The following is a 55116-nucleotide window of genomic DNA, read 5'->3' on the forward strand; positions in this document are numbered from 1 at the left end:
GTACGAAAGTAGGTCTTAGTGATCCGGTGGTTCTGTATGGAAGGGCCATCGCTCAACGGATAAAAGGTACTCCGGGGATAACAGGCTGATACCGCCCAAGAGTTCATATCGACGGCGGTGTTTGGCACCTCGATGTCGGCTCATCACATCCTGGGGCTGAAGCCGGTCCCAAGGGTATGGCTGTTCGCCATTTAAAGTGGTACGCGAGCTGGGTTTAGAACGTCGTGAGACAGTTCGGTCCCTATCTGCCGTGGACGTTTGAGATTTGAGAGGGGCTGCTCCTAGTACGAGAGGACCGGAGTGGACGAACCTCTGGTGTTCCGGTTGTCACGCCAGTGGCATTGCCGGGTAGCTATGTTCGGAAGAGATAACCGCTGAAAGCATCTAAGCGGGAAACTTGCCTCAAGATGAGATCTCACTGGGATCTTGAATCCCCTGAAGGGCCGTCGAAGACTACGACGTTGATAGGTGGGGTGTGTAAGCGCTGTGAGGCGTTGAGCTAACCCATACTAATTGCCCGTGAGGCTTGACCATATAACACCCAAACAATCTGCGGATTGTGGGTGCGGATGGTGAAGTCGACAGACCGAAAATTGGCCTGAACTTGCAAACCAGACTGTCACATACCTGATTCGGGGTCGCGCCAGCGGCGAGACCCCAACCGAATTGCTTGACGATCATAGAGCGTTGGAACCACCTGATCCCATCCCGAACTCAGTAGTGAAACGACGCATCGCCGATGGTAGTGTGGAGCTTCTCCATGTGAGAGTAGGTCATCGTCAAGCTCCTATCCCAAACCCCCGATACGCCCAGGCGTGTCGGGGGTTTGTCTTTGGGCGCGGGAAAAACCGTTCGGGTTGAATCATCCAATCAAGATGTGCGGTTGCTGATTGCGCAGCGCGATTCAGTGTCCACTTTCTATGCAATTGTGATGTGCATCGATATGATGCCTGCCTTATTCTGAGCTGGATCCCGCAAATGCTGACTCTTTTAAAGCTACTGCAGGATGGCCGCTTCCACTCCGGGCAGTCTCTAGGGGCTGCGTTAGGGGTCAGCAGAAGTGCTGTCTGGAAGCAGTTGCAGCAACTTGAGGCAGAGTTAAACCTGCCAATCTACAAGGTTCGTGGCCGTGGCTATCGGCTGAAGCGCCCGCTGAGCTTGTTGGACCAGGAATCGCTTAACAGGGGTGACTGCACTTGGCCTTCTGTGGTCCTTGATTCAATTGACTCCACCAATGCGGAGGTTATGCGGCGAATCAGTGCAGGGTGTATACCTCCTTTTGCTGTCGCCGCTGAGCGCCAGACTGCTGGGCGGGGTCGTCGGGGTAGGCATTGGGTAAGCCCGTATGCTGAGAATCTGTATTACAGTCTCGCCTTGCGCATAGATGGGGGAGCTCGCCAGTTGGAGGGCTTGAGCCTCGTCATTGGCCTCGCGGTGCTAGCCACCTTGCGCTCTTTCGGCGTCACAGGGGTTGGACTGAAGTGGCCAAATGATCTGCTGGTAAAAAATCGAAAGATCGCGGGCATACTGCTGGAGCTAGTTGGGGACCCGGCCGATATCTGCAATGTAATAGTTGGCATTGGCATCAACGTGAACATGCTCGTTGCTAACGAAGACATCGGCCAGCCCTGGACTTCCATGGCCGCGGAGGTGCCCGGTCTGGTAGATAGGACGGCTCTTGCTGTACGCCTCGGTCAGTATCTGGGTGACTACTTGGTTCGTCATAAGAAGGAAGGTTTCCCTGCGCTTCGTGCGGAGTGGGAGGCCGGCCACCTTTGGCAGGGGGCTAGGGTCAACCTGATCGCCGGTGCGCAAACAATAACGGGCATTGTGTTGGGCATCGATTCAACCGGTGCTTTGCGACTCAGTGTCTGCGGCGAAGAGCGAGCCTACAGTGGTGGAGAGCTCTCCTTGAGGTTGAGTGATGATTCTTGAGCTTGACTGCGGAAACAGTTTTATCAAGTGGCGCGTCATTGATGGGGCTCAGGCTGTCACGGTCATCGGGGGAGTGGTCGGCTCTGATTCAGAGCTGGTTTCAGCACTTCTGGCAATACCAGCGTCTTCGCTCACGCATTGCCGGCTGGTAAGCGTGCGTAGTGATGACGAGACCCTTGCTCTGACCAGGCGTCTGGATGAACTGTTTGGAATTGAATCTGTCTGTGCCAGGCCTGCCTTGGAGATGGCTGGGGTTCGGAATGGTTATGTTGAGTACCAACGGCTTGGCCTCGACCGTTGGCTGGCTGTTCTCGGTGCATTTCATTTAGCGAATAAACCTTGCCTGGTCCTTGACCTTGGGACGGCGGTGACCTCGGATCTTGTTACCGCTGATGGCGAGCACTTGGGTGGATTCATCTGCCCAGGCATGCCGCTGATGCGTAATCAGTTGCGTACGCATACTCGTCGTATTCGCTATGACGACGAGGCGGCGAGTCGGGCGCTTGATGAAATGGCGCCCGGTCGCACCACTGTAGAGGCAGTGGAGCGAGGTTGCTTGTTGATGCTTCGGGGATTCGTGCTCGCACAGATGGAGTTAGCCAAAGAGTATTTGGGTGATGATTTCGAGGTGTTTCTCACTGGGGGGGATGCGCTCCTGGTCCGTGATGTGCTGCCAGGGGCCAGGGTATTGCCTGATCTGGTGTTCGTTGGGCTTGCAATAGCCTGTCCATTGGCCTGAGGTCGGTTATGCGTTGGCTGTTCTTGTTGTTTCTTGTGCTCAATCTCTTCTATTACGTTTGGCACCAGCAGCAGGCGCCCCTGCGACCCAAGGAGGTTGAGTCGCTGGCGCTGTACAAGGGGGGGCAGCGGGATATTCGCTTACTGAGCGAGTCGGGTGCTGCTCAGCCAAGAAGGAATCGGTCTGCGGCAGAGGCGGAAATCCCTACTTGCCTATTCCTGGGTGGTTTTGAGCGCCCAGAGCAAGCGCGCGAACTTGAGCAGCGGATAGTCAGTCTGGATGTCAGGGCGAGTGTGCAGCCTGTGGACGCTACGGCGGGGACTGATTACTGGGTGTATTTAACTCCGCTGGCTTCGCGTGAGGCATCCCTTCGTCAGCTGAAGGAGCTTCAGGCGCGGAAGATCGACAGTTACATCATCACCCAGGGCGATTTGGTGAATGGGATATCGCTAGGGATATTTCCACGAACCGATTCCGCGGAGAGTGTAATGCAGAGGATGAGGGATGCTGGCTATGAGCCTTTCATGCGCGAGTTGTCTCGTGCGCACCGGGATTATTGGGTGCGAATAGCCCCTGAAAGCCGCCGCTTGGTCGATGACATGCTGCTTGAGCGGCTGGCGGCGGATTTTTCTGGTTTAAAACATCAACTTATGTCGTGCGAAGGTGTTGCATCTCCTCGTTAGCTTGAATAGAATGGCGCCCGCTTCACAAGGAGGTCTAAGTGACTGAATTGCGAAGTTGCTGTTCAACGAAGCTAACCTCAAGATTTTAATGAGAAAAAGCTTGACAGCAGGGTGGCATGAGATGAGAATGCCGCCTCCCGTTGGAGGGGTTCCCGAGCGGCCAAAGGGATCAGACTGTAAATCTGACGTCATAGACTTCGAAGGTTCGAATCCTTCCCCCTCCACCAGATTTAGCGTGAGCTGCAGGCTCCGCGGGTATAGTTCAGTGGTAGAACCTCAGCCTTCCAAGCTGATGATGCGGGTTCGATTCCCGCTACCCGCTCCAAGTTTGTTGTTCGTGCGATGTGTTTTGCTCATGTAGCTCAGCTGGTAGAGCACACCCTTGGTAAGGGTGAGGTCAGCGGTTCAAATCCGCTCATGAGCTCCATCTAAACAAAGGCAGATATGAAAATATCTGCCTTTGTTTTAATGGCGGCGTGACTCGCTCAATTCTTTGATGGGAGACGTTCTCGATGGCTAAAGAAAAGTTCGAACGTAACAAACCGCACGTCAACGTTGGCACCATTGGTCACGTTGACCATGGCAAGACCACTCTGACTGCTGCTCTGACCAAGGTCTGCTCCGAAACTTGGGGTGGTTCCGCTCGTGCGTTCGACCAGATCGACAACGCGCCGGAAGAGAAAGCTCGCGGTATCACCATCAACACCTCCCACGTTGAGTACGATTCCGCTGTTCGCCACTACGCTCACGTTGACTGCCCTGGTCACGCTGACTATGTGAAGAATATGATTACCGGTGCTGCCCAGATGGACGGCGCGATCCTGGTTTGCTCCGCTGCTGACGGCCCCATGCCGCAGACTCGCGAGCACATCCTGTTGTCCCGTCAGGTAGGTGTTCCTTACATTGTCGTGTTCCTGAACAAGGCCGACATGGTTGACGATGCCGAGCTCCTGGAGCTGGTCGAAATGGAAGTTCGCGATCTGCTGAACACCTACGACTTCCCGGGCGACGACACTCCGATCATCGTGGGTTCCGCGCTGATGGCGCTGGAAGGCAAGGATGACAACGAAATCGGCGTTAGCGCTGTTCGTAAGCTGGTAGAGACTCTGGACGCCTACATCCCTGAGCCGGTCCGTGCTATCGACCAGCCGTTCCTGATGCCGATCGAAGACGTGTTCTCCATCTCCGGCCGCGGTACCGTGGTGACCGGTCGTGTTGAGCGCGGCATCGTCAAGGTGGGCGAGGAAATCGAAATCGTCGGTATCCGTCCGACCACCAAGACCACCTGCACCGGTGTTGAAATGTTCCGTAAGCTGCTCGACGAAGGTCGTGCTGGCGAGAACATCGGCGCCCTGCTGCGCGGCACCAAGCGTGACGACGTAGAGCGTGGTCAAGTTCTGGCCAAGCCGGGCACCATCAAGCCGCACACCAAGTTCGAGTGCGAAGTGTACGTGCTGTCCAAGGAAGAAGGCGGTCGCCACACTCCGTTCTTCAAGGGCTACCGTCCGCAGTTCTACTTCCGTACCACTGACGTGACCGGTAACTGCGAACTGCCGGAAGGCGTAGAGATGGTAATGCCGGGCGACAACATCAAAATGGTTGTCACCCTGATCGCCCCGATCGCCATGGAAGATGGTCTGCGCTTCGCGATCCGCGAAGGCGGTCGTACCGTTGGTGCTGGCGTTGTCGCTAAGATCTTCGAATAATAGTTGATCTTAGTCTGTTGGGCCGGCATAATGGTCGGCCTGACTTTGTTACAGGCCAGTAGCTCAATTGGCAGAGCGGCGGTCTCCAAAACCGCAGGTTGGGGGTTCGATTCCCTCCTGGCCTGCCAGATTCCAAATCGAGAATCTGGCACTTCTCTCACAGGATCCTAGCTGATGAATGCCAAGGCTGAAGCCAAAGAAGCACGCTTCGACGTTCTGAAGTGGGTCGTTGTAGTGGCACTTGTCGCTGTCGGTGTGGTTGGCAATCAGTACTTCTCTGCTGAGCCGATCCTGTACCGAGTTCTTGCTTTGCTTGCTCTTGCCGGTGCGGCTGCTTTTGTTGCGCTGCAGACCGTGAAGGGGCAGGCTTTCTTCGTTCTCGCGAAGGAAGCTCGTGCGGAGATTCGCAAGGTTGTATGGCCGACCCGTCAGGAAACCACTCAGACCACTCTTATCGTTGTGGCTGTGGTGCTGGTAATGGCGCTGCTGTTGTGGGGGCTTGATTCCCTGCTCGGCTGGCTTGTTTCGTTGATTGTTGGTTAATAGGTGCGCCGTGGCTAAGCGTTGGTATGTTGTGCATGCTTACTCGGGCTATGAGAAGCATGTCATGCGCTCGCTGATCGAGCGCGTCAAGCTGGCTGGCATGGAAGACGAGTTTGGCGAGATTCTGGTTCCCACCGAAGAAGTGGTGGAGATGCGGAACGGTCAGAAGCGCAAAAGTGAGCGCAAGTTCTTCCCCGGTTACGTGTTGGTTCAGATGGAGATGAACGAGGCGACTTGGCACTTGATCAAGGACACACCTCGCGTCATGGGTTTCATTGGCGGTACTGCCGACAAGCCTGCGCCCATTACTGAGAAGGAGGCCGAGGCCATTCTTCGTCGCGTTGCGGATAGCGGTGATAAGCCGAAGCCCAAGACGCTGTTTGAGCCAGGTGAAACCGTTCGCGTCATTGATGGGCCGTTTGCTGATTTCAATGGCGTTGTCGAAGAAGTTAACTACGAAAAGAGTCGCATCCAAGTTGCTGTGCTCATTTTCGGTCGCTCCACTCCTGTGGAGCTGGAGTTCAGTCAGGTCGAGAAGGCTTAACTGAAAAGGCATCCCAACCCCGCAGCCATAGGTTGCGGGGTTTTGTCGTCACTGGGATAAACGCGAAAGCAATCGGGGAGCCTTCGGGCGCTAGAACCCGTAACTGGAGTAGCAAATGGCTAAGAAGATTCAAGCTTATATCAAGCTGCAAGTTAAGGCCGGTCAGGCCAACCCGTCGCCGCCCGTCGGTCCTGCGCTGGGTCAGCATGGCGTAAACATCATGGAATTCTGCAAGGCGTTCAACGCCAGGACTCAAGGCCTTGAGCTGGGTCTGCCGACTCCTGTGATCATCACTGTTTACAGCGACCGCAGCTTCACTTTCGAGACCAAGAGCACGCCGGCTTCCGTGCTGCTGAAAAAAGCGGCCGGTATCGCCAGTGGCTCCCCCCGTCCGAACACCCAGAAGGTAGGCACTGTTACTCGTGCTCAGCTGGAAGAGATCGCCAAAGCCAAGAAGGCTGATCTGACTGCGGCTGACCTGGATGCGGCTGTGCGTAGCATTGCTGGGTCCGCTCGTAGCATGGGCCTGAACGTGGAGGGTGTGTAATGGCTAAGTTGACCAAGCGCCAAAAGGCAATCGCTGAGAAAGTCGAAGCTGGCAAGCAGTACGATTTCGAAGATGCCGCCAAACTGCTGGCTGAACTGGCTACCTCCAAGTTCAAAGAGTCTGTTGATGTATCCATCAACCTGGGCGTTGATCCGCGTAAGTCCGACCAGGTCGTGCGTGGCGCCACCGTTCTGCCGAACGGCACTGGCAAGAGCGTTCGTGTTGCTGTCTTCACCCAGGGTCCTGCTGCTGAAGCTGCGCTGGCTGCGGGCGCTGAGAAGGTCGGTATGGATGAACTGGCTGCTGAGATGAAGGCGGGAGACCTGAACTATGACGTAGTTATCGCTTCTCCGGATGCGATGCGCGTAGTCGGTCAGCTGGGTCAGATTCTGGGTCCGCGTGGTCTGATGCCGAACCCGAAAGTCGGTACCGTGACTCCGGACGTCGCTACTGCCGTGAAGAATGCCAAGGCTGGTCAGGTGCGTTTCCGTACTGACAAGAATGGCATCATTCACGCCTCGGTCGGTAAGGTCGACTTCGAGCCTGTCAAGCTGAAGCAGAACGTAGAAGCTCTGCTCGCTGACCTGAAGCGCCTGAAGCCGTCCACTTCCAAGGGCGTCTACCTGAAGCGTGTGACCCTGAGCACCACTATGGGGCCGGGTCTGCAGATCGATCAGGCTTCCCTGGAAGGCTAAGGAATAAAGGCGCGGCGGTTCGCTCGTCGCGCCAGGTATTGGGGTCCCTGCCTGGCGGGGGCTATCCAAGACCGTAGGCGGCGCAAGCCTTAAACCTGGGAGACGCGTCTCTCAGCCTACGCAGATGGTGCTCCCGATTCGTTTGCCGAATCAGACACCAAAACGCCGTCCGGCTTCGGCTGGGCGAAACGGTAAAAACCAGGAGTAAACCCGTGGCAATTAAACTCGAAGACAAGAAGGCCATCGTCGCTGAAGTCAACGAGGCTGCCAAAGCTGGCCTGTCCGCTGTCGTGGCTGATGCCCGTGGTGTGACCGTAGCCGCTATGACCGGACTCCGTAAAGAGGCCCGCGAAGCAGGTGTGTACGTGAAAGTCGTGCGTAACACCCTGGCTCGCCGCGCCGTTGCAGGCACTCAGTTCGAAGTGCTCAACGACGTGTTCAAAGGCCCGACCCTGATTGCGTTCTCCAACGAGCATCCGGGCGCTGCTGCCCGTATCTTCAAGGAATTCGCCAAGGGTCAGGATAAGTTCGAGATCAAGGCCGCTGCATTCGAGGGCCAGTTCCTCGCAGCCAATCAGATCGACGTACTGGCGACCCTGCCGACCTACAACGAAGCCGTTGCACAGCTGATGAGCGTTATTCAAGGCGCTACCAGCAAGCTGGCTCGTACTCTGGCGGCTATTCGCGACCAGAAAGAAGGCGCCGCAGCCTGATTCAGGCCGCATAGTCCCTTTCAAGCTCATTTGTTTAATTTGACGGCCGCGAAGGCTGTCCCCCAATACAGGAATTAGAGTCATGGCTCTGACCAACGAAGACATCATCAACGCCGTTTCCGAAATGTCCGTCATGCAGATCGTTGAACTGATCAAGGCGATGGAAGAGAAGTTCGGTGTTACTGCCGCTGCTGCCGTTGCCGCTGGCCCGGCTGCTGCCGCTGCTGTTGTTGAAGAACAAACAGAGTTCAACATCATCCTGACCGAAGCCGGTGAGAAGAAAGTGAACGTGATCAAGGTCGTTCGCGAGCTGACCGGTCTGGGTCTGAAAGAAGCCAAGGCAGTTGTTGACGGCGCCCCGGGCGTGGTCAAGGAAGGCGCTTCGAAAGAAGAAGCCGAAGCTGCCAAGAAGGCTCTGGAAGAAGCTGGCGCCAAAGTCGAGCTCAAGTAAGCGACGACTTTGCGTCTACAGCCTCGGCGCTCTGCGCAAGGCTGACGGCTGGTGGCTTATGCCACCGGCCTTTTTCCGTTCCAGGTGGTTGCCTGTAGGCCCCACCTCGAGCGTGACCCGACCTCCACTGGGAGGCGGAGCAAACCAAGGGGTTTGCAAGATTTTCTGGCTACTCCCGTCGGAGGGGCCAAACAAGCAGGTGACCAAGCTGGGGAACGCTGATGGCTTACTCATACACTGAGAAAAAACGTATCCGCAAAGACTTTAGCAAGTTGCCGGACGTCATGGATGTACCCTACCTCCTGGCCATCCAGCTGGATTCGTATCGCGAATTCCTGCAGGCGGGAGTCAGCAAAGAGCAGTTCCGTGACATCGGCCTGCACGCGGCCTTCAAGTCTGTTTTCCCGATTATCAGCTATTCCGGTAACGCCGCTCTGGAATACGTCGGTTATCGCCTGGGCGAGCCAGCATTTGATGTCAAGGAATGCGTGCTGCGCGGTGTGACCTTTGCAGTCCCGCTGCGCGTAAAAGTCCGTCTGATCATTTTCGACAAAGAGTCGTCGAACAAAGCGATCAAGGACATCAAGGAGCAGGAAGTCTATATGGGGGAAATCCCCCTGATGACGGAGAACGGTACCTTCATCATCAACGGTACCGAGCGCGTCATCGTGTCCCAGCTGCACCGTTCGCCAGGTGTGTTCTTCGACCACGACCGTGGCAAGACCCACAGCTCGGGCAAGCTGCTGTACTCCGCTCGTATCATTCCTTACCGCGGCTCTTGGCTGGACTTCGAGTTCGATCCGAAGGACTGCGTGTTCGTGCGTATCGACCGTCGCCGCAAGCTGCCGGCCACCGTCCTGCTGCGCGCCCTGAACTACACCACCGAGGAAGTGCTGAACGCCTTCTACGCCACCAACGTGTTCCACGTGAAGGGCGAAGGTCTGCACCTCGAGCTGGTTCCGCAGCGTCTGCGCGGTGAAATCGCCGTATTCGACATCAAGGATCCGAGCGGCAAGGTGATCGTCGAGCAGGGCCGTCGTATTACCGCGCGCCACATCAACCAGCTCGAGAAAGCCGGCATCAAGGAACTGGAAGTTCCGATGGATTACGTGCTTGGCCGTACCTCTGCCAAGGCTATCGTGCATCCGGCCACCGGCGAGATCATCGTTGAGTGCAACACCGAGCTGACCACCGACCTGTTGGTGAAGATCGCCAAGGCGCAGGTCGTCCGCATTGAGACGCTTTACACCAACGACATCGACTGCGGTCCTTTCATCTCCGACACCCTGAAGATCGACTCCACTGGCAACCAGCTGGAAGCCCTGGTCGAAATCTACCGCATGATGCGCCCGGGTGAGCCGCCGACCAAGGAGGCTGCCGAAACCCTGTTCAACAACCTGTTCTTCAGCGCCGAGCGGTACGACCTGTCCGCCGTTGGCCGCATGAAGTTCAATCGTCGTATCGGTCGCACCGAGATCGAAGGTTCGGGTGTGCTGAGCAAGGAAGACATCGTCGATGTGCTCAGAACGTTGGTCGACATCCGTAACGGCAAGGGTATTGTCGACGACATCGATCATCTGGGTAACCGTCGCGTCCGTTGCGTCGGCGAAATGGCAGAGAACCAGTTCCGCGTTGGCCTGGTGCGCGTCGAGCGTGCGGTCAAAGAGCGCCTGTCTATGGCCGAAAGCGAAGGGCTGATGCCTCAGGACCTGATCAATGCCAAGCCGGTGGCCGCCGCGATCAAGGAATTCTTCGGCTCCAGCCAGCTGTCCCAGTTCATGGACCAGAACAACCCGCTCTCCGAGATCACCCACAAGCGCCGCGTTTCCGCACTCGGCCCAGGTGGTTTGACTCGTGAGCGTGCAGGCTTCGAGGTTCGTGACGTACACCCGACCCATTACGGTCGCGTGTGCCCGATCGAGACGCCGGAAGGCCCGAACATCGGTCTGATCAACTCCCTGGCGACTTACGCCCGCACCAACCAGTACGGCTTCCTCGAGAGCCCGTACCGCGTAGTCAAGGAAGGCCAGGTTACCGACGAGATCGTGTTCCTTTCCGCTATCGAAGAGGCTGACCACGTCATCGCTCAGGCCTCCGCTACCCTCAACGAGCAGGGTCAGCTGGTGGACGAACTGGTGGCTGTGCGTCACCTGAACGAATTCACTGTCAAGGCGCCGGAAGACGTGACCCTGATGGACGTTTCGCCGAAGCAGGTCGTTTCCGTCGCTGCCTCGCTGATCCCGTTCCTCGAGCACGACGACGCCAACCGCGCACTCATGGGTTCGAACATGCAGCGTCAGGCCGTGCCGACCCTGCGTGCCGATAAGCCCCTGGTCGGTACCGGTATGGAGCGCAACGTAGCACGTGACTCCGGCGTCTGTGTCGTGGCTCGTCGCGGTGGTGTAATCGACTCGGTCGATGCCAGTCGTATTGTGGTTCGCGTCAATGACGACGAAGTCGAGACTGGCGAAGCCGGTGTCGACATCTACAACCTGACTAAATACACCCGTTCCAACCAGAATACCTGCATCAATCAGCGCCCGCTGGTACGCAAAGGTGACGTGGTTGCTCGTGCCGACATCCTGGCCGATGGTCCGTCCACTGACATGGGCGAGCTGGCTCTGGGTCAGAACATGCGCGTCGCGTTCATGCCCTGGAACGGATTCAACTTCGAAGACTCCATCTGCCTCTCCGAGCGTGTGGTCCAGGAAGACCGCTTCACCACGATCCACATCCAGGAATTGACCTGTGTGGCTCGTGATACCAAGCTTGGCCCAGAAGAAATCACCGCGGACATCCCGAACGTTGGTGAAGCCGCGCTGAACAAACTGGACGAAGCGGGTATCGTCTATGTGGGTGCTGAAGTTCAGGCGGGCGACATCCTGGTCGGTAAAGTCACTCCGAAAGGCGAGACCCAGCTGACTCCGGAAGAGAAACTGCTGCGTGCGATCTTCGGTGAGAAGGCGTCCGACGTTAAGGACACCTCCCTGCGCGTACCGACCGGCACCAAGGGTACCGTTATCGACGTGCAGGTCTTCACCCGTGACGGCGTCGAGCGCGACTCCCGTGCACTGGCTATCGAGAAGATGCAGCTCGACGAGATCCGCAAGGATCTGAACGAAGAGTTCCGCATCGTCGAAGGCGCCACCTTCGAGCGTCTGCGTTCTGCCCTGGTCGGCCAGGTAGCAGAGGGTGGTGCTGGCGTGAAGAAAGGTACCGAGATCACCGACGAGTACCTCGACGGTCTCGAGCGCGGCCAGTGGTTCAAGCTGCGTATGGCTGAAGACGCTCTGAACGAGCAGCTGGAGAAGGCACAGGCTTACCTGTCTGACCGTCGCCAGATGCTTGACGACAAGTTCGAAGACAAGAAGCGCAAGCTGCAGCAGGGTGATGACCTGGCTCCGGGCGTGCTGAAGATCGTCAAGGTCTACCTGGCCATCAAGCGCCGCATCCAACCAGGCGACAAGATGGCGGGCCGTCACGGTAACAAGGGTGTGGTCTCTGTGATCATGCCGGTCGAAGACATGCCCCACGATGCCAATGGCACCCCGGTCGACATCGTCCTCAACCCGCTGGGCGTACCGTCGCGTATGAACGTCGGTCAGATCCTGGAAACCCACCTGGGCCTTGCGGCCAAGGGACTGGGTGAAAAGATCAACCGCATGCTCGAAGAGCAGCGCAAGATCGCCGAACTGCGTGAGTTCCTGCATGAGATCTACAACGAGATCGGTGGTCGTCAGGAGAGCCTGAACGAACTGAGCGATCAGGAGATCCTTGACCTGGCAGCGAACCTGCGCGGCGGCGTTCCGATGGCGACACCGGTGTTCGACGGTGCCAAGGAAAGCGAGATCAAGGCCATGCTGAAGCTCGCCGACCTGCCAGAAAGCGGTCAGATGCGTTTGACTGACGGCCGTACCGGTAACCAGTTCGAGCGTCCGACCACTGTCGGCTACATGTACATGCTCAAGCTGAACCACCTGGTCGACGACAAGATGCACGCTCGTTCTACCGGCTCCTACAGCCTGGTTACCCAGCAGCCGCTGGGTGGTAAGGCGCAGTTCGGTGGCCAGCGTTTCGGGGAGATGGAGGTCTGGGCGCTGGAAGCTTACGGCGCCGCCTACACCCTGCAGGAAATGCTGACCGTGAAGTCGGACGACGTGAACGGCCGGACCAAGATGTACAAGAACATCGTGGACGGCGATCACCGTATGGAGGCCGGCATGCCCGAATCCTTCAACGTGTTGATCAAAGAGATCCGCTCGCTCGGCATCGACATCGAACTGGAAACCGAATAACACGCGACGCCCAAAACGCTACGGCTGGTCAAGGCCGGTCGTAGCGGGTCCGTGAGGAGGAAAGGCCTTGAAAGACTTGCTGAATCTGTTGAAAAACCAGGGTCAAATCGAAGAGTTCGATGCCATCCGTATTGGTCTGGCCTCGCCCGAGATGATCCGTTCCTGGTCCTTCGGTGAAGTGAAGAAGCCGGAGACCATCAACTACCGTACCTTCAAGCCGGAGCGCGATGGCCTGTTCTGCGCCAAGATCTTCGGCCCGGTGAAGGATTATGAGTGCCTGTGCGGTAAGTACAAGCGCCTCAAGCACCGCGGCGTAATCTGTGAGAAGTGCGGCGTGGAAGTCGCTCTTGCCAAGGTGCGCCGCGAGCGTATGGGCCATATCGAGCTGGCTTCGCCAGTCGCCCACATCTGGTTCCTGAAGTCCCTGCCGTCCCGTATCGGCCTGCTGCTCGACATGACCCTGCGTGACATCGAGCGCGTGCTCTATTTCGAGAGCTACGTGGTGATCGATCCGGGCATGACCACCTTGGAAAAAGGTCAGTTGCTGAACGATGAGCAGTACTTCGAAGCTCTCGAAGAGTTCGGTGATGACTTCGACGCGCGCATGGGCGCCGAAGCTGTTCGCGAGCTGCTCAACGCTATTGATCTGGAGCACGAGATCGGTCGTCTGCGTGAAGAGATTCCGCAGACCAACTCGGAAACCAAGATCAAGAAGCTGTCCAAGCGCTTGAAGCTGATGGAAGCTTTCAAGGACTCCGGCAACCATCCCGAGTGGATGGTGCTGACTGTCCTGCCGGTGCTGCCGCCGGACCTGCGTCCGCTGGTTCCGCTGGATGGTGGCCGCTTCGCGACCTCCGATTTGAACGATCTGTACCGTCGCGTGATCAACCGTAACAACCGTCTGAAGCGCCTGCTTGATCTGGCCGCTCCGGACATCATCGTGCGCAACGAAAAGCGCATGCTGCAGGAAGCGGTCGACGCACTGCTGGACAACGGCCGTCGTGGTCGCGCCATCACCGGCTCGAACAAGCGCCCGCTGAAGTCCCTGGCAGACATGATCAAGGGTAAGCAAGGTCGCTTCCGTCAGAACCTGCTCGGTAAGCGTGTGGACTACTCCGGTCGTTCGGTAATTACCGTGGGCCCGACCCTGCGTCTGCACCAGTGCGGTTTGCCGAAGAAAATGGCCCTCGAGCTGTTCAAGCCGTTCATTTTCGGCAAGCTCGAAGCGCGTGGCATGGCCACCACCATCAAGGCTGCCAAGAAGATGGTCGAGCGCGAACTGCCCGAGGTCTGGGACGTTCTCGCCGAAGTCATCCGTGAACATCCGGTCCTGCTGAACCGTGCACCGACCCTGCACCGCCTGGGTATCCAGGCGTTCGAGCCCGTGCTGATCGAAGGCAAGGCGATCCAGCTGCACCCGCTGGTTTGTGCGGCGTACAACGCCGACTTCGACGGTGACCAGATGGCAGTCCACGTCCCGCTGACCCTCGAGGCCCAGCTGGAAGCGCGCGCGCTGATGATGTCCACCAACAACATCCTGTCCCCCGCCAACGGCGAACCGATCATCGTGCCGTCGCAGGACGTGGTACTGGGTCTGTACTACATGACGCGTGAGGCGATCAATGCCAAGGGCGAAGGTCGCGTATTCGCCGACCTGCAGGAAGTTGACCGCGTATTCCGCGCTGGTGAAGCCTCTCTGCACGCTCGCGTCAAAGTGCGTATCAAGGAAACCGTCAACGAAAAGGACGGCAGCGTCACCAAGAACACCCGCATCGTCGACACCACTGTCGGTCGTGCGCTGCTGTTCCAGGTAGTCCCGGCCGGCCTGTCGTTCGACGTGGTCAACCAGCCGATGAAGAAAAAGGCGATCTCCAGGCTGATCAACCAGTGCTACCGCGTGGTTGGCTTGAAAGACACCGTCATCTTCGCTGACCAGCTGATGTACACCGGTTTCGCCTATTCCACCATCTCCGGCGTCTCGATCGGCGTTAACGACTTCGTCATCCCGGATGAGAAGGCGCGCATCATTGACGCGGCGACTGAGGAAGTGAAGGAAATCGAGACCCAGTACGCCTCCGGCCTGGTAACCCAGGGCGAGAAGTACAACAAGGTGATCGACCTCTGGTCCAAGGCTAACGACGAAGTGTCCAAGGCGATGATGTCCAATCTCTCCAAAGAGAAGGTCATCGACCGCGAAGGCAAGGAGGTCGACCAGGAGTCATTCAACTCCATGTACATGATGGCTGACTCTGGTGCGCGGGGTTCCGCGGCCCAGATCCGTCAGCTCGCCGGTATGCGTGGCCTGATGGCCAAGCCGGACGGCTCCATCATCGAAACCCCCATCACCGCGAACTTCCGTGAAGGCCTGAACGTACTCCAGTACTTCATCTCCACTCACGGTGCTCGTAAAGGTTTGGCGGACACCGCACTGAAGACCGCGAACTCCGGTTACCTGACCCGCCGTCTCGTCGACGTCGCGCAGGACCTGGTAGTGACTGAGATCGACTGCGGCACCGAGCATGGCCTGCTGATGACTCCGCACATCGAAGGCGGCGACGTAGTCGAACCGCTGGGCGAGCGGGTACTGGGTCGTGTGATTGCCAAGGATGTGTTCAAACCAGGTAGCGACGATGGCGAAGTCATCGTTCCGGCTGGCACCCTGGTTGACGAGCAGTGGGTTGAATTCATCGAGCGCATGAGCGTCGACGAAGTGGTGGTGCGTTCTCCGATCACCTGCGAGACCCGCTACGGTATCTGCGCCAAGTGCTACGGCCGCGATCTGGCTCGTGGTCACCGGGTGAACATCGGTGAAGCGGTCGGCGTTATCGCTGCCCAGTCCATTGGTGAGCCGGGTACCCAGCTGACCATGCGTACGTTCCACATCGGCGGTGCGGCGAGCCGGACCTCTGCGGCTGATAATGTCCAGGTCAAGAACGGCGGGACAATCCGCCTGCACAACCTGAAGCACGTCGAGCGTGCCGACGGTGCCCTGGTGGCCGTATCCCGTTCCGGCGAGCTTGCAGTTGCAGATGACTTCGGTCGCGAGCGCGAGCGTTACAAGCTGCCGTACGGTGCCGTGATTTCCGTCAAGGAAGGTGACAAGGTCGACCCGGGTGCCATCGTCGCCAAGTGGGACCCGCACACCCACCCGATCGTGACCGAGATGAAGGGTACCGTTACCTTCGTCGGCATGGAGGAGGGCATCACCATCAAGCGCCAGACCGACGAACTCACCGGTCTGACCAACATCGAGGTTCTGGATCCGAAGGATCGTCCGGCAGCAGGCAAGGACATTCGTCCGGCTGTGAAGCTGGTCGACACCAACGGCAAGGAGCTGCTCCTGCCGGGGACCGACGTTCCCGCCCAGTACTTCCTGCCCGCAAACGCCCTTGTTGGTGTGGCCGACGGTGCCCAGGTGGGCGTGGGTGACGTAATCGCCCGTATCCCGCAGGAAACCTCGAAGACCCGCGACATTACCGGTGGTCTGCCGCGCGTTGCGGACCTGTTCGAAGCGCGTCGTCCGAAAGAGCCGTCGATCCTGGCGGAAATCAGCGGCACGATCTCCTTCGGCAAGGAAACCAAGGGCAAGCGTCGTCTGGTCATCACCCCGACCGACGGCAGCGATCCGTACGAAGAGCTGATTCCGAAGTGGCGCCACCTGAACGTCTTCGAAGGCGAGCAGGTAAACCGCGGCGAAGTTATCTCCGATGGCCCGAGCAACCCGCACGACATCCTGCGTTTGCTGGGCGTCAGCGCGCTGGCCAAGTACATCGTCAACGAGATCCAGGACGTGTACCGCCTGCAAGGCGTGAAGATCAACGACAAGCACATCGAGACCATCCTGCGTCAGATGCTGCGCAAGGTCGAGATCGCCGAGTCCGGCGACTCCAGCTTCATCAAGGGCGACCAGATGGAGCTGACCCAGGTGCTGGAAGAGAACGAGCGCCTGTCGGCCGACGATCGCTTCATCGCCAAGTACGAGCGTGTTCTGCTGGGTATCACCAAGGCCTCGCTGTCGACTGAGTCGTTCATCTCCGCGGCCTCCTTCCAGGAAACCACGCGCGTCCTCACCGAGGCAGCGGTTACCGGCAAGCGCGATTATCTGCGCGGCCTGAAGGAGAACGTTGTTGTGGGTCGCCTGATTCCGGCCGGTACCGGTCTGGCTTACCACAGTGAGCGCAAGCGTCAGCGCGAAGCTGGAAAGCCGGTTCGCGTAAGCGCTAGTGAAGTGGAAGCAGCGCTGACCGAAGCGCTGAACTCCAGCGGCAACTAAGTGTGAAACCCCCGGCGGCCTCGGCTGTCGGGGGCTTTGCCTTGACTGGGGACTTGAGTCTCTTTAGACTCATGCACCCCTAAATTTGGCAGGGCATATTGCCCTGTCATTTTGCTTTCTTTGTAAGGCAATAGCGTCGAAAGACAACAGTGGAGCTTATAGATGGCAACTATCAACCAGCTGGTGCGTAAGCCGCGCAAGCGTATCGTCGACAAGTCCGACGTACCTGCGCTGCAAAACTGCCCGCAGCGTCGCGGCGTTTGCACCCGCGTTTACACCACCACGCCGAAGAAGCCGAACTCTGCACTCCGTAAGGTTTGCCGTGTTCGCCTGACCAACGGCTACGAAGTTACTTCGTACATCGGTGGTGAAGGTCACAACCTGCAAGAGCACAGCGTAGTGCTGATCCGTGGCGGTCGTGTAAAGGACCTTCCGGGTGTGCGTTATCACACCGTGCGCGGTTCGCTGGATACCACCGGCGTTAAAGATCGTAAGCAGGGTCGTTCCAAGTACGGTACCAAGCGTCCGAAGTAATTCGTGCGTAAACAGATTTTCTATTCATTGAGTCGATAAGAGTAAGGTCGGGCGCAACCTGCGGGTTTGGTCCCGGGCTAACCTGAAGACCGTTTGAGGGCTTATCAATGCCAAGACGTCGTGTAGCAGCCAAGCGTGAAATCCTGGACGATCCGAAATACGGAAGCCTGATTCTCGCCAAATTCATGAACCACGTGATGGAAAGCGGCAAGAAGGCCGTAGCCGAGCGCATCGTTTATGGTGCTCTGGATACTGTCAAAGCACGCAAGAACAGCGATCCCCTGGAAATCTTCGAGAAAGCTCTCGACGCCATCGCTCCGCTGGTCGAAGTCAAGTCCCGCCGTGTAGGCGGTGCCACTTACCAGGTTCCGGTCGAAGTTCGTCCGTCCCGTCGTAATGCTCTGGCCATGCGTTGGCTGGTTGAGTCCGCGCGCAAGCGTGGTGAGAAATCCATGGCCCTGCGTCTCGCAGGCGAGCTGCTGGATGCCTTCGATGGCAAAGGCGCTGCTGTCAAGAAGCGTGAAGACGTGCACCGCATGGCAGAGGCCAACAAGGCCTTCTCGCATTATCGCTTCTAATCTAGCGAGGATTTTTTCGTGGCTCGTACAACCCCTATCAACCGCTACCGTAACATCGGTATCTGCGCACACGTAGATGCCGGTAAGACCACCACGACGGAGCGGATCCTGTTCTACACAGGTCTCAGCCACAAAATGGGTGAGGTGCACGACGGCGCCGCCACTACCGACTGGATGGTTCAGGAGCAGGAGCGTGGTATTACCATCACCTCCGCTGCTGTTACCACCTTCTGGAAGGGTTCCCGTGGCCAGTTCGACAACTACCGCGTCAACGTGATCGATACCCCCGGTCACGTAGACTTCACCATTGAAGTAGAGCGCTCGCTGCGCGTTCTCGATGGTGCGGTCGTAGTGTTCTGCGGCACTTCCGGCGTTGAGCCGCAGTCCGAGACTGTGTGGCGTCAAGCCAACAAGTACGGCGTGCCGCGTATCGTCTACGTCAACAAGATGGACCGTGCCGGTGCCAACTTCCTGCGCGTAGTTGGTCAGATCAAGAACCGTTTGGGTCACACTCCGGTTCCGGTTCAGTTGGCTATCGGTGCTGAAGACGACTTCCAGGGCCAGATCGACCTGATCAAGATGAAGGCGATCTACTGGAACGAAGACGACAAGGGTACTTCCTACCGTGAGGAAGAAATCCCTGCCGAGCTTCAGGGCCTGGCCGAAGAGTGGCGCTCCAACATGGTTGAGGCTGCTGCCGAAGCCAACGAAGAGCTGATGAACAAGTACCTGGAAGAGGGTGAGCTGACTGCCGAGGAAATCAAGGCGGGTCTGCGTGCTCGTACCCTGGCCAGTGAAATCGTTCCGGCCGTTTGCGGTTCTTCCTTCAAGAATAAGGGCGTGCCCCTGGTTCTCGACGCCGTGATCGACTTCCTGCCGGCTCCGACCGAGATCCCGCCGATCCAGGGTACCAACCCGGACAACGAGGAAATCGTCGACGAGCGTCGTGCGGACGACAGCGAGCCGTTCTCGGCTTTGGCGTTCAAGATCGCCACCGACCCCTTCGTCGGCACTCTGACCTTCGCTCGTGTTTACTCCGGCGTCCTGGCTTCCGGTGACTCCGTGCTGAACTCGGTCAAAGGCAAGAAAGAGCGCGTAGGCCGGATGGTGCAGATGCACGCCAACCAGCGCGAAGAGATCAAGGAATGCCGCGCTGGTGACATCGCTGCCCTGATCGGCATGAAGGACGTCACCACTGGTGACACCCTGTGCGATCTCGACAAGCCGATCATCCTCGAGCGTATGGACTTCCCGGAGCCGGTAATTTCGGTGGCTGTCGAGCCGAAGACCAAGGCTGACCAGGAGAAGATGGGTATCGCCCTCGGCAAGCTGGCTCAGGAAGACCCGTCGTTCCGCGTCAAGACCGACGAAGAGTCCGGTCAGACCATTATCTCCGGCATGGGTGAGCTGCACCTGGACATCATCGTCGACCGCATGAAGCGTGAATTCGGCGTTGAGGCCAACATCGGCAAGCCTCAGGTGGCCTACCGCGAAACCATCTCCAAGGACAATGTCGAGATCGAAGGTAAATTCGTTCGTCAGTCCGGTGGTCGTGGTCAGTTCGGTCACTGCTGGATCCGCTTCTCGGCTGCTGACGTGGATGAGAAGGGCAACATCACCGAAGGTCTGGTGTTCACCAACGAAGTCGTGGGTGGTGTGATTCCGAAGGAATACATCCCGGCGATCCAGAAGGGCATCGAAGAGCAGATGAAGAACGGTGTTGTTGCCGGCTATCCGCTGCTCGGCCTGAAGGCCTCCGTCTTCGACGGTTCGTACCATGACGTTGACTCCAACGAAATGGCGTTCAAGATCGCTGCCTCCATGGCGACCAAGCAGCTGGCTCAGAAGGGCGGCGGTAAGGTGCTTGAGCCGATCATGAAGGTAGAGGTGGTGACTCCTGAAGACTACATGGGTGACGTGATGGGTGACCTGAACCGTCGTCGTGGTCTGATTCAGGGGATGGAGGACAGCGTTTCCGGTAAGGTTATTCGTGCCGAGGTTCCGCTGGGCGAGATGTTCGGTTATGCGACCGACGTACGTTCCATGTCCCAGGGGCGCGCGAGCTACTCCATGGAATTCTCCAAATACGCCGAAGCTCCGTCGAATGTCGTCGAAGCGCTGGTTAAAAAACAAGGTTGATTCAGCCCTTTAAGTAAGAGGTTTACTGTCGTGGCTAAAGAAAAATTTGAACGTAACAAACCGCACGTCAACGTCGGCACCATTGGTCACGTTGACCATGGTAAGACCACTCTGACTGCTGCTCTGACCAAGGTCTGCTCCGAAACTTGGGGTGGTTCCGCTCGTGCGTTCGACCAGATCGACAACGCGCCGGAAGAGAAAGCTCGCGGTATCACCATCAACACCTCCCACGTTGAGTACGATTCCGCTGTTCGCCACTACGCTCACGTTGACTGCCCTGGTCACGCTGACTATGTGAAGAACATGATTACCGGTGCTGCCCAGATGGACGGCGCGATCCTGGTTTGCTCCGCTGCTGACGGCCCCATGCCGCAGACTCGCGAGCACATCCTGCTGTCCCGTCAGGTAGGTGTTCCTTACATTGTCGTGTTCCTGAACAAGGCCGACATGGTTGACGATGCCGAGCTCCTGGAGCTGGTCGAAATGGAAGTTCGCGATCTGCTGAACACCTACGACTTCCCGGGCGACGACACTCCGATCATCGTGGGTTCCGCGCTGATGGCGCTGGAAGGCAAGGATGACAACGAAATCGGCGTTAGCGCTGTTCGTAAGCTGGTAGAGACTCTGGACGCCTACATCCCTGAGCCGGTCCGTGCTATCGACCAGCCGTTCCTGATGCCGATCGAAGACGTGTTCTCCATCTCCGGCCGCGGTACCGTGGTGACCGGTCGTGTTGAGCGCGGCATCGTCAAAGTGGGCGAGGAAATCGAAATCGTCGGTATCCGTCCGACCACCAAGACCACCTGCACCGGTGTTGAAATGTTCCGTAAGCTGCTCGACGAAGGTCGTGCTGGCGAGAACATCGGCGCCCTGCTGCGCGGCACCAAGCGTGACGACGTAGAGCGTGGTCAAGTTCTGGCCAAGCCGGGCACCATCAAGCCGCACACCAAGTTCGAGTGCGAAGTGTACGTGCTGTCCAAGGAAGAAGGCGGTCGCCACACTCCGTTCTTCAAGGGCTACCGTCCGCAGTTCTACTTCCGTACCACTGACGTGACCGGTAACTGCGAACTGCCGGAAGGCGTAGAGATGGTAATGCCGGGCGACAACATCAAAATGGTTGTCACCCTGATCGCCCCGATCGCCATGGAAGATGGTCTGCGCTTCGCGATCCGCGAAGGCGGTCGTACCGTTGGTGCTGGCGTTGTCGCCAAGATCTTCGAGTAATCGATGGTCGAAAAAGAAAGGACCCTTCGGGGTCCTTTTTTTTTGATTGGTCAAAAGTTGACACCTTTCGGGTGCCTCCGTACAATTGCGCCTCCTTTTAACGGGCGTAGTCCGTCCGTTGGGGATAGCAGAGATAGAGTCTGAGGTCAAAATGCAAAACCAACAAATCCGTATTCGGTTGAAGGCTTTTGACCATCGCCTGATCGATCAATCCACCCAGGAAATCGTGGAAACCGCGAAACGTACTGGTGCTCAGGTGCGTGGTCCTATTCCTCTGCCTACTCGCAAAGAGCGGTACACCGTTCTGGTCTCTCCGCACGTCAACAAGGACGCGCGCGATCAGTACGAAATTCGTACCCACAAGCGTGTGCTGGATATCGTCCAGCCGACGGATAAAACCGTCGACGCGCTGATGAAGCTCGACCTTGCGGCAGGCGTGGAAGTGCAGATCAGCCTCGGCTAATACCCGCTGGGGTTTAGTCGTGTAACGCTCTGAAATGGGCGGCCATAGCGGGTGAAAGCCCCGTACACTCATGAGGTTTACAACATGACTATTGGTGTAGTCGGTCGTAAGTGCGGCATGACCCGCATTTTCACCGAAGAAGGTGTCTCCATTCCGGTATCGGTCATTGAGATCGAGCCGAATCGTGTGACCCAATTCAAGAATGAAGAGAGCGATGGCTATCGCGCCGTGCAGGTAACTGTCGGTGAGCGTCGCGCTTCCCGTGTGACCAAGGCGCAAGCCGGTCACTTCGCCAAGGCGAGCGTTGCTGCGGGTCGCAGTGTCTGGGAATTCCGTCTCGAGGACGGTGAGTTCCAGGCTGGAGATCAGCTGACCGTCGAGCTGTTTCAGGCGGGCCAGCTGGTAGATGTTACCGGTCAGTCCAAGGGTAAAGGCTATGCCGGTACCATCAAGCGCTGGAACTTCCGTGGTCAAGACAATACTCACGGTAACTCCGTTTCCCACCGCGCCCCGGGCTCGATTGGCCAGTGCCAGACTCCTGGTCGTGTCTTCAAGGGCAAGAAAATGTCCGGTCACCTCGGTGCTGAGCGTGTAACCGTGCAGTCCCTGGAAGTTGTGCGTGTCGATGCAGAACGCAATCTGCTGCTGGTCAAAGGTGCCATCCCTGGCGCTACCGGTGGTGATGTCGTTGTGCGTCCGGCAGCCAAGGCTCGCGGTTAAGAGGGGAAGCTGAGATGCAGTTGAATGTAAATGGCGCTCAGGCTATCGAAGTCAGTGAGCGTACTTTTGGCGGTGAGTTCAACGAGACCCTGGTTCACCAGGCCGTAGTTGCTTACATGGCTGGTGGCCGTCAGGGCACTCGCGCGCAGAAGACCCGTTCCGAAGTTTCCGGTGGCGGTAAGAAGCCTTGGCGTCAGAAGGGCACTGGTCGTGCTCGTGCTGGCACCATTCGTAGCCCCATCTGGCGCTCCGGTGGCACCACTTTCGCAGCTAAGCCCCAGGATCACTCCCAGAAGCTCAACAAGAAGATGTATCGCGCTGCCATGCGCTCCATCCTCGCTGAGCTGGTTCGTCAAGAGCGTCTGGTCGTGGTTGATGACTTTGCTGTTGATGCACCCAAAACCAAGACTCTGCTGGGCAAGCTGAACGGCCTGGGTCTGACCGATGTGCTGATCGTTTCCGATGCCGTCGACCAGAACCTGTACCTGGCTGCTCGCAACCTGCCGCATGTTGATGTTCGTGATGTGCAGGGTTCCGACCCGGTCAGCCTGATCGCCTACGACAAGGTGCTCATCACCGTGTCCGCCGTGAAGAAATTCGAGGAGCTGCTGGGATGAACCAGGAACGCGTATTCAAGGTGCTGGTTGGTCCGCATATCTCCGAGAAAGCCACGATGCTGGCGGATAGCAGGGGCCAATTCGTTTTCAAGGTTGCCACCGATGCAACCAAGCTGGAAATCAAGAAGGCCGTCGAAAGCCTGTTCAGCGTGAAAGTCGCTCGTGTCACCACCCTTAACGTCAAGGGCAAGACCAAGCGTACCGTTCGTGGTCTGGGCAAGCGTAACGACTGGAAGAAGGCGTACATCGCTCTTCAGCCGGGCCAAGATCTCGATTTCGCCAGCAGCGCTGAGTAAAGGGGTGCATCATGGCAATCGTTAAATGCAAGCCGACCTCCGCTGGCCGCCGTTTCGTGGTCAAGGTGGTCAATCAGGAGCTGCACAAAGGCGCTCCTTACGCACCGCTGGTCGAGAAGAAGTCGAAAAGCGGTGGTCGTAACAACAACGGCCGTATCACCACTCGCCACATCGGTGGTGGTCACAAGCAGCACTATCGTCTGGTCGACTTCCGTCGCAACAAGGATGGCATTCCTGCCACCGTTGAGCGTATCGAATACGACCCGAACCGTACTGCTCACATCGCGCTGCTGAAGTACGCCGATGGCGAGCGTCGCTACATCATCGCGCCGAAAGGCGTGAGTGCTGGCGACCAGCTGATCTCCGGCGTCAATGCTCCGATCAGGGCCGGCAACAGCCTGCCGCTGCGCAACATTCCGGTTGGTAGCACCGTTCACGGTATCGAACTCAAGCCTGGCAAGGGTGCGCAAATCGCCCGTTCCGCTGGCGCTTCCGTTCAGCTGGTAGCCCGCGAAGGTGCCTACGTGACCCTGCGTCTGCGCTCCGGCGAGATGCGCAAAGTCCTGGCTGAGTGCCGTGCGACCCTGGGCGAAGTCTCGAACTCCGAGCACAGCCTGCGTTCGCTGGGTAAAGCTGGTGCCAAGCGCTGGCGTGGTGTTCGCCCGACCGTTCGCGGCGTGGCGATGAACCCGGTAGACCACCCGCATGGTGGTGGTGAAGGTCGTACCTCTGGTGGCCGTCATCCGGTGTCTCCGTGGGGCTTCCCGACTAAGGGTGCGAAGACCCGCGCGAACAAGCGCACCGACAATATGATCGTCCGTCGCCGTAAATAATCGAGGATACGACTGTGCCGCGTTCTCTGAAAAAAGGTCCTTTTATCGATCTTCACCTACTGAAGAAGATCGAAGTGGCGGTGGAAAAGAACGATCGCAAGCCGGTGAAAACCTGGTCGCGCCGTTCCATCGTTCTGCCGCAGATGGTCGGTCTGACCATCGCTGTACACAATGGTCGTCAACATGTCCCGGTTCTCGTGAACGAAGACATGGTCGGTCACAAACTGGGCGAGTTCGCCGCTACCCGCACCTATCGCGGGCATGCTGCGGACAAGAAAGCCAAGCGTTAAGGGGTAAGGAACGATGGAAGTAGCCGCTAAGCTGTCGGGCGCTCGAATCTCCGCCCAGAAAGCCCGCTTGGTCGCCGACCAGATTCGCGGGAAGAAGGTGGGCGAAGCGCTCAACCTGTTGACTTTCAGCAGCAAGAAAGCCGCTGAAATCATGAAGAAAGTGCTCGAATCGGCCGTGGCCAACGCTGAGCACAACGAAGGCGCAGACGTGGATGACCTGAAGGTTTCCACTGTTTTCGTCAACGAAGGGCGTTCGCTGAAGCGCATCATGCCGCGTGCCAAAGGCCGTGCTGATCGCATCGTCAAGCGGTCTTGCCATATCACTGTCAAGGTTGCGGACAAGTAACGGAGTCGATCAGATGGGTCAGAAAGTACATCCCACTGGCATTCGCCTGGGAATCGTCAAGGAGCACACCTCCGTTTGGTACGCAGATAAGCGCACTTATGCCGACTATCTGTTTGCCGACCTCAAGGTGCGTGAGTACCTCCAAGACAAACTAAAAAGCGCGTCCGTAAGCCGTATCGATATTCATCGCCCGGCTCAGACTGCACGCATCACCATCCACACCGCTCGTCCCGGCATCGTGATCGGCAAGAAAGGTGAAGATGTTGAAAAGCTGCGTCAGGACCTGACCAAGCAAATGGGTGTGCCTGTGCACATCAACATCGAAGAGATCCGCAAGCCGGAGCTCGACGGTATGCTGGTTGCGCAGAGCGTAGCTCAGCAGCTGGAGCGTCGCGTGATGTTCCGTCGCGCCATGAAGCGCGCTGTACAGAACGCCATGCGCATTGGTGCCAAAGGCATCAAGATCCAGGTGAGTGGTCGTCTTGGTGGCGCCGAAATCGCTCGTACCGAGTGGTATCGCGAAGGTCGTGTGCCTCTGCACACCCTGCGCGCCGACATCGACTATGCAACCTACGAAGCGCACACCACCTATGGTGTGATCGGTGTGAAGGTTTGGATCTTCAAGGGTGAGGTCATTGGTGGCCGCCAGGAAGAGCTGAAGCCGCAAGCGCCCGCTCCTCGTAAAAAAGCTGCTAAGTAAGGGGTACGCCAAATGTTGCAACCAAAGCGTACGAAGTTCCGCAAGCAGATGACCGGCCACAACCGTGGTCTGGCTCATCGCGGTAGCAAGGTCAGCTTCGGCGAGTTCGCGCTGAAAGCTACTGGCCGTGGTCGTCTCACCGCCCGCCAGATCGAGGCTGCACGTCGTGCCCTCACCCGTCACGTGAAGCGTGGTGGCAAGATCTGGATCCGTGTGTTCCCCGACAAGCCTGTTACCAAGAAGCCCCTCGAAGTTCGTATGGGTAAAGGTAAGGGTGGCGTCGAGTACTGGGTAGCCCAGATTCAGCCGGGCAAGGTCCTGTACGAGATCGAGGGTGTTTCCGAAGAGCTGGCGCGTGAGGCATTCGCCCTGGCTGCTGCAAAGCTGCCGCTCGCCACCTCCTTTGTTAAGCGGACGGTGATGTGATGAAAGCGAATGAACTTCGTGAAAAGACGGTAGAGCAGCTGAACGAGCAATTGCTCGGCCTGCTGCGCGACCAGTTCAATCTGCGTATGCAGAAAGCAACTGGCCAGTTGGGGCAGTCTCACCTGCTCTCGCAAGTGAAGCGCGACATCGCTCGCGTGAAAACTGTGCTCAACCAGCAAGCAGGTAAGTAATCATGGCTGAAGCTCAGAAAATCGTCCGTACGCTGACCGGCCGCGTCGTCAGCGACAAGATGGACAAGACCATCACCGTTCTGATCGAGCGCCGCGTAAAGCACCCGATCTACGGTAAATACGTTAAGCGTTCGACCAAGCTGCACGCTCACGACGAAACCAACCAGTGCCGTATCGGCGACAAGGTCACTATTCGTGAGACTCGTCCGCTGGCCAAGACCAAGTCCTGGGCGCTGGTGGAAGTCGTCGAACGTGCCGTGGAAGTCTAAGGACTAAGGGTCGGAGAAAGATATGATTCAGACTCAATCCATGCTCGACGTCGCTGACAACAGCGGTGCTCGTCGCGTTATGTGCATCAAGGTCCTTGGTGGTTCCCACCGTCGCTACGCCGGTATCGGCGACATCATCAAAGTGACCGTGAAAGAAGCGATTCCGCGTGGCAAGGTGAAGAAAGGCCAGGTAATGACCGCTGTTGTGGTTCGTACCAAGCACGGCGTTCGTCGCCCTGACGGCTCGATCATCCGCTTCGACGGCAACGCCGCTGTCCTGCTGAACAACAAGCAGGAGCCGATCGGCACCCGTATCTTCGGGCCCGTGACCCGTGAACTGCGTTCCGAGAAGTTCATGAAGATCGTCTCGCTCGCCCCCGAAGTGCTGTAAGGAGAAGCCGTCATGCAAAAGATTCGTCGTGACGACGAGATCATCGTCATCGCCGGCAAGGACAAGGGCAAGCGCGGTAAGGTGCTGAAGGTTCTCGAGGACAGCCGTGTGCTGGTCAGCGGGATCAACCTGATCAAGCGCCATACCAAGCCCAACCCGATGTCTGGCGTCCAGGGCGGTATCGTTGAACGTGAGGCGCCGCTGCACGTCTCTAACGTGGCCATCTTCAATGGCGAAACCAACAAGGCTGATCGCGTTGGTTTCAAGGTCGAAGACGGTAAGAAAATTCGTGTCTTCAAGTCGACCCAAAAGCCGGTTGATGCTTGAGCACTGCTAGGTAGAAAACCATGGCACGACTAAAAGAGATTTACCGGAAAGAAATCGCGCCGAAGCTGAAGGAGCAACTTCAGCTGGCCAACGTGATGGAAATTCCGCGCATTACCAAGATCACCTTGAACATGGGGTTGGGCGAAGCGATCGGCGACAAGAAAGTCATCGAGCACGCTGTAGCTGACTTGGAAAAGATCACCGGCCAGAAAGCCGTCGTTACCTACGCCCGCAAGTCCATTGCAGGCTTCAAGGTTCGTGAAGGCTGGCCGATTGGCGTCAAGGTCACCCTTCGCCGCGATCGTATGTACGAGTTCCTGGACCGTCTGCTGTCCATCTCCCTGCCGCGCGTTCGTGACTTCCGCGGCCTGAATGCCAAGTCCTTCGATGGTCGTGGCAACTACAGCATGGGCGTGAAAGAGCAGATCATCTTCCCGGAAATCGATTACGACAAAATCGATGCGCTGCGCGGTCTGGATATCACCCTGACCACCACCGCCCGTACGGATGATGAAGGTCGCGCCCTGCTGCGCGCCTTCAACTTCCCATTCCGCAACTGATTGGAGTAGGAACATGGCCAAACAGAGCATGAAAAACCGTGAGCTGAAGCGTCAGCAAACGGTCGCCAAGTACGCCAAAAAGCGTGCTGAGCTGAAAGCTATCATTGCCAACCCGAACTCCTCTCCGGAAGCGCGTTGGGAAGCCCAGGTAGCTCTGCAGAAGCAGCCCCGTGACGCCAGTGCCTCGCGCCTGCGTAACCGCTGCCGCATCACTGGCCGTCCGCACGGCGTGTATCGCAAGTTCGGCCTCGGCCGTAACAAGCTGCGCGAAGCTGCGATGCGCGGTGATGTGCCCGGCCTGGTGAAAGCCAGCTGGTAAGTGATGGTCGGTTGGGCCGGCTTCTGCCGGTCCACTCCGGTCAAACGAATCAAGCCCCTTTTGGGGCTTGATTCGTTTCTGGACTGTCTCTAGAATGTCCGGCTCGCCCGGGTCTGGCTTTCATTCGTCCAGTCTTCGCGTGTGACGTTAGCCGAAAGGCTATTTCCATTTGTATCAGGAGCATCTAGCCCATGAGTATGCAGGACCCGTTAGCGGACATGCTAACTCGTATCCGTAATGCCCAGATGGCTGAAAAGTCTGTCGTAAGCATGCCGTCCTCCAAGCTGAAGGTGGCAGTAGCCGACGTTCTGAAGAACGAAGGTTACATTTCGGGATACCAAGTCAGCAGCGACATCAAGCCGTTGCTGTCCATCGAGCTGAAGTACTTCGAAGGCCGTCCGGTCATTGAGGAGCTGAAGCGCGTAAGTCGTCCTGGCCTGCGCCAGTACAAGTCCGTCGATCAGCTGCCGAAAGTACGTGGCGGCCTGGGCGTATCGATCGTATCCACCAACAAAGGTGTGATGACTGATCGTGCTGCTCGCGCTGCTGGTGTTGGTGGCGAAGTGCTTTGCACTGTGTTCTAAGGGGGTTGAAGCATGTCTCGCGTTGCTAAGAACCCCGTCAAGCTGCCTGCTGGCGTTGAAGTCAAGATCGCCGGTCAGCAGCTTTCGGTGAAGGGTGCCAAGGGCGCTCTCGAACTGAAAGTACATCCGTCCGTGCAGGTTCTGGAAGAGTCTGGTGAGCTGCGTTTCGCTGCTCGCAATGGCGATCAGCAGAATAAAGCAATGGCCGGTACCACTCGTGCGCTGGTCAACAACATGGTGATTGGTGTCAGCCAGGGCTTCGAGCGCAAGCTCCAGCTGGTTGGCGTTGGTTACAAGGCGCAAGCCAAAGGTCAAGTGCTGTCCCTGGCTCTCGGCTTCTCGCACCCGGTGGATTACGAACTGCCGCAAGGCGTCACCGCTGAAACCCCCAGCCAGACCGATATCCTGATCAAGGGCATCGATAAGCAGCTGGTAGGCCAGGTGGCTGCTGAGATCCGCGACTTCCGTCCGCCGGAGCCTTACAAGGGCAAGGGTGTGCGTTACGCCGACGAAGTCGTCCGTCGTAAAGAAGCTAAGAAGAAGTAGGGCATAGCAAATGAGCGAAAAGAAAGAAACTCGTCTGCGTCGCGCTCGCAAGGCACGCCTGAAAATGCGCGAGCTGGTAGCCGTACGCCTCTGCGTGTACCGCTCTTCCCAGCACATCTACGCCCAGGTCATTTCGGCCGACGGCGCCAAGGTCCTGGCCAGCGCCTCGACCTTGGACAAAGAACTGCGTGACGGCGCCACTGGCAACGTCGACGCGGCCAAGAAGGTTGGTCAGCTGGTTGCTGAGCGTGCGAAAGCCGCTGGCGTCACTCAGGTGGCATTCGATCGTTCTGGCTTCAAGTACCACGGCCGCGTCAAAGCGCTGGCTGATGCTGCTCGTGAAGGCGGGCTGGAGTTCTAAGTTATGGCAAATAACGAGCAAAAGCGCGACGAAGGCTACATCGAGAAGCTGGTTCAGGTTAACCGCGTTGCCAAGACCGTTAAAGGTGGTCGTATCTTCACCTTCACCGCGCTGACCGTAGTTGGCGACGGCAAAGGTCGTGTAGGTTTCGGTCGCGGCAAGTCCCGCGAAGTACCTGCTGCGATCCAGAAGGCGATGGAAGCTGCTCGCCGCAACATGATCCAGGTTGATCTGGATGGCACCACCCTGCAGTACCCGATCAAGTCCGCTCATGGCGCCTCCAAGGTGTTCATGCAGCCGGCTTCCGAAGGTACCGGTATCATCGCCGGCGGCGCCATGCGTGCTGTTCTGGAAGTGGCCGGTGTGCAGAACGTTCTGGCCAAGTGCTACGGCTCCACCAATCCGGTGAACGTGGTTTACGCCACCTTCAAGGGTCTGAAGAATATGCAGTCCCCTGAGTCCGTTGCGGCCAAGCGTGGTAAGAGCGTCGAGGAGATTCTCTAATCATGGCAACTGTCAAAGTAACGCTGGTCAAGAGCGTTAACGGCCGTCTGGCCAACCATAAAGCTTGCGTCAAGGGTCTCGGCCTGCGTCGTATTGGTCATACCGTTGAGGTTCAGGACACCCCTGAAAATCGCGGCATGATCAACAAGGCTTATTACCTTCTGCGTGTCGAGGGTTAATCCATGAAACTGAACGATCTGCGTTCCGCGCCGGGTGCCCGTCGCGAGAAGCACCGTCCGGGCCGTGGTATCGGTAGCGGTCTGGGTAAGACCGGCGGCCGTGGCCACAAAGGTCTGACCTCCCGCTCCGGCGGCAAGGTAGCTCCGGGCTTCGAAGGCGGTCAGCAGCCGCTGCACCGTCGCCTGCCGAAGTTTGGCTTCGTTTCCCTGAAGGCTATGGATCGCGCAGAAGTGCGTACTTCCGAGTTGGCCAAGGTCGAAGGCGATGTCATCACTCTGCAGGCTCTGAAGGATGCCAACGTGATCAATCAAAACGTGCAGCGCGTGAAAGTCATGCTGTCCGGTGAGGTTGTTCGCGCGGTTACCCTGAAAGGTATCGCCGCCACCAAGGGTGCGCGTGCGGCTATCGAAGCAGCTGGCGGTAAGTTCGAGGACTAAATGGCTAAGCAAGGTGCTCTCTCCGCGCTCAGCAATGGCGGGTTATCCGAGCTCTGGGCTCGACTGCGTTTCCTGTTCCTGGCGATCATCGTCTATCGGATCGGCGCGCACATTCCAGTGCCCGGTATCAACCCTGACCGGCTGGCCGAGCTGTTCCGGCAGAACGAGGGGACCATTCTTAGCCTGTTCAACATGTTCTCCGGCGGTGCGCTGGAGCGGATGAGTATCTTTGCACTGGGGATCATGCCGTACATTTCGGCCTCGATCATCATGCAGCTCATGACCGCTATCAGTCCTCAGTTGGAGCAGTTGAAGAAGGAAGGTGAAGCTGGCCGTCGCAAGATCAGCCAGTACACCCGCTACGGCACTGTAGCCTTGGCGTTGGTTCAGGCCATCGGCATGTCCGTTGGTCTGGCCAGTCAGGGCGTCGCGTTCTCGACTGATTTCGGCTTCTACTTCGTGTCTGTCACCACCTTCGTGGCGGGGGCAATGTTCATGATGTGGCTGGGCGAGCAGATCACTGAGCGCGGTGTCGGCAACGGTATCTCGATGCTGATTTTTGCAGGCATCGTGGCCGGTCTTCCTGCAGCGATCGGGCAGTCGTTCGAGTCGGCCCGTCAGGGTGATATCAACATCTTCGCCCTGATCGCTGTCGGTTTGCTGGCAGTAGCGATCATCGGTTTCGTGGTGTTCATTGAGCGTGGCCAGCGTCGCATTGCGGTGCACTACGCCAAGCGTCAGCAGGGCCGTAAGGTTTTTGCTGCGCAGACCAGCCACCTGCCGTTGAAGGTGAACATGGCCGGCGTCATTCCGGCTATTTTTGCCAGCAGCATCCTGCTGTTCCCGGCTTCGCTTGGCGCCTGGTTTGGTCAGTCCGAAAGCATGGGCTGGCTGCAGGATGTCGCGCAAGCTATCGCTCCTGGTCAGCCGTTGAACATTCTGCTGTTTAGTGCAGGGATCATTTTCTTCTGCTTCTTCTACACAGCGCTGATGTTCAATCCGAAAGACGTGGCGGAGAACCTGAAGAAGTCCGGTGCCTTTATCCCGGGTATCCGTCCGGGTGAGCAGTCGGCTCGCTACATTGATGGCGTACTGACCCGCTTGACCATGTTCGGTGCTCTGTACATGACGGCTGTTTGCCTGCTGCCCCAGTTCCTTGTGGTTGCAGCCAACGTACCGTTCTACCTTGGCGGGACCTCGTTGCTGATCGTGGTTGTGGTTGTGATGGACTTTATGTCCCAAGTACAATCCCACCTCGTTTCGCACCAGTACGAATCCCTGATGAAGAAAGCCAACCTGAAGGGCTATGGCAGCGGCATGCTCCGCTGACCTGGTGCCGTAAGGTTCTAGGAGTTACTGATGAAAGTTCGTGCATCGGTGAAAAAGCTGTGCCGTAACTGCAAGATCATCCGTCGCGACGGTATCGTTCGCGTGATCTGCAGCGCGGAACCGCGTCACAAACAGCGCCAAGGCTGAGTGTGATTCACGCGTTATGAACCCGGCAGCTAGTGCGCTGCCGGGTTGATTATTCGTTTCTACAGCGCTAATATCTCGCGCCCTTTTCTTGGCTTCCGGGGCGTAGGTAGCTGTCAACTGGAGTTTCACTGAATGGCCCGTATTGCAGGCGTCAACATTCCAGATAACAAGCACACTGTTATCTCGCTGACCTACATCTACGGTGTTGGTCGCACCACTGCACAGAACATCTGTGTAGCCACCGGCGTAAACCCGGCGGCAAAGATCAAGGATCTCTCTGACGAGCAGATCGAACAGCTGCGTGGCGAAGTTGCGAAGCTCACCACTGAAGGTGACCTTCGTCGCGAAATCAACATGAACATCAAGCGTCTGATGGATCTGGGCTGCTATCGCGGTCTGCGTCACCGTCGTGGCCTGCCTGTTCATGGTCAGCGTACGAAGACCAACGCGCGTACCCGTAAGGGCCCGCGTAAGCCGATCCGCAAGTAATTGCGCCCGCGAATCGACAGGAATTAAGTCATGGCTAAGCCTGCTGCTCGTCCTCGTAAGAAAGTCAAAAAGACAGTGGTGGATGGGATCGCCCATATCCACGCTTCTTTCAACAACACCATCGTTACCATCACTGATCGTCAGGGCAATGCACTGTCTTGGGCGACCTCCGGTGGTTCCGGTTTCCGCGGCTCCCGTAAGAGCACTCCGTTCGCTGCCCAGGTTGCAGCCGAGCGCGCCGGTCAGGCTGCTCTGGAGTACGGTCTGAAGAACCTCGACGTAAACGTCAAGGGCCCAGGTCCGGGTCGCGAATCCGCTGTGCGTGCTCTGAACGCCTGCGGCTACAAGATCGCCAGCATCACCGACGTGACGCCTATCCCGCACAACGGGTGCCGTCCGCCGAAGAAGCGTCGCGTGTAATAGGAGACAGTGAGAAATGGCTCGTTACATTGGTCCCAAGTGCAAACTGTCCCGTCGTGAAGGTACCGACCTCTTCCTGAAGAGTGGTGCTCGCGCGCTCGAATCCAAGTGCAACATCGAATCGGCTCCTGGCCAGCACGGCGCTCGTCGTGGTCGCCTGTCCGACTACGGTACCCAGCTGCGTGAAAAGCAGAAAGTCCGCCGCATCTACGGCGTGCTGGAGCGTCAGTTCGGTAACTACTACAAGGAAGCTGCTGGCCGTAAAGGCGCTACTGGCGAAAACCTGCTGCAACTCCTCGAGTGCCGCCTGGACAACGTCGTGTACCGCATGGGCTTCGGTGCTACCCGTTCCGAATCCCGCCAGCTGGTTTCCCACAAGGCCATCAGCGTTAACGGTCAGACCGTGAACGTTCCGTCCTACCAGGTCAAAGCTGGTGACGTCGTTGCCGTTCGCGAGAAATCGAAGAACCAACTGCGTATCGCCCAAGCCCTCGAACTGTGCGCCCAGCGCGGCCGGGTCGAGTGGGTTGAGGTTGACGCTGAGAAGAAGTCCGGTGTGTTCAAGAGCGTACCGGCTCGTAGCGATCTGTCCGCCGACATCAACGAAAACCTGATTGTCGAGCTCTACTCCAAGTAAGGGCTAGAAAATAGGTGCATCCATGCAGAGTTCGGTAAATGAGTTCCTGACCCCCCGCCACATTGATGTGCAGGTGGTCAGTCCGACCCGCGCCAAGATCACGCTCGAGCCTCTCGAGCGTGGTTTCGGCCATACCCTGGGCAACGCGCTGCGTCGCATCCTGTTGTCCTCCATGCCTGGCTGTGCAGTAGTCGAGGCCGAAATCGACGGCGTACTCCATGAGTACAGCGCCATCGAGGGTGTTCAGGAAGATGTCATCGAGATCCTCCTGAACCTTAAAGGTCTGGCTGTTAAGCTGCACGGCCGTGACGAAGTAACGCTGAACCTTTCCAAGAAAGGTTCGGGCGTGGTCACTGCTGCCGATATTCAGCTGGATCATGATGTCGAAATCGTCAACGGCGACCACGTGATCGCCAACCTGGCGGATAACGGCGCGCTGAACATGAAGCTCAAGGTGTCCCGTGGCCGTGGCTATGAGCCGGCTGACGCGCGCCAGAGCGACGAGGACGAGAGCCGCAGCATTGGTCGTCTGCAGCTCGACGCTACGTTCAGCCCCGTCCGCCGTGTTGCTTACGTGGTTGAAAACGCCCGTGTCGAGCAGCGTACCAACCTGGACAAGCTGGTCATAGATCTGGAAACCAACGGTACCCTGGACCCTGAAGAGGCTATCCGTCGTGCCGCTACCATCCTGCAACAGCAGCTGGCAGCGTTCGTCGACCTCAAAGGCGACAGCGAGCCGGTCGTGGTCGAGCAGGAAGATGAGATCGATCCGATTCTGCTACGCCCGGTTGATGATCTTGAGCTGACCGTACGTTCGGCCAACTGCCTCAAGGCGGAGAACATCTACTACATCGGTGATCTGATTCAGCGCACTGAAGTAGAACTGTTGAAGACTCCGAACCTGGGCAAGAAGTCCCTGACCGAGATCAAGGACGTCCTGGCCTCCCGTGGTCTGTCCCTCGGTATGCGCCTCGACAACTGGCCGCCGGCAAGTCTTAAGAAGGACGACAAGGCGACTGCCTGATCGTCGTAATCACCGAACGTGAGTTTGGTAAGGAATTGAACCATGCGTCATCGTAAAAGTGGCCGTCACCTGAGCCGCACCAGCGCACACCGCAAGGCCATGTTCCAGAACATGGCGGTGTCGCTGTTCGAGCACGAACTGATCAAAACCACCCTGCCCAAAGCCAAGGAACTGCGTCGCGTTGCCGAGCCGCTGATCACTCTGGCCAAGGAAGACAGCGTTGCCAACCGTCGTCTGGCCTTCGACCGTACTCGTTCGAAAGCCATCGTTGGCAAACTGTTCAACGATCTGGGCAAGCGCTATGCCAACCGTCAGGGCGGCTACCTGCGTATCCTGAAGTGCGGTTTCCGCGCTGGCGACAACGCTCCTATGGCTTACGTCGAGCTGGTTGACCGCCCGGTCACTGGTGAAGTCGAAGCTGCAGCCGAGTAAGTCGGTCGCGATGAAAAACCGGGCCTTGTGCCCGGTTTTTTATGCTTGTTTCATTAGTAAAAATCTATCGGCTTGCTGATTGTAATAAGGTTGATGCTCTGTGCCGTCAGCTTGAGACTCGCTGCCATCGGAATGGCCAAATGATCAAGCGCCGTAAGAGAATTGAGCATGAGCCAGGAGCCCGCAATGACCACCTGTGCTGGCAGTTCCATTGCTGAGAACCAGAATTCCCTGAGTGCCGGTCCGCGCAGCCCGCTGTTGATGCATGGGCTGCCAGCTCATCGAGAAGCTGGCGCAGAGGCGTGAGCGTATCCCTGAGCGCTTCGTGCACGCCTAAGGCTGGGGCGCATACGGCACCCACATCATTACCAATGAAATCTACCAGTACTCGAAGCCCTGGCTGCTCTCCGAGGTTGGCAAGCAAATTAAGGTGCCTGCGCGGCTCTCCACGGTAGCCGGTGAATTGGCTGCTGCAGGCGCCGAGCGGGATGTGCGTGGCTTTGCCCTGAAGTTCCGAGCCGAGGAAGGCAACTGGGACATGGTGGGTAACAACGCTCTGGTGTTCTTCATCCGTGACCCGCTGAAATTCCCTGACTTCATCCACACCCAGAAGCGCCACGCGAAGACCAACCTGCGCTCCAATAACGTAGTCCGGGATTTCTGGTCGCTATCGCCGGAGAGCCTGCGCCAGGTCACGATTCCCATGTCTGATCACGGGTTACCGACCGATGTTCGCACATCAATGGCTACGGCTCGCACATCTACAGCTTCATCAGTGCGGCCAAAGCGCGCGTCTGGGCCAAGCTCAACTTCGAGACGCTGCAGGGCAACAAGAATTGGACCGATGCGGAGGCTGTCGATGTTGTCAGCAACGGCGTTCGCGCAGCGCTGAAGGCGACCTCCCTGTAGGTTGGCGCAGCGCATAGCGGAGCCCAACGGAGATGGATCCAGCGTTGGACATCGCGTTGCTCGGCCCAACCTGCTGGGTAATCAAACAGACCGGGCATTGCTGCCCGGCAATCTGCATTACTGCTTTCCGCGTCAGGCGCGATCGCGCTCCAGCAACGGCTTAAGAAAGTGTCCGGTGTGCGACTGCGGCATGTCGGCGACCTCTTCCGGTGTGCCGGTGGCGATGATCTGGCCTCCTTTGGATCCACCCTCTGGGCCGAGGTCCACCAGCCAGTCCGCCGTCTTGATCACATCCAGGTTGTGCTCGATCACCACGACAGTATTGCCGTGGTCGCGCAGTCGATGCAGGACATCCAGCAACTGCTGTATATCCGCGAAGTGCAGCCCGGTGGTGGGTTCGTCGAGGATGTAGAGTGTCTTGCCGGTATCGCGCTTGGACAGCTCGCGGGACAACTTCACCCGCTGCGCTTCGCCTCCAGACAGGGTGGTCGCCGACTGGCCCAGGCGGATATAGGACAAGCCCACATCGATCAGCGTTTGCAACTTGCGGGCAATGGCTGGCACTGCGTCAAAGAACACGCGGGCTTCCTCGATGGTCATCTCCAGCACCTCATGGATGCTCTTGCCCTTGTAGCGGATCTCCAGGGTCTCGCGGTTGTAGCGTTTACCCTTGCAGATGTCGCACGGCACGTAGATGTCCGGCAGAAAGTGCATCTCCACCTTGATTACGCCATCGCCCTGGCAGGCCTCGCAGCGGCCGCCCTTGACGTTGAAGGAGAAACGTCCGGGCCCGTAGCCCCGCGAGCGGGATTCGGGGACGCCCGAGAACAGCTCTCGGATCGGCGTGAAGAGCCCGGTGTAAGTCGCCGGGTTGGAGCGTGGCGTGCGGCCGATCGGGCTCTGGTCGATGTCTACCACCTTGTCCAGGTGCTGCAGGCCGTCGAAGCTGTCGTGCGCGGCGGCCTCCAGCGAGGTGACACCGTTCAGGGCGGTGGCGGTGATGGGGAACAGGGTGTTATTGATAAGCGTCGACTTGCCCGAACCGGACACGCCGGTCACGCAGGTCAGTAGCCCCACCGGAATCTCCAGGTCTACCTGCTGCAGGTTGTTGCCACGTGCGCCCTTTAGCTTGAGCAACTTCTTCTTGTCGCGAGGGGTGCGCTCGGCTGGAATCTTTATTTTCACTCTGCCCGATAGGTATTTGCCGGTCAGCGAATCAGGGTGCGACATCACATCGTCCGGCGTGCCCTCGGCGACAATCTGCCCGCCGTGTACTCCAGCGCCGGGGCCAATGTCGACAACATAGTCGGCGAGGCGAATGGCGTCTTCGTCGTGCTCGACGACGATCACCGTGTTGCCCAGGTTGCGCAGATGGGTAAGGGTCGCCAGCAGGCGTTCGTTGTCGCGCTGGTGAAGGCCGATGGACGGCTCGTCGAGGATGTACATCACACCGACCAGGCCTGCGCCGATCTGGCTGGCCAAGCGGATGCGCTGTGCCTCGCCACCGGACAGGGTGTCGGCGCTACGGTCGAGGGTCAGGTAGTCCAGACCCACATTGACCAGAAACTGAAGGCGCTCGCGGATCTCCTTGAGGATCTTCTCGGCAATCTCGCCGCGCCGGCCAGTCAGGCTCAGGCCGCCGAAGTAATGGGCGGCATCCCCCACCGGCAGGCCAGTGACTGCTGGCAGGGTCTTGTCGCCCACCCAGACGTGACGGGCTTCCCGGCGCAGGCGGGTGCCACGGCAATCAGGGCAGGGCTGGGTGCTGAGGAACTTGGCCAGCTCTTCGCGCACGGTGGCCGATTCGGTTTCCCGGTAGCGCCGTTCGAGGTTCGGGATGATGCCTTCGAAGGGGTGGGAGCGCTTGACGATATCGCCGCGGTCATTGAGGTAACGGAAGTCGACATCCTCGCGGCCACTGCCGAAGAGGATCGCCTTCTGGTGCTCGGCGGGCAGGTCGTCAAACGGTTCTTCCAGGCTGAAGCCGTAATGCGCGGCGAGTGAGCCGAGCATCTGAAAGTAGTAGACGTTGCGGCGGTCCCAGCCGCGGATTGCGCCCTCGGCAAGGGTCAGTTCGCCATTCACGAGGCGCTTGGCATCGAAGAACTGCTTCACCCCCAGGCCGTCACAGGTGGGGCAGGCGCCGGCGGGATTGTTGAAGGAGAACAACTTGGGCTCCAACTCGCTGATGGAGTGGCCGCAATGGGGGCAGGCAAAACGTGCGGAGAAGATGATCTCCTCTCCCGGCTCGTCGTCCATCGGCGCTACCAGGGCGATGCCGTCGGCGAGGTTGATAGCCGTTTCGAAGGACTCCGCTAGGCGTTGCTGCAGGTCCTCGCGCACCTTGAAGCGGTCTACGACCACATCGATGGAGTGCTTCTTCTGCTTGTCCAGCTTGGGTAGTTCGTCCAGTTCGTATAGCTTGCCGTTGACCCGCGCGCGGACGAAGCCTTGGGCACGCAGCTCCTCGAACACCGCGAGGTGCTCGCCCTTGCGCTCGCGAATCACGGGTGCCAGCAGCATCAGCTTGCGACCTTCCGGTAGGTCCAGGACCTGGTCGACCATCTGGCTCACGGTCTGTGCTTCCAGCGGGACGTCATGGTCCGGGCAGCGCGGAATGCCGACGCGGGCGTAGAGCAGGCGCAGGTAGTCGTAGATCTCGGTGATGGTGCCCACGGTCGAGCGCGGGTTGTGGGAAGTCGACTTCTGCTCGATGGAAATCGCGGGCGATAGGCCCTCGATGGTATCGACGTCCGGCTTCTCCATCATCGACAGGAACTGCCGGGCGTAGGCCGATAGTGACTCCACGTAGCGGCGCTGACCTTCGGCATAGAGGGTGTCGAAGGCCAGCGATGACTTGCCAGAGCCCGACAGGCCAGTGATCACGATCAGCTTATCGCGGGGCAGGGTGAGATCGATGTTCTTCAGGTTGTGGGTGCGTGCCCCACGTATCAGGATCTTGTCCACAACGGCCTCGCTTGGCGGGCGGAAACCCGCGATTATACGGTCCGCAGGACGGGCGCGGCAAAGCGTCACGACTGTGCCGAGGAGGAAAGGGGCTGCTAGAATGCGCGTCATTTTTCGGCACCGGCCGCAGCCGGACACCCTGGAGCGGGTGGTTCGCCAAACAGGGCGCACGACGCAAGCCCCAACCGATTTTCCTTGAGGCATCTATGCATGATCTCCACTCGGAACGCATGAGCGGCAGAGAGACGCGAGCCGCCAGCGGCCTGGCCCTGGTCTTCGCGTTCCGCATGCTCGGCATGTTCATGGTCTTGCCGGTCCTGGCCACCTATGGTCAGGACCTGGCCGGTGCCACCCCGGCACTGATCGGCCTTGCAATTGGTGCCTATGGCCTGACCCAGGCTGTACTGCAGATTCCCTTTGGCGTTATTTCCGACCGCATCGGCCGCCTGCCGGTGATCTATGTTGGCCTGTTGATCTTCGCCGCGGGGGCGGCGTTGGCAGCCAATGCCGATTCCATCTGGGGAGTGATCGCCGGGCGTGTCTTGCAGGGGGCCGGGGCCATTTCGGCGGCCGTGATGGCGCTGCTTTCCGATCTCACCCGCGAGCAGCACCGGACCAAGGCCATGGCCATGATTGGCATGAGCATCGGTGTGTCCTTTGCGATTGCCATGGTGGTCGGCCCGTTGCTGACCCGCGCCTTTGGCCTCGCCGGGTTGTTCTGGACCACTGCCGGAATGGCCCTGTTGGGTATCATGATCATCGCCCTCATGGTGCCGCGTGCGGCCCATCCCCTGCAGCATCGTGAGTCCGGCGTGGCGCGCCAGGCGCTGATGCCAACCCTCAGGCACCCCGACCTGCTGCGCCTTGACTTCGGTATCCTTGCCCTCCACGCCATCCTCATGGCGAGTTTTGTCGCCCTGCCGCTGGCACTGGTGGAAAAGGCCGGCCTGCCCAAGGAAGAGCACTGGTGGGTGTACCTCACTGCGCTGCTGGTGGGCTTCTTCGGCATGGTTCCTTTCATCATCTATGGCGAGAAGAAGCGTCAGATGAAGCGCGTGCTGACCGGCGCAGTCGCCGTGCTGCTCGCTTGCGAGCTGTTCTTCTGGCAGTTCGGCGACAGCCTGCGAGCTCTGGTGTTCGGCGCCATCCTCTTCTTTACCGCCTTCAACCTGCTGGAGGCGTCGCTGCCCTCGCTAATCAGCAAGGTCGCCCCGGCCGGAGGCAAGGGCACTGCGATGGGCGTCTATTCCACCAGTCAGTTCCTCGGCGCGGCCGTCGGCGGCATCCTCGGAGGCTGGCTATTCGAGCATGGTGGCGTGGCCACGGTTTTCGTCGGCTGTGCCGTGGCCTGTGCAATTTGGCTGGCTATTGCTGTTACTATGCGCGAACCGCCTTATGTGACCAGCCTGCGCCTGCCGCTTTGTGCAGCGGCCCTTGCAGATGCCAGGTTGGCCGAGCGTTTGTTGGCTGTGCCCGGAGTGGCGGATGCCGTGGTGGTAGCCGAAGAAGCTGCCATCTATATCAAAGTGGATACCGAACAATTGGACCGCACGTCCCTGGAGCGCCTGGTTACGCCTGCGCCCGAACGTGCTGAAGCCTAGGAGAACGTCATGGCCCGTGGGGTTAACAAAGTCATTCTGGTTGGTAACGTCGGTGGTGATCCGGAAACCCGCTACCTGCCCAACGGCAATGCGGTGACCAATATCACCCTGGCCACCAGCGAAAGCTGGAAAGACAAGCAGACCGGCCAGCAGCAGGAGCGCACCGAGTGGCACCGCGTGGTGTTCTTCGGTCGTCTCGCCGAAATCGCCGGCGAGTACCTGCGCAAGGGCTCGCAGGTCTACGTCGAAGGCTCCCTGCGCACTCGCGAGTGGGAAAAGGACGGCGTGAAGCGCTACACCACCGAGATCGTGGTCGACATCAACGGCAACATGCAGTTGCTCGGCGGCCGCCCCGGCAGCGAAGGCGATGCGCCGCGCGCCCCGCGCCCGCAGCGCGAGCCGCAGCAGTCTGCCCCGCGCGAGCAGCGCCCGGCACCGCAGCCTGCTGCCCAGCCGGCTCCGGACTACGACAGCTTCGACGACGACATCCCGTTCTGAGTCGAACTGCACGCTCCGCGCAAAATAGAAAGGCGCAGCCAGATGGCTGCGCCTTTTTCGTTTCTGGCTTGTGTCTATACAGGGTTCAGAGCTGATAGCTCACAGCCGCGGTCAGATTGCGCTTCGCGCTGAAACAGCAGGAGTCGAGGCTGTCGCACGACGCCACATAGTTCTCGCCCATCAGGTGGTTGGCGTTCAGACTGACGTCCACGCCCTTGAGCCCGACCTTGCCCAGGTCTTAACCGATGACGGCGTCGACCAGGGTGTAGGAGGGCACGTGCAGGGTGTTCTCCTTGTCTGCCCAGGTCTGGCCGACGTAGCGCACGCTGCGCAGCCAGCTCTTCAGCCAAGCCAGCGCGTGGACGTTAAGGGGGGACCACGACATGGGGTCACCGTCCGCAACGGTATCAAATGATGGTCCGTCGCTTTTGCATGTACCGCACAAGCCTTGTGCAACTTCAATGCTCGATTGCCCCCGGGGGGACTCGGGAATGACGCGCTCAGCGATACCAGCGCGGCGTATAGACCCACTCGCTGCCATTGCCATTGCTGAACCGCTGGGTCAGCGATGAGCCGATGATCACCAGGGTGCGCATGTCCACCTGCTCCGGCCGTAGTTCGCTGAGGCTGGTCACCGTCAGCGCTTCCGCCGGCCGACCGATGTCGCGGCCGAGGACCACCACCGTCTCTGGACGGCGATGGCGGGCGACGATTTCCAGTGCGCGACCGAGCTGCCAGGGGCGGGCCTTGGAAATCGGGTTGTATAAGGCCATTGCCAGGTCAGCGGCGGCAGTGTGGTCGAGGCGCTGCTCGATCACCTCCCACGGCTTGAGGTTGTCCGACAGCGACAGCAGGCAGAAATCATGGCCCAGCGGCGCGCCAGCCTTGGCGGCAGTGGCCAAGGCCGCAGAGACGCCCGGGAACACCTGGAGCTCGACGCGTTGCCAGTCTGGATCGTCGGACTCGTGCAGCGCTTCCAGTACGGCAGCAGCCATGGCAAACACGCCCGGGTCGCCGGATGACACCACCACCACGCGGCGCCCGCTGGCGGCGAGTTCGAAGGCGTGGCGGGCGCGCTGCATTTCCTCGCGGTTATCAGTGCAATGCAGCACCTGCTCCGGGCGGAAGGGGCCGGCCATACGAACGTAGGTTTCGTAGCCGAGCAGGTCCTCGGCCTCGTCCAGTGCCTGGCGGGTGGCCGGCACCATGAACTCGGCTGCCCCGGGCCCGAGGCCGACCACGGTCAGGCGTCCGCGCGGCTGGCCGATGTGGGCCGGGTCCAGCGGTTGCTGCGCGACCAGCAAGCAGATGTCGCCGATCTGCTGGTGCAGCGGTGGCAGCGTACTGTCGTCGGTGATGAAGCGCAGCGGCACTCCAAGCGCTCTAGCGGCGGCGTGCAATTGGCTGTCGGCCATGCACTCGCGTCCGGCGAGCAGGCAGGCCAGCGACAGTGGGGCGAGCCCGGTGTCGGCCAGAGCCTGGCGTACCGCCTCTGCGGATACCGGGCCATCGACCCGGGCAATCGCCACTTGCGGGTGGATTAGCAGCTCATCACGCTGCGCCAGGCGATCCTTCGCGGTGATGTGAATAACCCGCTGCGCTTCGTCGGCCAGCGGCAGCCGCGCGGCATCGAGCCAGGGCGCAGTGCCCTCGACGCGCACGGTCTCGCCGCCCAGGAGGTCGGAGACGAAGCGCTTGCCTTGTTCGATGTCCGCCAGCGCATAGCCGGCTGGTGGGGCCAGCAGACAGGTGCCGAAACGCAACTCGCCGCTGGTCGTGATCGCCGGCGCTACTTCCAGCGCGCAAGCGATCTCGCGGGCCATTCGATTGACCCCGCCGAAGCCACCCAACAGCGGCACCACAGCGCTGCCATCTTCGGCCACGGCGAGCACGGGCGGCTCGGCGCCCTTGCTTGCGAGCAGGGGGGCCAGGGTGCGGATCAGGATGCCGGCTGCGCATAGGCCGATGATCGGCGTGTCGTTGCGATACAGCTCGCGCAGGGTCTCGCCGAATTCCGCGTATTGGGCATCGGCGCCCTCCACGCGCTGCTCCAGGCCGAGGATGCGCGCCTGTGGATAAAGCGCCTGGATGCGCTTCGCAACTGGCAGACCGGTGTTGCCCAGCAGGACGATGGCGGGGGCGTTGTGCGGTTCCATCAGCCTCTCCACTTCTCGCCGGGGATGACGACCATCGAGAAGTAAGGCGAGGCCATCGGGTCCACTTCATCCAGCGGCACGATGCGCTGGTTGACCATGGTCGCGCGCTCCACATAGTGCGCACGGTCGGCCAGGCCCAGTTCGACCAGCACGCGGCGGACCTTGTCGAAGTTGCGGCCGAGCTTCATCACAACGGCCGCCTCGGCTTCGCGCAGGCGCGCCTTGAGCTCGTCTTCCGGCAACACGCCGGACAGCACCGAGAGGCTCTGGTTGCGGTACACCAGCGGCACGCCGAGCACCGCCGCACTGCCCAGCATGGAGCAGACGCCGGGCACCACTTCCACCTCGTAGCGGCCGGAGAGGCGGTCATGCAGATACATGTAGGAGCCGTAGAAGAACGGGTCGCCCTCGCAGATCACGGCTACATCTAGGCCTGCCTCCAGATGGAGCGCCACCTGCTCGGCGGCGGTGTCGTAGAAGTCGCTGATGACGGTTTCGTAGCTCAGCGGCGGCTCGAGTTTTTCGGTGGTCACCGGGTAGACCAGCGGCATGCGCTGCTGCTCGTCCTTGAGGTGACCCTCGATGATGCTGAAGGCGTTGCCGCCGTGGCCCTTGCTGGCCTTCGCCTTGGCCACGAAATAGCCCACCACCGGCGCCGACTGCAGCAGGCGCAGGGCTTTCAGGGTGATCAGTTCCGGGTCGCCGGGGCCGACACCCAGGCCGATCAAACGTCCCTTGCCGCTCATCATTCGATCTCCGTAGCCAGTGCATTGACCGCTGCTGCCGCCATGGCGCTGCCGCCGCGGCGCCCGCGTACGATCACATAAGGCACGCCGCGGCTATCGGCAGCGAGCAGGTCCTTGGACTCGGCGGCACCGACGAAACCCACCGGGAAACCGAGGATAAGCGCCGGCTTCGGTGCACCGGCAGCGAGCATTTCCAGCAGATAGAAGAGCGCGGTGGGGGCATTGCCGATCACTACCACGCTGCCTTCCAGATGCTCGCGCCAGTGCTCCAGGGCCACGGCCGAGCGGGTGTTGCCCAGTTCGCGGGCCAGCTCCGGCACATCGGGATCATTGAGGGTGCAGATGACCCGGTTGTTCGCCGGCAGGCGTGCGCGGGTGATGCCTTCGGCGACCATGCGCGCATCGCAGAGGATCGGTGCGCCGGCGGCGATAGCCGCCCGACCCGCAGCGCCAGCGCCCGGGGAGAACCGCAGGTCTTCCACCACATCGACCATGCCGCAGGCATGGATCACCCGCACCGCGAGCTTTTCCAGGTCGGAGGGGATGCCGGCCAGGTTGGCCTCGGCACGAATGATGGAAAAGGAGTTGCGATAGATCTCCTGACCATCGCGGATGTACTCAAGCATGGGTGGGGCTCCAGGTGTCAGGAGAGGAGGCCAGGCGCTCGGCAGCCTCCTGGATGGTCAGGTTGCGCGCCAGCAGGCGGCCGAAGCCGTTGTCACCGGTTTCGCGTTGATAAAGGTCGTAGCGGCCTGGGCCCACGGCCAGCAGGGTCAGCGGTGCCACATGAGCTGCGGCGCAGGAGCGAGGGCAGCCGCTGAGGTGCAGGCCGGGGAGGGGGCCGAGATGCGAGGCCAGCCAGAGGGCATCGCCCTTGGTGTCGGCCAGGCCTTTCGCACAGCCGGTCGAACCGGTGCAGGCGATCAGCCAGGCCTGGGGCGAGCGAGCGTCGATGGCCAGGCCGAGGTCTTCAAGTTGCTGCAGTACAAGGCCGATCGCTTGCTCGGGAATATTTGGCAGCAGTACGGATTGCCAGGGTGTCAGGCGCAAGCTGGCATCGCCCCGGGTTTCGGCCAGGTCGGCCAGTCTGGCGAGCTGCTCCGCTGTCAACCGGCCCACGGCAGGTACACCGCCGACCATTCTCAATCCGGCTTGGCGTTGTGGCTGCGTTCCGATGTGCAGGCCGGCCGGTGGGCTTGGGCGGCGCCAATGCCCGGCCGGCAGCAGGGGAAAGTCCAGGCGGGCCTGCAAGCGCATCAGCAAGTCGCCGGCAGGGTGCGCTTCGAGCAGGTGACGCATGCGCGTCTGCTCGGGCGTGGCGAGTTCGAGGAACAGGTCGAGCAGTGCTTCCACCAACTGCGGTGTCTGGCAGATGCGTACCGCCGCCAGAGCGTCCGGTTCGTCCGCACGTTGCGGCGGGCAGCCTGCCAGGCCGAAGGCAATCTGTGGCGTCGGGCCGCCGACCATCACCGACAGCCAGATGTCGTGCGGGTGCTCCAGCATGGCCAGTTGCTCACCGCCGTCCAGCAGCAGGGCGAACTTGGGCGACAAGGCGTGGAAGCGCGGCGAGTTCTGCAGTAGGGCGAGCAGGTCATCGGCCAGCGACGAGATATCCACAACGGCGGCAGGGTCGAGCCCGGCAGCGGGGCTGACCATCAGGTTGCGCACATCGTCAGCACCAGGGGTGCTGGGGCCGAGGTCAGCGGCGAGCAGTTGGTCGACCAGGGCCGCTTCGGCGCCAGGCCTTACCCCGCGTATTTGCAGGTTGGCCCGATTGGTCGTCTCGATCACCCCGCTGGCGTGGGCCGTCGCGGCTTCAGCCACAGCGTGGGCCTGGACAGATGTCAGCCGGCCACAGGGCAACTTGATGCGGCAGATGCCACCATCCTGTGCTGGGACAATGCGCGATAGCCCGGGACAGGCTGACGGGCGAGGGGACGTGCTGGTGCTGGGCAAGACGTGTTTCACAGGGTCACCGAGGTTGGCGTCGCGGTGACCCGGCTGCCCCTACCCGAGGGACAACTGCGGCATCGATACACCCCGCCCGATGCGTGCACTCACGACTGGATTCACTGGCAGGTCTCCTGGCTGGCAGGTCCTCGTCCATTGCGGCCTTCCCGGTTTCCCAGTGGCCTGATCAGGCGGCGTGAAAACTGCTGTGCTCCGTCGAGCGACGTTTTCACACAACCTGAGAATGCATGGACTCGCTGCTTACAGTTGCGGGGGCAGCCACGGTTCAGCCGTGTTCCCTCTTAGGCTGGAGCGCATCAAGTTCCGCTCCAGCAACCAATGAAGGGGGTATTATGCCCGCTTTGGCCAGGCGTATGAAAAGGCTCCTTGTCCAGACTGTCTGAAAACTGTTGCGCTCGGTTATGCCGTTTTGAAACCAGCCTCAAAATGTTTATTTACCACTCGTAAACTGCGTTTCTTGGCGGCTGCTCCGCTTCGCTGCGTTGCGTCTCGCCTAACCTTCGCCCGTGACGTTTTCGCACAGTCTGAGTCGGAAGCTGAACGGTGCTGGCCCTATTCATTACAGGAGCCCTACATGCAGCCCTGGCTGACAGTGATCGGAATCGGCGAAGACGGTTATGCCGGTCTCGGCAAGGCCGCGCGCCGTGCCTTGCTTGCCGCCGCAGAGGTGATCGGCGGGCCGCGCCAGCTCGATCTGCTGCCGCACTGCATCAGGGCCCTGCGCACGCCTTGGCCCAGCCCCTTCTCCTTGGGGCCGGTGCTGGCGAAACGCGGCACGCCGGTCTGCGTCCTCGCCAGCGGCGACCCCATGCTCTTCGGTGTGGGCGCCAGCCTGGCGCGCCAGCTGCCGGTCGATGAACTGCGCGTGCTGCCGGCGCCTTCTTCCTGTTCTCTTGCGGCGGCGCGTCTGGGTTGGCCGCTGCAGGATGTCAGTCTCCTCTCTGTCGTTGCCCGGCCGCTGGCCGCGTTGCATGCGCAGATCCACCCTGGCGCCCGCCTGCTGGTGCTGAGCAATGACGGTAGCAGTCCGGCAGCCATTGCCGCGTTGCTCGTGGAGCGGGGCTTCGGCCCTAGCCGGCTGACAGTGCTGGAACACCTCGGCGGTGAGCGCGAGCGGCGCATCGGCGGCATCGCTGCGGAGTGGTCATTGGTTGAGGCCGCCGCGCTGAACCTGGTGGCGGTGGAGTGCGTGGCCGGCGATAACGCCCGCCGCCTTCCGCTCACTACGGGTCTCGCGGACGACGCTTACCGCCACGACGGCCAGCTCACCAAGCGCGACGTGCGCGCCGTTACCCTGGCGCGGCTGGCACCGCAGCCAGGTGAGCTGCTCTGGGACGTGGGAGCCGGCTGCGGCTCCATCGGCATCGAGTGGATGCGCGCCCATCCCAGTTGTCGCGCCATCGCCATCGAGGCGAACGAGACGCGCCAAGCGCATATCCAGCACAATCGCGACGCCCTCGGCGTTCCGGGCTTGCAATTGGTGGCCGGCGAGGCACCGGCTGCGCTGGGCGGCCTGCCCGCGCCGGACGCCATCTTCATCGGCGGCGGCGTCACCGAGCCCGGCATGCTCGACACGTGTTGGGCGCAGCTCAAACCGGGTGGTCGCCTGGTGGCTAATGCCGTGACCCTGCAGAGTGAGGTGGTTCTGGTGGCTTTCCGCGAACGCCATGGCGGCGCGCTGACCCGCATCGCCATCGCCCAGGCCCAGCCGCTCGGCGGCTTCGATACCTGGCGTTCGGCGTTGCCGATTACGCTGCTGGAAATCACCAAACCATGATGCATCGGCCAAGCGGCATCTCTCATGCGTGACGAAACCGCTGAAAAACCCGCGCCACTGCGCAGCGGCTACACCACCGGCAGTTGCGCCACCGCCACCAGCCTGGCCGCGGCGCGTTTGCTGCTGGCCGGGGCGGCCATGGATGCGGTGGAAATCTGCCTGCCCAAGGGCCAGCAGGTGTTGATGCGCCTGGAGTTCTGCCGACTGAGCGAAGACGGCGCGGAAGCCGGAACGCTGAAGGATGCCGGCGATGACCCGGATGTGACCCACGGTGCGCTGATCTATTCCCAGGTCCGCCTCGTTGCCAAGCCTGGTGTGCACTTCCGCGCAGGCCCCGGCGTCGGCACCGTCACCAAACCGGGGCTGGTCCTGGCCGTTGGCGAGCCGGCAATCAACCCTGTGCCCCGGCAGATGATGACCACGCACTTGACCCGGTTCGCCGCCGAACAGGGCTATGTGGGCGGCTTCGAGGTCACTGTCTGCGTGCAGGGCGGCGAGGCGCTGGCGCTGAAGACCATGAACCCGCGCCTGGGCATTCTCGGTGGTATTTCCATCCTTGGTACTACCGGTATCGTCCGACCGTTTTCCTGCTCGGCCTACATCGCCTCCATCCACCAGGGCATCGACGTTGCCCGCGCCAACGGCTTCACCCACTTGGCGGCCTGCACCGGCAACGCCAGCGAAGATGCCATGCGCCAGCGCTATCACATGGACGACACCGCCCTGATCGAGATGGGCGACTTCGTCGGCGCCGTACTCAAGCATTTGCGCAAGGCGCCGGTGGACAAGCTCAGCCTGTGCGGTGGCTTCGGCAAGATCAGCAAGCTCGCTGCTGGCCACCTCGACCTGCACAGCCGCAGTTCCAGCATCGACCTGTCGCAACTGGCCGCCTGGGCCGGCGAGCTCGGCGCTTCGGCCGAGCTGCAACAGTCCATGCGCGAGGCCAACACCAGCCAGCAGGCGCAAGCGCTGGCCAGCAAGGCAGGGATTCGCCTGGGCGATGCAGTGTGTGCCCATGCGCTGGCCTTCGCCCGCTCGATCGTGCCGGTGCAGGTGGCGCTGGAAGTCTTCGCCATCGACCGCCAGGGCAACATCGTCGGTGAGGCCGTGGAGACTCGATGAAGCGAATCCTCCTGTTGGGCGGTGTCAGCGAAGCGCTGGCCATTGCGCGCCGCCTTGGCCCTGATCACGTCTACAGCCTGGCCGGCCTCGGCAAGGTGCCGGACGACCTGGCCTGTCAGGTTCGTGTCGGCGGTTACGGCGGTGCCGAGGGACTGGCTCGCTACATGGCCGATGAAGGCATTGGCCTCCTGGTCGACGCTACCCATCCTTACGCCGCGCAGATCAGCCGCAACGCCGCGCAAGCCGCGCGCTTGGTGGGTGTTCCTTGCTGGGCGCTGCGCCGTCCTGGCTGGCAGGCTGGCCCTGACGATGATTGGCGAGAAGTAACCGACTGGCCGGGGCTGATCGAGGCGCTGAGAGACTTCCGCCGGCCGCTCTTTACCCTTGGCCGCGAACCCCTGGAGCACCTGCATGAAGTTCCCGCACACCAGCATTGGACGGTGCGCTGCCTGCAAAGCCTGCCCGGGGCCGAACGCGCCGAGGTGATAGGCGCACGCGGGCCCTTCAGTCTGGAAGGGGAGCGCGAACTATTCGCGCGGCTGGGCAGTGATGTGCTGATCAGCAAGAACAGTGGCAGCCAATCCACCGAGCCCAAGCTGCAGGTTGCTCGCGAGCGTGGCGTGCCGGTGCTGATTCTGGCGCGGCCGCAGCTGCCGCCCGTGGACTGTGAATACGCCTCGACCGAGGCCCTGTGGCAGGGTCTCTCGACTTACCTGGAAACCCCATGACCACAGCTGCATATGCCCGCGTGCTCTTTGCCGGGCCCGACCTCACCGAGGGCTCCTTCGCCGAACTCTTCCGCCGCCAGCTCGTTGCATTGCGCGGTGAGGCGGCCCTGGCCGACATTGTCGACACGTCCGCCGACTACGCACCGCTGTGGCAGCGGGTGGTCGACAGCGAACGGCCGCTGTTGGTGATCGATCTCGACCCGCAATCCTCCGCGCAGCACCTCGACTGGCTGCGCAGTGAGCTGAGCAAGCAGGCGCAGCCGGACCAGCTGTTCGCCGCCAGCCTGCTTGGGCAGTTCGAGACCGACCCGGCCGCGGCTGCCTGCGCCCTGGTCGAGCGTGGCGAATTGCACCTCTCCTGCGTCGGCGTGCCGGAGTTGCCGGAGCACCACGCATGGTCCTGCATCCCGCCGCACCGTCAGCGCTTGCTGCTGTGCAACGGCCCACGTTGCACCCGTCGCGGCGCCCTACCGCTGTGGAAAAGTCTGCGTGAGCAGCTCAAGGTCGCCGGCAAGCTGGAATGCGCGGGTGGTGTCCACATCACTCGCACCCAATGCCAGTTCCCGTGCGACGATGGCCCGACAGTGAGCCTCTATCCGGAAGGGGAGTGGTACCGGATTCGTAACCAGGAGGAGGTGGTGCGGCTTGTGCAGGAACGGATTGTGGAAGGGCGGGATGTGCCGGAGTTGTTGATGCGGTCTTAGGGCGTCGGAGTTAGATCCAGGGCTCCCTCACCCCCAGCCTCGTCAGTTTTGTAGGTGGGGTATCGCGTTACTCAACTCAACCTACAGGTAGGCAATCGGTCGATACTCCGCCCCCAACTCCTCTGCCAGGCGCTTCGCCCGGCCCAACCTGATCGGTCCGCCCTCGATATCGATCAACACGGTTGGGCAGGTCAGCGGCTCTAGCCTCGCCCAATCCTTCAAACGCCCATCCGTGAGAATCAGCAGGCGCTGCTGTTCCATCGGCTTCTGCCGCTGCCGACTCTCCAGCCAGTAGCTCGCTTGCTGCAAGGCTTCGATGAGTGGCGTCCCTCCGCCTGCGCCAAGCTCGCCGAGCCAATGGTGCAGGGCCGGCGAGGCTTTCTGCCCTTGCCAGAGCCAATGGGGCTGGCAGCCGGTGGCGTGGAGCACGGCGAGGCGGGCGCGTTGGCGATAGGCGGATTCGAACACCCCAGTGAGCAGCCCCTTGGCCTGGGCCAAGGCACCGTGGCGCCGCGTGGAGGCGGACGCGTCGACGATCACCAGCCAGAGTTCATTCGGGCGCTGGCTGCGTGGGCGGCGCACGAGGTCGGTCACCTTGCGCGGGCGGCCGCGCAGCAGGGTCGGGAGCCATTGAATAGCGCCTTCGTGACCGGTGCGCAGGGCTCCGCTGCGGCCTGCGCCGAGTGCGCCGGGTCTGGGTCGGGCATCCGCGCCAGTGACCGTGCGCGGGCGGATGCTCAGGGCTTTTTTGGCCACCTCGGCAACTCGCGCGTAGCACCCATCGGCACTGCTTGCGCAGGCAGTTCACCCCATTGGCCTTCGCCAGAATCGGGTTGCGTCTCAGCAGTGCCGGAGGGTGGCGATTGCGGCGGTTGCGCCGCCTTCGGTGGCGGCGTGTGCATACGACGGTGGGCAAGGGCGAAGTGTTCGACGGCGTCGATGTCTTGCTGCTCAATGTGTCCGGCACCGCGCCAGGCGGCATGGGCACGGGCAGCGCGTAGCCAGACCAGATCGGCGCGCAGGCCATCGACTCCTGCGGCGAAGCAGCGACGGGCGATCTCGTCCAGGGCGACATCATCCAACGGAATGTTCAGCAGAAGCTGGCGGGCATCTCGGCAGCGCTGGGCCAGGGCATGTTGTTCGTTGCTCCAGCGGGCAATGAATGCCTGTGGATCGGCATCGAAGGCCAGGCGGCGGCGGACGATCTCGGCGCGTTCGGCCGGCTGCGGCTGGCCGCTGAGGCTGACCTTGAGGCCGAAGCGGTCCAGCAGTTGCGGGCGCAGCTCGCCTTCTTCGGGGTTCATGGTGCCGATCAGCACGAAGCGCGCCGGGTGGCGGTGGGAGAGGCCGTCGCGCTCGATCAGGTTGACGCCGCTTGCGGCCACATCCAGCAGCAGGTCCACCAGATGGTCGGGCAGTAGGTTGACCTCGTCGACGTAGAGCACGCCGCCGTGGGCCTTGGCCAGCACGCCGGGGGAAAACTGCGCGCGGCTTTCGCCGAGCGCAGCGTCCAGGTCCAGGGTGCCGACGATGCGCTCTTCGCTGGCGCCCAGCGGCAGGGTGACGAAGATCCCCTCCGGCAGCAGTTCGGCGATACCGCGCGCCAGGGTCGACTTGGCCATGCCGCGTGGCCCCTCGATCAGCACGCCGCCAAGACCTGCGTCGATGGCCGCGAGATACAGCGCCAGTTTCAGCTCATCGGCGCCGACCACGGCGGCGAGGGGGAAATGAAGGTCGGTCATGGCGGCTTCCTGAAAACGCGTGCCGGGCATGGTAGCGAAAGCCCGAACTCCCCGATAGAAATCAGTGATTGAACAGCAGCGAGCGATGCAGTAAGTTGGCCAGCATTCGCTTCGGAGATCGTCATGCCGCACCTCGCTTCCATCCCGTCCACCGCTTGCCAGGCCTCAGCCCCGGCGCGCGTGCGGGTGGCCGCTGCGGCCAGCTATTTCCATGGGTATTGGTTTAGCCACGGGCTGACCTGATACCCAATCAGGCGGCCCACCTCAAAGGGTCGCCTACCGAAGCTCCACGAAACCCCCGGTCGGCAACCCGACCGGGGGTTTTGTTTTTTCCAGAGCCCACAAGGCCAAGCAAACGTCACACAGGATCGCACCATGATCAGCTATCGCACCTACCCGACCTATTACCGCAACTCCGACTGGCGATTTAGCCGCTTTGCCAACGCCGCCATCCATTTGAGTCGAACACCCAGTTAGCGCGCCGCGCGCGGAGCAAGCCGCGCCGGCCGAGGAAGCCAGTCATGAATTCGCCCGTATCCGTTCTGCCCATCGCTGTACAGCCGCTCCACGCCATTGCGCTGGAGGCATCCGTTCCGTCATCGCGCAGCACCCAACCGCTGCCCACCCCCGCCGAACTGCGTCAGCGCCTGCCGCTGGACATCGCCATTGCCCAGCAGATCCAGGCCCAGCGCCAGGCCGTCCGCGCCGTGCTGGATGGCGAGGATCCGCGCCTGCTGGTGGTGGTCGGTCCTTGCTCCATCCACGACGCCAATTCTGCCCTCGACTACGCTCAGCGCCTGGCCGCGCTGGCGCCGCAGGTGAGCGACCAGCTCCTGCTGGTGATGCGCGCCTACGTCGAGAAACCGCGCACCACCGTGGGCTGGAAAGGCCTGGTCTACGACCCGCACCTGGATGGCAGTGGTGACATGGCCGAGGGGCTGGCGCTGAGCCGTCGGTTGATGCTGGACATCGCCGAACTGGGCCTGCCGTTGGCTACCGAGTTGCTGCAACCGCTGGTGGCCGGTTACTTCGATGACCTGCTGAGCTGGGCGGCCATTGGCGCGCGCACCAGCGAATCGCAGATCCATCGCGAACTGGTGAGCGGGTTGGACCTGCCCGTGGGCTTCAAGAACGGCACCGACGGCAGTCTCGGCATTGCCACCGACGCCATGCGCTCGGCGGCTCATCCGCACCAGCACTTCGGCATCGATGGCCATGGCCGGCCGGCGCTGGTGCAAACGGCTGGCAATGCGGATACCCACCTGGTGCTACGCGGCGGCCACCAAGGACCGAACCATGATGCGGCCAGCGTGCAGTCGGCCCGTGCTGGTCTGGAGAAACTCGGCATCGCCGCGCGCATCCTAGTCGACTGCAGTCACGCCAATAGCGGCAAGGATCCCTTGCGCCAGCCAGCCGTGCTGGAAGATGTGATCAGCCAGCGCCTTTCCGGGCAGGAGGCGCTGCGCGGCGTGATGCTGGAGAGCCACCTGTTCGACGGTGCGCAAGCGTTGTCCTGCGATCTGCGCTACGGCGTGTCGATCACCGACGGCTGCCTGGGTTGGGAGGGGACCGAGCGTATCCTGCGGGACGCGGCGGAGCGGCTGCGGCAGGGCTGAGCTGCGGCTGTTGGGTATCGCTGCACTCAACCCGCAGATGACGGGTTTGGCGCACTCATTCTCCTGCCTGTGGGACATTGGCGGGGCGGATGGCATAGCCAGGCGAGGCTGGTCCGGAATTGGCGATTTGCGCTACATGGCATTCAGTGGCAGCAGCCGGCTGACTCCAGATCCTTGAGGATCGGGCAATCCGGGCGGTGGTCGCCCTGGCAGGAATCGACCAGCTCTTGCAGGGTGTCCCGCAGGCTGGCCAGTTCGGCGATCTTGCGGTTGAGTTCATCGATATGATCGCGCGCCAGGGCCTTCACATCGGCGCTGGCGCGCTGGCGGTCCTGCCAGAGTTGCAGCAGCTTGCCGGCCTCCTCCAGTGAAAAGCCCAGGTCGCGGGAGCGCTTGATGAAGGCCAGGGTGTGCAGGTCCTGGCTGCTGTACTGGCGATATCCGCTGTCGGTACGACCCGCAGCGGGCAGCAGGCCGATACTCTCGTAGTAGCGGATCATCTTGGCGGTCAGCCCGCTTTTCTTCGCTGCTTGGCCGATGTTCATTTGCTGTCCCTCGGGGGCGCGCTCGTTGGGGTCATTACTTTGGCTTCCAGGTTTTCAGCAGCAGCGCGTTGCTCACCACGCTGACGCTGGACAGGGCCATGGCGGCGCCCGCCACCACCGGACTGAGCAGTCCGACGGCTGCCAGCGGGATGCCGACCAGGTTGTAGATGAACGCCCAGAACAGGTTCTGGCGGATCTTCGCATAGGTGCGTCGGGAGATATCCAGGGCCGCGGGTACCAGGCGTGGGTCGCCGCGCATCAAGGTGATGCCGGCGGCGTGCATGGCGACATCCGTGCCGCCGCCCATGGCGATGCCAACATCGGCGGCGGCCAGGGCCGGGGCGTCGTTGATGCCGTCGCCGACCATGGCCACCGTCATGCCTCGTGCCTTGAGCGCGGCCACCGTGGCAGCCTTGTCCGCCGGCAGCACTTCGGCGTGGACCGAGTCGATCCCCAGGGCCTCGGCCACCACCCGGGCGCTGCCACGGTTGTCGCCGGTGATCAGGTGGCTCTGGATATGCCGCGTGCGCAGGGCTTCCAGTGCTTCGGCAGCGCCCTCCTTGAGTGTGTCGCCGAAGGCGAACAGACCGATGACGT

General features: G+C 60.4%; 61 protein-coding genes, 4 tRNA genes, 2 rRNA genes, 2 pseudogenes and 1 riboswitch (2 of these 70 only partly in view). Of the genes and pseudogenes, 58 read left to right on the forward strand and 11 right to left on the reverse strand.

What is annotated here, in order from left to right; all coding sequences use genetic code 11:
• The 50 genes from OXH74_RS10800 to rplQ form a co-directional block, all read left to right on the forward strand.
• Positions 1-534, forward strand: a 23S ribosomal RNA gene (locus tag OXH74_RS10800) (it extends 2356 nt beyond the left edge of the window).
• 135 nt (positions 535-669) lie between these two features.
• Positions 670-785: ribosomal RNA gene (gene rrf / locus OXH74_RS10805) — 5S ribosomal RNA — on the forward strand.
• A 193-nt stretch (positions 786-978) separates the two neighbouring features.
• Positions 979-1935, forward strand: a complete 957-nt coding sequence (birA, locus tag OXH74_RS10810; RefSeq protein ID WP_375741200.1) for a bifunctional biotin--[acetyl-CoA-carboxylase] ligase/biotin operon repressor BirA — start codon at positions 979-981, stop codon at positions 1933-1935.
• The gene (locus tag OXH74_RS10815; protein ID WP_375741201.1) at positions 1925-2674 is read left to right on the forward strand and encodes a pantothenate kinase; all 750 of its coding nucleotides are present in this window, start codon (positions 1925-1927) and stop codon (positions 2672-2674) included. The genes birA and OXH74_RS10815 overlap by 11 nt, the downstream gene beginning before the upstream one ends.
• 8 nt (positions 2675-2682) lie before the next feature.
• Positions 2683-3357 (forward strand): SPOR domain-containing protein, encoded by a 675-nt coding sequence (locus tag OXH74_RS10820; protein WP_375741202.1) that lies wholly within the window; start codon positions 2683-2685, stop codon positions 3355-3357.
• A 142-nt stretch (positions 3358-3499) separates the two neighbouring features.
• Positions 3500-3584: transfer RNA gene (locus OXH74_RS10825), tRNA-Tyr, on the forward strand.
• Positions 3585-3608: 24 nt separating this feature from the next.
• Positions 3609-3682: transfer RNA gene (locus tag OXH74_RS10830), tRNA-Gly, on the forward strand.
• Between the two features lie 26 nt (positions 3683-3708).
• A tRNA-Thr gene (locus OXH74_RS10835) sits at positions 3709-3784 on the forward strand.
• A gap of 85 nt (positions 3785-3869) precedes the next feature.
• A complete protein-coding gene (gene tuf / locus OXH74_RS10840) occupies positions 3870-5063 on the forward strand; it encodes an elongation factor Tu (protein WP_215377555.1) in 1194 nt (397 codons plus the stop codon).
• Positions 5064-5115: 52 nt separating this feature from the next.
• Positions 5116-5191: transfer RNA gene (locus OXH74_RS10845), tRNA-Trp, on the forward strand.
• A gap of 46 nt (positions 5192-5237) precedes the next feature.
• Complete coding sequence (gene secE, locus OXH74_RS10850; RefSeq protein ID WP_375741203.1) at positions 5238-5606, forward strand: preprotein translocase subunit SecE; 369 nt, start codon at positions 5238-5240, stop codon at positions 5604-5606.
• A 10-nt stretch (positions 5607-5616) separates the two neighbouring features.
• Complete coding sequence (gene nusG / locus OXH74_RS10855; RefSeq protein ID WP_028630537.1) at positions 5617-6150, forward strand: transcription termination/antitermination protein NusG; 534 nt, start codon at positions 5617-5619, stop codon at positions 6148-6150.
• Between the two features lie 115 nt (positions 6151-6265).
• The gene (gene rplK / locus OXH74_RS10860) at positions 6266-6697 is read left to right on the forward strand and encodes a 50S ribosomal protein L11 (RefSeq protein WP_375741204.1); all 432 of its coding nucleotides are present in this window, start codon (positions 6266-6268) and stop codon (positions 6695-6697) included.
• The gene (gene rplA, locus OXH74_RS10865) at positions 6697-7392 is read left to right on the forward strand and encodes a 50S ribosomal protein L1 (RefSeq protein ID WP_375741205.1); all 696 of its coding nucleotides are present in this window, start codon (positions 6697-6699) and stop codon (positions 7390-7392) included. The genes rplK and rplA overlap by 1 nt, the downstream gene beginning before the upstream one ends.
• A 212-nt stretch (positions 7393-7604) precedes the next feature.
• Positions 7605-8105, forward strand: coding sequence for a 50S ribosomal protein L10 (rplJ, locus tag OXH74_RS10870; RefSeq protein ID WP_215377565.1), 501 nt, complete (start codon positions 7605-7607; stop codon positions 8103-8105).
• A gap of 82 nt (positions 8106-8187) precedes the next feature.
• Positions 8188-8556, forward strand: a complete 369-nt coding sequence (gene rplL, locus OXH74_RS10875) for a 50S ribosomal protein L7/L12 (protein ID WP_028630534.1) — start codon at positions 8188-8190, stop codon at positions 8554-8556.
• Between the two features lie 221 nt (positions 8557-8777).
• Positions 8778-12851, forward strand: a complete 4074-nt coding sequence (gene rpoB, locus OXH74_RS10880; RefSeq protein ID WP_375741206.1) for a DNA-directed RNA polymerase subunit beta — start codon at positions 8778-8780, stop codon at positions 12849-12851.
• A 67-nt stretch (positions 12852-12918) separates the two neighbouring features.
• Positions 12919-17124: a DNA-directed RNA polymerase subunit beta' gene (gene rpoC, locus OXH74_RS10885; protein ID WP_375741207.1), complete on the forward strand. Its 4206-nt coding sequence runs from the start codon at positions 12919-12921 to the stop codon at positions 17122-17124.
• 162 nt (positions 17125-17286) lie between these two features.
• Complete coding sequence (gene rpsL / locus OXH74_RS10890; protein ID WP_215377572.1) at positions 17287-17658, forward strand: 30S ribosomal protein S12; 372 nt, start codon at positions 17287-17289, stop codon at positions 17656-17658.
• A 107-nt stretch (positions 17659-17765) separates the two neighbouring features.
• The gene (gene rpsG / locus OXH74_RS10895) at positions 17766-18236 is read left to right on the forward strand and encodes a 30S ribosomal protein S7 (RefSeq protein ID WP_016490528.1); all 471 of its coding nucleotides are present in this window, start codon (positions 17766-17768) and stop codon (positions 18234-18236) included.
• Positions 18237-18254: 18 nt separating this feature from the next.
• Positions 18255-20375, forward strand: a complete 2121-nt coding sequence (gene fusA / locus OXH74_RS10900) for an elongation factor G (RefSeq protein WP_375741208.1) — start codon at positions 18255-18257, stop codon at positions 20373-20375.
• A 30-nt stretch (positions 20376-20405) separates the two neighbouring features.
• Complete coding sequence (gene tuf, locus OXH74_RS10905; RefSeq protein ID WP_215377555.1) at positions 20406-21599, forward strand: elongation factor Tu; 1194 nt, start codon at positions 20406-20408, stop codon at positions 21597-21599.
• A gap of 151 nt (positions 21600-21750) precedes the next feature.
• Complete coding sequence (gene rpsJ, locus OXH74_RS10910; protein ID WP_003463313.1) at positions 21751-22062, forward strand: 30S ribosomal protein S10; 312 nt, start codon at positions 21751-21753, stop codon at positions 22060-22062.
• An 84-nt stretch (positions 22063-22146) separates the two neighbouring features.
• Entirely contained in the window at positions 22147-22782 is a 636-nt protein-coding gene (gene rplC / locus OXH74_RS10915; RefSeq protein WP_215377576.1) for a 50S ribosomal protein L3, read from the forward strand.
• 14 nt (positions 22783-22796) lie between these two features.
• Positions 22797-23399: a 50S ribosomal protein L4 gene (gene rplD, locus OXH74_RS10920; RefSeq protein ID WP_215377578.1), complete on the forward strand. Its 603-nt coding sequence runs from the start codon at positions 22797-22799 to the stop codon at positions 23397-23399.
• Positions 23396-23695: a 50S ribosomal protein L23 gene (gene rplW / locus OXH74_RS10925; RefSeq protein ID WP_215377580.1), complete on the forward strand. Its 300-nt coding sequence runs from the start codon at positions 23396-23398 to the stop codon at positions 23693-23695. The genes rplD and rplW overlap by 4 nt, the downstream gene beginning before the upstream one ends.
• A gap of 11 nt (positions 23696-23706) precedes the next feature.
• Positions 23707-24528, forward strand: a complete 822-nt coding sequence (rplB, locus tag OXH74_RS10930; protein WP_215377582.1) for a 50S ribosomal protein L2 — start codon at positions 23707-23709, stop codon at positions 24526-24528.
• Positions 24529-24542: 14 nt separating this feature from the next.
• Positions 24543-24818 carry a 30S ribosomal protein S19 gene (rpsS, locus tag OXH74_RS10935; protein ID WP_016490535.1) on the forward strand — a complete coding sequence of 92 codons (276 nt, stop codon included), beginning with the start codon at positions 24543-24545 and terminating at the stop codon, positions 24816-24818.
• 13 nt (positions 24819-24831) lie between these two features.
• Positions 24832-25164, forward strand: a complete 333-nt coding sequence (gene rplV / locus OXH74_RS10940) for a 50S ribosomal protein L22 (RefSeq protein WP_007161246.1) — start codon at positions 24832-24834, stop codon at positions 25162-25164.
• A 13-nt stretch (positions 25165-25177) separates the two neighbouring features.
• Entirely contained in the window at positions 25178-25864 is a 687-nt protein-coding gene (gene rpsC / locus OXH74_RS10945) for a 30S ribosomal protein S3 (RefSeq protein WP_016490536.1), read from the forward strand.
• Positions 25865-25876: 12 nt separating this feature from the next.
• Positions 25877-26290, forward strand: coding sequence for a 50S ribosomal protein L16 (rplP, locus tag OXH74_RS10950; protein WP_003448731.1), 414 nt, complete (start codon positions 25877-25879; stop codon positions 26288-26290).
• Positions 26290-26481 carry a 50S ribosomal protein L29 gene (rpmC, locus tag OXH74_RS10955; RefSeq protein WP_215377584.1) on the forward strand — a complete coding sequence of 64 codons (192 nt, stop codon included), beginning with the start codon at positions 26290-26292 and terminating at the stop codon, positions 26479-26481. Before rplP ends, rpmC begins: the two co-directional genes overlap by 1 nt.
• A 2-nt stretch (positions 26482-26483) precedes the next feature.
• A complete protein-coding gene (gene rpsQ / locus OXH74_RS10960) occupies positions 26484-26750 on the forward strand; it encodes a 30S ribosomal protein S17 (protein ID WP_215377586.1) in 267 nt (88 codons plus the stop codon).
• Between the two features lie 22 nt (positions 26751-26772).
• A complete protein-coding gene (rplN, locus tag OXH74_RS10965) occupies positions 26773-27141 on the forward strand; it encodes a 50S ribosomal protein L14 (RefSeq protein ID WP_003448734.1) in 369 nt (122 codons plus the stop codon).
• Positions 27142-27153: 12 nt separating this feature from the next.
• Positions 27154-27468 (forward strand): 50S ribosomal protein L24, encoded by a 315-nt coding sequence (rplX, locus tag OXH74_RS10970; protein ID WP_215377588.1) that lies wholly within the window; start codon positions 27154-27156, stop codon positions 27466-27468.
• Between the two features lie 20 nt (positions 27469-27488).
• Positions 27489-28028, forward strand: coding sequence for a 50S ribosomal protein L5 (rplE, locus tag OXH74_RS10975; RefSeq protein ID WP_215377590.1), 540 nt, complete (start codon positions 27489-27491; stop codon positions 28026-28028).
• A gap of 13 nt (positions 28029-28041) precedes the next feature.
• Positions 28042-28347: a 30S ribosomal protein S14 gene (gene rpsN, locus OXH74_RS10980; protein ID WP_215377593.1), complete on the forward strand. Its 306-nt coding sequence runs from the start codon at positions 28042-28044 to the stop codon at positions 28345-28347.
• A 191-nt stretch (positions 28348-28538) separates the two neighbouring features.
• Positions 28539-28931, forward strand: coding sequence for a 30S ribosomal protein S8 (gene rpsH, locus OXH74_RS10985; protein WP_036991152.1), 393 nt, complete (start codon positions 28539-28541; stop codon positions 28929-28931).
• 12 nt (positions 28932-28943) lie between these two features.
• On the forward strand, positions 28944-29477 hold the full coding sequence (gene rplF, locus OXH74_RS10990) for a 50S ribosomal protein L6 (RefSeq protein WP_215377595.1): 534 nt from the start codon (positions 28944-28946) through the stop codon (positions 29475-29477).
• Between the two features lie 10 nt (positions 29478-29487).
• Positions 29488-29838 (forward strand): 50S ribosomal protein L18, encoded by a 351-nt coding sequence (gene rplR / locus OXH74_RS10995; RefSeq protein WP_215377597.1) that lies wholly within the window; start codon positions 29488-29490, stop codon positions 29836-29838.
• Between the two features lie 3 nt (positions 29839-29841).
• Entirely contained in the window at positions 29842-30342 is a 501-nt protein-coding gene (rpsE, locus tag OXH74_RS11000) for a 30S ribosomal protein S5 (protein WP_003448746.1), read from the forward strand.
• A 2-nt stretch (positions 30343-30344) separates the two neighbouring features.
• Complete coding sequence (rpmD, locus tag OXH74_RS11005) at positions 30345-30521, forward strand: 50S ribosomal protein L30 (RefSeq protein ID WP_036991154.1); 177 nt, start codon at positions 30345-30347, stop codon at positions 30519-30521.
• A gap of 3 nt (positions 30522-30524) precedes the next feature.
• Positions 30525-30959, forward strand: a complete 435-nt coding sequence (gene rplO / locus OXH74_RS11010) for a 50S ribosomal protein L15 (RefSeq protein WP_215377599.1) — start codon at positions 30525-30527, stop codon at positions 30957-30959.
• A complete protein-coding gene (gene secY, locus OXH74_RS11015; RefSeq protein WP_215377602.1) occupies positions 30960-32288 on the forward strand; it encodes a preprotein translocase subunit SecY in 1329 nt (442 codons plus the stop codon).
• Between the two features lie 30 nt (positions 32289-32318).
• Positions 32319-32435 (forward strand): 50S ribosomal protein L36, encoded by a 117-nt coding sequence (gene rpmJ, locus OXH74_RS11020; RefSeq protein ID WP_003093693.1) that lies wholly within the window; start codon positions 32319-32321, stop codon positions 32433-32435.
• 132 nt (positions 32436-32567) lie between these two features.
• Complete coding sequence (gene rpsM / locus OXH74_RS11025) at positions 32568-32924, forward strand: 30S ribosomal protein S13 (protein ID WP_215377604.1); 357 nt, start codon at positions 32568-32570, stop codon at positions 32922-32924.
• Positions 32925-32954: 30 nt separating this feature from the next.
• On the forward strand, positions 32955-33344 hold the full coding sequence (rpsK, locus tag OXH74_RS11030) for a 30S ribosomal protein S11 (protein ID WP_003093689.1): 390 nt from the start codon (positions 32955-32957) through the stop codon (positions 33342-33344).
• A 16-nt stretch (positions 33345-33360) separates the two neighbouring features.
• On the forward strand, positions 33361-33981 hold the full coding sequence (rpsD, locus tag OXH74_RS11035; RefSeq protein ID WP_215377607.1) for a 30S ribosomal protein S4: 621 nt from the start codon (positions 33361-33363) through the stop codon (positions 33979-33981).
• A 22-nt stretch (positions 33982-34003) separates the two neighbouring features.
• A complete protein-coding gene (locus OXH74_RS11040) occupies positions 34004-35005 on the forward strand; it encodes a DNA-directed RNA polymerase subunit alpha (RefSeq protein WP_375741209.1) in 1002 nt (333 codons plus the stop codon).
• 42 nt (positions 35006-35047) lie between these two features.
• Positions 35048-35437 (forward strand): 50S ribosomal protein L17, encoded by a 390-nt coding sequence (gene rplQ / locus OXH74_RS11045; protein WP_215377611.1) that lies wholly within the window; start codon positions 35048-35050, stop codon positions 35435-35437.
• A 53-nt stretch (positions 35438-35490) separates the two neighbouring features.
• Here rplQ and OXH74_RS11050 read toward each other — a convergent pair whose 3' ends face one another.
• Positions 35491-35649, reverse strand: a complete 159-nt coding sequence (locus OXH74_RS11050) for a hypothetical protein (protein WP_375741210.1) — start codon at positions 35647-35649, stop codon at positions 35491-35493.
• Between the two features lie 164 nt (positions 35650-35813).
• Here OXH74_RS11050 and OXH74_RS11055 point away from each other — a divergent pair.
• Positions 35814-36346, forward strand: a pseudogene (locus OXH74_RS11055) (catalase).
• Positions 36347-36478: 132 nt separating this feature from the next.
• On the opposite strand, the gene uvrA reads toward OXH74_RS11055, so the two are convergent.
• The gene (gene uvrA / locus OXH74_RS11060; protein WP_375741597.1) at positions 36479-39313 is read right to left on the reverse strand and encodes an excinuclease ABC subunit UvrA; all 2835 of its coding nucleotides are present in this window, start codon (positions 39311-39313) and stop codon (positions 36479-36481) included.
• 206 nt (positions 39314-39519) lie between these two features.
• Between uvrA and OXH74_RS11065 the strand changes: the two genes are divergently transcribed.
• Positions 39520-40914 (forward strand): MFS transporter, encoded by a 1395-nt coding sequence (locus tag OXH74_RS11065; RefSeq protein WP_375741211.1) that lies wholly within the window; start codon positions 39520-39522, stop codon positions 40912-40914.
• Positions 40915-40923: 9 nt separating this feature from the next.
• The gene (locus OXH74_RS11070) at positions 40924-41412 is read left to right on the forward strand and encodes a single-stranded DNA-binding protein (protein WP_375741212.1); all 489 of its coding nucleotides are present in this window, start codon (positions 40924-40926) and stop codon (positions 41410-41412) included.
• A gap of 85 nt (positions 41413-41497) precedes the next feature.
• Here the strand turns inward: OXH74_RS11070 and OXH74_RS11075 are convergent.
• The 5 genes and pseudogenes from OXH74_RS11075 to cobG all read right to left on the reverse strand — a co-directional run.
• Positions 41498-41734: pseudogene (locus OXH74_RS11075) on the reverse strand (hypothetical protein); the annotation flags it as partial.
• Between the two features lie 178 nt (positions 41735-41912).
• The gene (cobJ, locus tag OXH74_RS11080) at positions 41913-43568 is read right to left on the reverse strand and encodes a precorrin-3B C(17)-methyltransferase (RefSeq protein WP_375741213.1); all 1656 of its coding nucleotides are present in this window, start codon (positions 43566-43568) and stop codon (positions 41913-41915) included.
• Positions 43568-44317: a precorrin-2 C(20)-methyltransferase gene (locus OXH74_RS11085; RefSeq protein ID WP_375741214.1), complete on the reverse strand. Its 750-nt coding sequence runs from the start codon at positions 44315-44317 to the stop codon at positions 43568-43570. The genes cobJ and OXH74_RS11085 overlap by 1 nt, the downstream gene beginning before the upstream one ends.
• Complete coding sequence (locus OXH74_RS11090) at positions 44314-44940, reverse strand: precorrin-8X methylmutase (protein ID WP_375741215.1); 627 nt, start codon at positions 44938-44940, stop codon at positions 44314-44316. Before OXH74_RS11090 ends, OXH74_RS11085 begins: the two co-directional genes overlap by 4 nt.
• Entirely contained in the window at positions 44933-46282 is a 1350-nt protein-coding gene (gene cobG, locus OXH74_RS11095; protein WP_375741216.1) for a precorrin-3B synthase, read from the reverse strand. Before cobG ends, OXH74_RS11090 begins: the two co-directional genes overlap by 8 nt.
• Positions 46283-46370: 88 nt before the next feature.
• Positions 46371-46620, reverse strand: a riboswitch (cobalamin riboswitch).
• A 239-nt stretch (positions 46621-46859) separates the two neighbouring features.
• Here cobG and cbiE point away from each other — a divergent pair.
• Genes cbiE through OXH74_RS11115 form a run of 4 tightly spaced genes read left to right on the forward strand, consistent with a single transcriptional unit; the run spans position 46860 to position 50616 of the window.
• A complete protein-coding gene (gene cbiE, locus OXH74_RS11100; protein WP_375741217.1) occupies positions 46860-48062 on the forward strand; it encodes a precorrin-6y C5,15-methyltransferase (decarboxylating) subunit CbiE in 1203 nt (400 codons plus the stop codon).
• A 24-nt stretch (positions 48063-48086) separates the two neighbouring features.
• Entirely contained in the window at positions 48087-49184 is a 1098-nt protein-coding gene (locus tag OXH74_RS11105; protein WP_375741218.1) for a cobalt-precorrin-5B (C(1))-methyltransferase, read from the forward strand.
• Entirely contained in the window at positions 49181-49912 is a 732-nt protein-coding gene (locus tag OXH74_RS11110) for a cobalt-precorrin-6A reductase (RefSeq protein WP_375741219.1), read from the forward strand. Before OXH74_RS11105 ends, OXH74_RS11110 begins: the two co-directional genes overlap by 4 nt.
• The gene (locus OXH74_RS11115) at positions 49909-50616 is read left to right on the forward strand and encodes a ferredoxin (protein WP_375741220.1); all 708 of its coding nucleotides are present in this window, start codon (positions 49909-49911) and stop codon (positions 50614-50616) included. Before OXH74_RS11110 ends, OXH74_RS11115 begins: the two co-directional genes overlap by 4 nt.
• 81 nt (positions 50617-50697) lie before the next feature.
• Here the strand turns inward: OXH74_RS11115 and OXH74_RS11120 are convergent, their stop codons facing one another.
• The gene (locus OXH74_RS11120; protein WP_375741221.1) at positions 50698-51372 is read right to left on the reverse strand and encodes a VWA domain-containing protein; all 675 of its coding nucleotides are present in this window, start codon (positions 51370-51372) and stop codon (positions 50698-50700) included.
• The gene (locus tag OXH74_RS11125) at positions 51354-52358 is read right to left on the reverse strand and encodes an ATP-binding protein (RefSeq protein WP_375741222.1); all 1005 of its coding nucleotides are present in this window, start codon (positions 52356-52358) and stop codon (positions 51354-51356) included. Before OXH74_RS11125 ends, OXH74_RS11120 begins: the two co-directional genes overlap by 19 nt.
• Positions 52359-52879: 521 nt before the next feature.
• Here OXH74_RS11125 and OXH74_RS11130 point away from each other — a divergent pair.
• Positions 52880-53974, forward strand: coding sequence for a 3-deoxy-7-phosphoheptulonate synthase (locus tag OXH74_RS11130; protein WP_375741223.1), 1095 nt, complete (start codon positions 52880-52882; stop codon positions 53972-53974).
• Between the two features lie 143 nt (positions 53975-54117).
• On the opposite strand, the gene cueR is transcribed toward OXH74_RS11130, so the two are convergent.
• Positions 54118-54519, reverse strand: a complete 402-nt coding sequence (gene cueR / locus OXH74_RS11135) for a Cu(I)-responsive transcriptional regulator (protein ID WP_215377659.1) — start codon at positions 54517-54519, stop codon at positions 54118-54120.
• A gap of 34 nt (positions 54520-54553) precedes the next feature.
• Positions 54554-55116: the 3' end of a heavy metal translocating P-type ATPase gene (locus OXH74_RS11140; protein ID WP_375741224.1), read on the reverse strand. Its footprint extends 1819 nt past the window's final position; only the last 563 of its 2382 coding nucleotides appear in the window; its start codon lies beyond the right edge, outside the window — the gene reads right to left on this strand; its stop codon occupies positions 54554-54556.

This window comes from Metapseudomonas boanensis, from assembly GCF_042232855.1.
GTDB classification, from domain to species: domain Bacteria; phylum Pseudomonadota; class Gammaproteobacteria; order Pseudomonadales; family Pseudomonadaceae; genus Metapseudomonas; species Metapseudomonas boanensis.

Coding starts and splice junctions, on each gene's coding strand:
- rpsN (WP_215377593.1), top strand. CDS start 28,042: ATGGCCAAACAGAGCATGAAAAACCGTGAGCTGAAGCGTCAGCAAACG.
- rplB (WP_215377582.1), top strand. CDS start 23,707: ATGGCAATCGTTAAATGCAAGCCGACCTCCGCTGGCCGCCGTTTCGTG.
- OXH74_RS11050 (WP_375741210.1), bottom strand. CDS start 35,649: ATGGAACTGCCAGCACAGGTGGTCATTGCGGGCTCCTGGCTCATGCTC.
- OXH74_RS11105 (WP_375741218.1), top strand. CDS start 48,087: ATGCGTGACGAAACCGCTGAAAAACCCGCGCCACTGCGCAGCGGCTAC.
- secY (WP_215377602.1), top strand. CDS start 30,960: ATGGCTAAGCAAGGTGCTCTCTCCGCGCTCAGCAATGGCGGGTTATCC.
- rpsC (WP_016490536.1), top strand. CDS start 25,178: ATGGGTCAGAAAGTACATCCCACTGGCATTCGCCTGGGAATCGTCAAG.
- rpmC (WP_215377584.1), top strand. CDS start 26,290: ATGAAAGCGAATGAACTTCGTGAAAAGACGGTAGAGCAGCTGAACGAG.
- rplA (WP_375741205.1), top strand. CDS start 6,697: ATGGCTAAGTTGACCAAGCGCCAAAAGGCAATCGCTGAGAAAGTCGAA.
- rplC (WP_215377576.1), top strand. CDS start 22,147: ATGACTATTGGTGTAGTCGGTCGTAAGTGCGGCATGACCCGCATTTTC.
- OXH74_RS11110 (WP_375741219.1), top strand. CDS start 49,181: ATGAAGCGAATCCTCCTGTTGGGCGGTGTCAGCGAAGCGCTGGCCATT.
- rpmJ (WP_003093693.1), top strand. CDS start 32,319: ATGAAAGTTCGTGCATCGGTGAAAAAGCTGTGCCGTAACTGCAAGATC.
- OXH74_RS11130 (WP_375741223.1), top strand. CDS start 52,880: ATGAATTCGCCCGTATCCGTTCTGCCCATCGCTGTACAGCCGCTCCAC.
- rpsL (WP_215377572.1), top strand. CDS start 17,287: ATGGCAACTATCAACCAGCTGGTGCGTAAGCCGCGCAAGCGTATCGTC.
- rplE (WP_215377590.1), top strand. CDS start 27,489: ATGGCACGACTAAAAGAGATTTACCGGAAAGAAATCGCGCCGAAGCTG.
- rplW (WP_215377580.1), top strand. CDS start 23,396: ATGAACCAGGAACGCGTATTCAAGGTGCTGGTTGGTCCGCATATCTCC.
- rpsG (WP_016490528.1), top strand. CDS start 17,766: ATGCCAAGACGTCGTGTAGCAGCCAAGCGTGAAATCCTGGACGATCCG.
- rpsD (WP_215377607.1), top strand. CDS start 33,361: ATGGCTCGTTACATTGGTCCCAAGTGCAAACTGTCCCGTCGTGAAGGT.
- OXH74_RS11090 (WP_375741215.1), bottom strand. CDS start 44,940: ATGCTTGAGTACATCCGCGATGGTCAGGAGATCTATCGCAACTCCTTT.
- OXH74_RS11065 (WP_375741211.1), top strand. CDS start 39,520: ATGCATGATCTCCACTCGGAACGCATGAGCGGCAGAGAGACGCGAGCC.
- OXH74_RS11125 (WP_375741222.1), bottom strand. CDS start 52,358: ATGACCGACCTTCATTTCCCCCTCGCCGCCGTGGTCGGCGCCGATGAG.
- birA (WP_375741200.1), top strand. CDS start 979: ATGCTGACTCTTTTAAAGCTACTGCAGGATGGCCGCTTCCACTCCGGG.
- rplL (WP_028630534.1), top strand. CDS start 8,188: ATGGCTCTGACCAACGAAGACATCATCAACGCCGTTTCCGAAATGTCC.
- rpoB (WP_375741206.1), top strand. CDS start 8,778: ATGGCTTACTCATACACTGAGAAAAAACGTATCCGCAAAGACTTTAGC.
- rpsE (WP_003448746.1), top strand. CDS start 29,842: ATGGCAAATAACGAGCAAAAGCGCGACGAAGGCTACATCGAGAAGCTG.
- tuf (WP_215377555.1), top strand. CDS start 3,870: ATGGCTAAAGAAAAGTTCGAACGTAACAAACCGCACGTCAACGTTGGC.
- rpsM (WP_215377604.1), top strand. CDS start 32,568: ATGGCCCGTATTGCAGGCGTCAACATTCCAGATAACAAGCACACTGTT.
- rpsK (WP_003093689.1), top strand. CDS start 32,955: ATGGCTAAGCCTGCTGCTCGTCCTCGTAAGAAAGTCAAAAAGACAGTG.
- cbiE (WP_375741217.1), top strand. CDS start 46,860: ATGCAGCCCTGGCTGACAGTGATCGGAATCGGCGAAGACGGTTATGCC.
- rplP (WP_003448731.1), top strand. CDS start 25,877: ATGTTGCAACCAAAGCGTACGAAGTTCCGCAAGCAGATGACCGGCCAC.
- OXH74_RS11040 (WP_375741209.1), top strand. CDS start 34,004: ATGCAGAGTTCGGTAAATGAGTTCCTGACCCCCCGCCACATTGATGTG.
- rplO (WP_215377599.1), top strand. CDS start 30,525: ATGAAACTGAACGATCTGCGTTCCGCGCCGGGTGCCCGTCGCGAGAAG.
- rpsH (WP_036991152.1), top strand. CDS start 28,539: ATGAGTATGCAGGACCCGTTAGCGGACATGCTAACTCGTATCCGTAAT.
- secE (WP_375741203.1), top strand. CDS start 5,238: ATGAATGCCAAGGCTGAAGCCAAAGAAGCACGCTTCGACGTTCTGAAG.
- OXH74_RS11070 (WP_375741212.1), top strand. CDS start 40,924: ATGGCCCGTGGGGTTAACAAAGTCATTCTGGTTGGTAACGTCGGTGGT.
- OXH74_RS10815 (WP_375741201.1), top strand. CDS start 1,925: ATGATTCTTGAGCTTGACTGCGGAAACAGTTTTATCAAGTGGCGCGTC.
- cobJ (WP_375741213.1), bottom strand. CDS start 43,568: ATGGAACCGCACAACGCCCCCGCCATCGTCCTGCTGGGCAACACCGGT.
- rplK (WP_375741204.1), top strand. CDS start 6,266: ATGGCTAAGAAGATTCAAGCTTATATCAAGCTGCAAGTTAAGGCCGGT.
- rplR (WP_215377597.1), top strand. CDS start 29,488: ATGAGCGAAAAGAAAGAAACTCGTCTGCGTCGCGCTCGCAAGGCACGC.
- rpmD (WP_036991154.1), top strand. CDS start 30,345: ATGGCAACTGTCAAAGTAACGCTGGTCAAGAGCGTTAACGGCCGTCTG.
- cueR (WP_215377659.1), bottom strand. CDS start 54,519: ATGAACATCGGCCAAGCAGCGAAGAAAAGCGGGCTGACCGCCAAGATG.
- OXH74_RS10820 (WP_375741202.1), top strand. CDS start 2,683: ATGCGTTGGCTGTTCTTGTTGTTTCTTGTGCTCAATCTCTTCTATTAC.
- rpsQ (WP_215377586.1), top strand. CDS start 26,484: ATGGCTGAAGCTCAGAAAATCGTCCGTACGCTGACCGGCCGCGTCGTC.
- rplX (WP_215377588.1), top strand. CDS start 27,154: ATGCAAAAGATTCGTCGTGACGACGAGATCATCGTCATCGCCGGCAAG.
- rplQ (WP_215377611.1), top strand. CDS start 35,048: ATGCGTCATCGTAAAAGTGGCCGTCACCTGAGCCGCACCAGCGCACAC.
- rplV (WP_007161246.1), top strand. CDS start 24,832: ATGGAAGTAGCCGCTAAGCTGTCGGGCGCTCGAATCTCCGCCCAGAAA.
- rplN (WP_003448734.1), top strand. CDS start 26,773: ATGATTCAGACTCAATCCATGCTCGACGTCGCTGACAACAGCGGTGCT.
- rplF (WP_215377595.1), top strand. CDS start 28,944: ATGTCTCGCGTTGCTAAGAACCCCGTCAAGCTGCCTGCTGGCGTTGAA.
- OXH74_RS11085 (WP_375741214.1), bottom strand. CDS start 44,317: ATGATGAGCGGCAAGGGACGTTTGATCGGCCTGGGTGTCGGCCCCGGC.
- rplD (WP_215377578.1), top strand. CDS start 22,797: ATGCAGTTGAATGTAAATGGCGCTCAGGCTATCGAAGTCAGTGAGCGT.
- rpsJ (WP_003463313.1), top strand. CDS start 21,751: ATGCAAAACCAACAAATCCGTATTCGGTTGAAGGCTTTTGACCATCGC.
- OXH74_RS11115 (WP_375741220.1), top strand. CDS start 49,909: ATGACCACAGCTGCATATGCCCGCGTGCTCTTTGCCGGGCCCGACCTC.